49 protein-coding genes and 6 pseudogenes (1 of these 55 only partly in view) are annotated in these 57,671 nt (G+C 42.5%); 27 read left to right on the top strand and 28 right to left on the bottom strand.

Annotated elements, in window-relative coordinates; genetic code table 11:
- Positions 1-70: 70 nt before the first annotated feature.
- The gene (locus V7K48_RS02420; RefSeq protein ID WP_335069252.1) at positions 71-664 is read right to left on the bottom strand and encodes a Maf family protein; all 594 of its coding nucleotides are present in this window, start codon (positions 662-664) and stop codon (positions 71-73) included.
- A gap of 86 nt (positions 665-750) precedes the next feature.
- A complete protein-coding gene (gene psbP, locus V7K48_RS02415; protein ID WP_335069250.1) occupies positions 751-1,296 on the bottom strand; it encodes a photosystem II reaction center PsbP in 546 nt (181 codons plus the stop codon).
- Between the two features lie 14 nt (positions 1,297-1,310).
- Here psbP and V7K48_RS02410 point away from each other — a divergent pair, with 14 nt between their 5' ends.
- Positions 1,311-1,478, top strand: coding sequence for a hypothetical protein (locus V7K48_RS02410; RefSeq protein ID WP_335069247.1), 168 nt, complete (start codon positions 1,311-1,313; stop codon positions 1,476-1,478).
- Positions 1,479-1,604: 126 nt separating this feature from the next.
- Positions 1,605-1,719: pseudogene (locus V7K48_RS02405) on the top strand (IS200/IS605 family transposase); the annotation flags it as partial.
- 68 nt (positions 1,720-1,787) lie between these two features.
- Here the strand turns inward: V7K48_RS02405 and V7K48_RS02400 are convergent.
- The gene (locus tag V7K48_RS02400) at positions 1,788-1,937 is read right to left on the bottom strand and encodes a hypothetical protein (protein ID WP_335069245.1); all 150 of its coding nucleotides are present in this window, start codon (positions 1,935-1,937) and stop codon (positions 1,788-1,790) included.
- A gap of 381 nt (positions 1,938-2,318) precedes the next feature.
- Here V7K48_RS02400 and dapB point away from each other — a divergent pair, with 381 nt between their 5' ends.
- Both dapB and V7K48_RS02390 read left to right on the top strand, forming a co-directional pair.
- Positions 2,319-3,155, top strand: coding sequence for a 4-hydroxy-tetrahydrodipicolinate reductase (gene dapB / locus V7K48_RS02395; protein WP_335069243.1), 837 nt, complete (start codon positions 2,319-2,321; stop codon positions 3,153-3,155).
- 39 nt (positions 3,156-3,194) lie between these two features.
- Complete coding sequence (locus tag V7K48_RS02390) at positions 3,195-3,878, top strand: phosphate ABC transporter permease (protein WP_335069241.1); 684 nt, start codon at positions 3,195-3,197, stop codon at positions 3,876-3,878.
- A 206-nt stretch (positions 3,879-4,084) separates the two neighbouring features.
- Here V7K48_RS02390 and V7K48_RS02385 read toward each other — a convergent pair whose 3' ends face one another.
- The 6 genes from V7K48_RS02385 to V7K48_RS02360 all read right to left on the bottom strand — a co-directional run bounded on the left by V7K48_RS02385 (position 4,085) and on the right by V7K48_RS02360 (position 8,868).
- Positions 4,085-5,500, bottom strand: a complete 1,416-nt coding sequence (locus V7K48_RS02385) for a right-handed parallel beta-helix repeat-containing protein (protein WP_335069239.1) — start codon at positions 5,498-5,500, stop codon at positions 4,085-4,087.
- 106 nt (positions 5,501-5,606) lie between these two features.
- The gene (locus V7K48_RS02380) at positions 5,607-6,236 is read right to left on the bottom strand and encodes a precorrin-8X methylmutase (protein ID WP_335069237.1); all 630 of its coding nucleotides are present in this window, start codon (positions 6,234-6,236) and stop codon (positions 5,607-5,609) included.
- Between the two features lie 83 nt (positions 6,237-6,319).
- Positions 6,320-7,129, bottom strand: coding sequence for a TPM domain-containing protein (locus V7K48_RS02375; protein WP_335069235.1), 810 nt, complete (start codon positions 7,127-7,129; stop codon positions 6,320-6,322).
- 192 nt (positions 7,130-7,321) lie between these two features.
- Positions 7,322-7,861: a DUF948 domain-containing protein gene (locus tag V7K48_RS02370; RefSeq protein WP_335069233.1), complete on the bottom strand. Its 540-nt coding sequence runs from the start codon at positions 7,859-7,861 to the stop codon at positions 7,322-7,324.
- Complete coding sequence (locus V7K48_RS02365) at positions 7,854-8,222, bottom strand: YtxH domain-containing protein (RefSeq protein WP_335069231.1); 369 nt, start codon at positions 8,220-8,222, stop codon at positions 7,854-7,856. Before V7K48_RS02365 ends, V7K48_RS02370 begins: the two co-directional genes overlap by 8 nt.
- Before the next feature lie 310 nt (positions 8,223-8,532).
- A complete protein-coding gene (locus V7K48_RS02360) occupies positions 8,533-8,868 on the bottom strand; it encodes a hypothetical protein (RefSeq protein ID WP_335069229.1) in 336 nt (111 codons plus the stop codon).
- Positions 8,869-10,087: 1,219 nt separating this feature from the next.
- On the opposite strand from V7K48_RS02360, the gene V7K48_RS02355 reads away from it, so the two are divergent.
- Positions 10,088-11,080, top strand: coding sequence for a metal ABC transporter solute-binding protein, Zn/Mn family (locus V7K48_RS02355; RefSeq protein ID WP_335069227.1), 993 nt, complete (start codon positions 10,088-10,090; stop codon positions 11,078-11,080).
- 109 nt (positions 11,081-11,189) lie between these two features.
- On the opposite strand, the gene V7K48_RS02350 is transcribed toward V7K48_RS02355, so the two are convergent.
- Positions 11,190-11,720, bottom strand: a complete 531-nt coding sequence (locus V7K48_RS02350) for a DUF4330 domain-containing protein (RefSeq protein WP_335069225.1) — start codon at positions 11,718-11,720, stop codon at positions 11,190-11,192.
- A 392-nt stretch (positions 11,721-12,112) separates the two neighbouring features.
- On the opposite strand from V7K48_RS02350, the gene V7K48_RS02345 reads away from it, so the two are divergent.
- Positions 12,113-12,976 carry a M48 family metallopeptidase gene (locus V7K48_RS02345; RefSeq protein ID WP_335069223.1) on the top strand — a complete coding sequence of 288 codons (864 nt, stop codon included), beginning with the start codon at positions 12,113-12,115 and terminating at the stop codon, positions 12,974-12,976.
- Positions 12,977-13,155: 179 nt separating this feature from the next.
- Here V7K48_RS02345 and V7K48_RS02340 read toward each other — a convergent pair whose 3' ends face one another.
- Positions 13,156-13,911 (bottom strand): metallophosphoesterase family protein, encoded by a 756-nt coding sequence (locus V7K48_RS02340; RefSeq protein WP_335069221.1) that lies wholly within the window; start codon positions 13,909-13,911, stop codon positions 13,156-13,158.
- A 251-nt stretch (positions 13,912-14,162) separates the two neighbouring features.
- On the opposite strand from V7K48_RS02340, the gene V7K48_RS02335 reads away from it, so the two are divergent.
- Positions 14,163-14,447: a DUF2470 domain-containing protein gene (locus tag V7K48_RS02335; RefSeq protein WP_335069219.1), complete on the top strand. Its 285-nt coding sequence runs from the start codon at positions 14,163-14,165 to the stop codon at positions 14,445-14,447.
- A gap of 284 nt (positions 14,448-14,731) precedes the next feature.
- On the opposite strand, the gene V7K48_RS02330 is transcribed toward V7K48_RS02335, so the two are convergent.
- The 3 genes and pseudogenes from V7K48_RS02330 to V7K48_RS02320 all read right to left on the bottom strand — a co-directional run bounded on the left by V7K48_RS02330 (position 14,732) and on the right by V7K48_RS02320 (position 19,296).
- Positions 14,732-17,875 (bottom strand): plasmid replication protein, CyRepA1 family, encoded by a 3,144-nt coding sequence (locus tag V7K48_RS02330; RefSeq protein ID WP_335069217.1) that lies wholly within the window; start codon positions 17,873-17,875, stop codon positions 14,732-14,734.
- 343 nt (positions 17,876-18,218) lie between these two features.
- A pseudogene (locus tag V7K48_RS02325) lies at positions 18,219-18,524 on the bottom strand (Txe/YoeB family addiction module toxin).
- Between the two features lie 442 nt (positions 18,525-18,966).
- Positions 18,967-19,296 (bottom strand): hypothetical protein, encoded by a 330-nt coding sequence (locus V7K48_RS02320; RefSeq protein ID WP_335069215.1) that lies wholly within the window; start codon positions 19,294-19,296, stop codon positions 18,967-18,969.
- 313 nt (positions 19,297-19,609) lie between these two features.
- Here V7K48_RS02320 and V7K48_RS02315 point away from each other — a divergent pair.
- Together V7K48_RS02315 and V7K48_RS02310 are read left to right on the top strand one after the other, a co-directional pair.
- Positions 19,610-19,735: pseudogene (locus V7K48_RS02315) on the top strand (IS5/IS1182 family transposase); the annotation flags it as partial.
- Between the two features lie 213 nt (positions 19,736-19,948).
- Positions 19,949-21,181 (top strand): cysteine desulfurase-like protein, encoded by a 1,233-nt coding sequence (locus V7K48_RS02310; protein WP_335069213.1) that lies wholly within the window; start codon positions 19,949-19,951, stop codon positions 21,179-21,181.
- 209 nt (positions 21,182-21,390) lie between these two features.
- Here the strand turns inward: V7K48_RS02310 and V7K48_RS02305 are convergent, their stop codons facing one another.
- The gene (locus V7K48_RS02305) at positions 21,391-22,653 is read right to left on the bottom strand and encodes a molybdopterin molybdotransferase MoeA (RefSeq protein WP_335069210.1); all 1,263 of its coding nucleotides are present in this window, start codon (positions 22,651-22,653) and stop codon (positions 21,391-21,393) included.
- A gap of 93 nt (positions 22,654-22,746) precedes the next feature.
- Between V7K48_RS02305 and V7K48_RS02300 the strand changes: the two are divergent.
- The 6 genes and pseudogenes from V7K48_RS02300 to V7K48_RS02275 form a co-directional block, all read left to right on the top strand.
- Positions 22,747-22,953 (top strand): annotated as a pseudogene (locus V7K48_RS02300) (metallophosphoesterase family protein); the annotation flags it as partial.
- 108 nt (positions 22,954-23,061) lie between these two features.
- Positions 23,062-23,175 (top strand): annotated as a pseudogene (locus V7K48_RS02295) (metallophosphatase); the annotation flags it as partial.
- Between the two features lie 1,011 nt (positions 23,176-24,186).
- Positions 24,187-24,744, top strand: a complete 558-nt coding sequence (locus V7K48_RS02290) for an RDD family protein (protein ID WP_335069208.1) — start codon at positions 24,187-24,189, stop codon at positions 24,742-24,744.
- A gap of 43 nt (positions 24,745-24,787) precedes the next feature.
- Entirely contained in the window at positions 24,788-24,982 is a 195-nt protein-coding gene (gene rpmG / locus V7K48_RS02285) for a 50S ribosomal protein L33 (RefSeq protein ID WP_196524501.1), read from the top strand.
- Between the two features lie 2 nt (positions 24,983-24,984).
- A complete protein-coding gene (gene rpsR, locus V7K48_RS02280) occupies positions 24,985-25,200 on the top strand; it encodes a 30S ribosomal protein S18 (RefSeq protein WP_012411240.1) in 216 nt (71 codons plus the stop codon).
- A gap of 115 nt (positions 25,201-25,315) precedes the next feature.
- Positions 25,316-27,376 (top strand): ribonuclease catalytic domain-containing protein, encoded by a 2,061-nt coding sequence (locus V7K48_RS02275; protein ID WP_335069206.1) that lies wholly within the window; start codon positions 25,316-25,318, stop codon positions 27,374-27,376.
- A gap of 383 nt (positions 27,377-27,759) precedes the next feature.
- Here the strand turns inward: V7K48_RS02275 and V7K48_RS02270 are convergent, their stop codons facing one another.
- From V7K48_RS02270 to rpmI, 5 genes are all read right to left on the bottom strand, one after another.
- Complete coding sequence (locus V7K48_RS02270; protein ID WP_335069204.1) at positions 27,760-29,757, bottom strand: primary-amine oxidase; 1,998 nt, start codon at positions 29,755-29,757, stop codon at positions 27,760-27,762.
- Positions 29,758-29,990: 233 nt separating this feature from the next.
- Positions 29,991-30,515, bottom strand: coding sequence for a tetratricopeptide repeat protein (locus V7K48_RS02265; RefSeq protein WP_335069202.1), 525 nt, complete (start codon positions 30,513-30,515; stop codon positions 29,991-29,993).
- Between the two features lie 122 nt (positions 30,516-30,637).
- The gene (locus V7K48_RS02260) at positions 30,638-31,453 is read right to left on the bottom strand and encodes a transporter substrate-binding domain-containing protein (RefSeq protein ID WP_335069200.1); all 816 of its coding nucleotides are present in this window, start codon (positions 31,451-31,453) and stop codon (positions 30,638-30,640) included.
- Between the two features lie 12 nt (positions 31,454-31,465).
- Positions 31,466-31,822, bottom strand: coding sequence for a 50S ribosomal protein L20 (gene rplT, locus V7K48_RS02255; RefSeq protein ID WP_069069781.1), 357 nt, complete (start codon positions 31,820-31,822; stop codon positions 31,466-31,468).
- Positions 31,823-31,841: 19 nt separating this feature from the next.
- On the bottom strand, positions 31,842-32,039 hold the full coding sequence (gene rpmI, locus V7K48_RS02250) for a 50S ribosomal protein L35 (protein WP_335069198.1): 198 nt from the start codon (positions 32,037-32,039) through the stop codon (positions 31,842-31,844).
- 115 nt (positions 32,040-32,154) lie between these two features.
- Here rpmI and V7K48_RS02245 point away from each other — a divergent pair, with 115 nt between their 5' ends.
- The 5 genes from V7K48_RS02245 to V7K48_RS02225 all read left to right on the top strand — a co-directional run bounded on the left by V7K48_RS02245 (position 32,155) and on the right by V7K48_RS02225 (position 35,760).
- Positions 32,155-32,709 carry a GrpB family protein gene (locus V7K48_RS02245; RefSeq protein WP_335069196.1) on the top strand — a complete coding sequence of 185 codons (555 nt, stop codon included), beginning with the start codon at positions 32,155-32,157 and terminating at the stop codon, positions 32,707-32,709.
- A 409-nt stretch (positions 32,710-33,118) separates the two neighbouring features.
- Entirely contained in the window at positions 33,119-34,645 is a 1,527-nt protein-coding gene (gene bchB / locus V7K48_RS02240) for a ferredoxin:protochlorophyllide reductase (ATP-dependent) subunit B (protein ID WP_334972859.1), read from the top strand.
- 153 nt (positions 34,646-34,798) lie between these two features.
- Positions 34,799-35,173: a hypothetical protein gene (locus V7K48_RS02235; RefSeq protein WP_335069194.1), complete on the top strand. Its 375-nt coding sequence runs from the start codon at positions 34,799-34,801 to the stop codon at positions 35,171-35,173.
- Positions 35,174-35,188: 15 nt separating this feature from the next.
- Positions 35,189-35,545, top strand: a complete 357-nt coding sequence (locus tag V7K48_RS02230) for a hypothetical protein (RefSeq protein WP_335069193.1) — start codon at positions 35,189-35,191, stop codon at positions 35,543-35,545.
- Positions 35,546-35,571: 26 nt separating this feature from the next.
- Positions 35,572-35,760 (top strand): hypothetical protein, encoded by a 189-nt coding sequence (locus V7K48_RS02225; RefSeq protein ID WP_335069191.1) that lies wholly within the window; start codon positions 35,572-35,574, stop codon positions 35,758-35,760.
- Between the two features lie 183 nt (positions 35,761-35,943).
- Here V7K48_RS02225 and V7K48_RS02220 read toward each other — a convergent pair.
- Positions 35,944-36,744: pseudogene (locus V7K48_RS02220) on the bottom strand (IS5 family transposase).
- Between the two features lie 310 nt (positions 36,745-37,054).
- On the opposite strand from V7K48_RS02220, the gene V7K48_RS02215 reads away from it, so the two are divergent.
- The 6 genes from V7K48_RS02215 to V7K48_RS02190 all read left to right on the top strand — a co-directional run bounded on the left by V7K48_RS02215 (position 37,055) and on the right by V7K48_RS02190 (position 48,803).
- Complete coding sequence (locus V7K48_RS02215) at positions 37,055-37,276, top strand: DUF4327 family protein (RefSeq protein ID WP_335069189.1); 222 nt, start codon at positions 37,055-37,057, stop codon at positions 37,274-37,276.
- Positions 37,277-37,589: 313 nt separating this feature from the next.
- The gene (locus tag V7K48_RS02210; protein WP_335069187.1) at positions 37,590-37,784 is read left to right on the top strand and encodes a hypothetical protein; all 195 of its coding nucleotides are present in this window, start codon (positions 37,590-37,592) and stop codon (positions 37,782-37,784) included.
- A gap of 786 nt (positions 37,785-38,570) precedes the next feature.
- Positions 38,571-42,449 carry a PAS domain S-box protein gene (locus V7K48_RS02205; RefSeq protein ID WP_335069185.1) on the top strand — a complete coding sequence of 1,293 codons (3,879 nt, stop codon included), beginning with the start codon at positions 38,571-38,573 and terminating at the stop codon, positions 42,447-42,449.
- 311 nt (positions 42,450-42,760) lie between these two features.
- On the top strand, positions 42,761-45,175 hold the full coding sequence (locus tag V7K48_RS02200) for a sucrose synthase (RefSeq protein WP_335069183.1): 2,415 nt from the start codon (positions 42,761-42,763) through the stop codon (positions 45,173-45,175).
- A 360-nt stretch (positions 45,176-45,535) separates the two neighbouring features.
- Positions 45,536-48,553, top strand: a complete 3,018-nt coding sequence (gene pgmB / locus V7K48_RS02195) for a beta-phosphoglucomutase (protein ID WP_335069180.1) — start codon at positions 45,536-45,538, stop codon at positions 48,551-48,553.
- A gap of 121 nt (positions 48,554-48,674) precedes the next feature.
- Positions 48,675-48,803 (top strand): hypothetical protein, encoded by a 129-nt coding sequence (locus V7K48_RS02190; protein WP_335069178.1) that lies wholly within the window; start codon positions 48,675-48,677, stop codon positions 48,801-48,803.
- A gap of 204 nt (positions 48,804-49,007) precedes the next feature.
- Here the strand turns inward: V7K48_RS02190 and V7K48_RS02185 are convergent, their stop codons facing one another.
- A complete protein-coding gene (locus V7K48_RS02185; protein ID WP_335069176.1) occupies positions 49,008-49,349 on the bottom strand; it encodes a hypothetical protein in 342 nt (113 codons plus the stop codon).
- 462 nt (positions 49,350-49,811) lie between these two features.
- Here V7K48_RS02185 and V7K48_RS02180 point away from each other — a divergent pair, with 462 nt between their 5' ends.
- Positions 49,812-50,777 (top strand): aldo/keto reductase, encoded by a 966-nt coding sequence (locus V7K48_RS02180; RefSeq protein WP_335069174.1) that lies wholly within the window; start codon positions 49,812-49,814, stop codon positions 50,775-50,777.
- A gap of 306 nt (positions 50,778-51,083) precedes the next feature.
- On the opposite strand, the gene V7K48_RS02175 is transcribed toward V7K48_RS02180, so the two are convergent.
- The 6 genes from V7K48_RS02175 to V7K48_RS02150 form a co-directional block, all read right to left on the bottom strand.
- Positions 51,084-52,340 carry a DNA cytosine methyltransferase gene (locus V7K48_RS02175; protein ID WP_335069171.1) on the bottom strand — a complete coding sequence of 419 codons (1,257 nt, stop codon included), beginning with the start codon at positions 52,338-52,340 and terminating at the stop codon, positions 51,084-51,086.
- 661 nt (positions 52,341-53,001) lie between these two features.
- On the bottom strand, positions 53,002-54,168 hold the full coding sequence (gene lpxB / locus V7K48_RS02170; RefSeq protein WP_335069169.1) for a lipid-A-disaccharide synthase: 1,167 nt from the start codon (positions 54,166-54,168) through the stop codon (positions 53,002-53,004).
- A 116-nt stretch (positions 54,169-54,284) separates the two neighbouring features.
- The gene (gene lpxA, locus V7K48_RS02165; RefSeq protein ID WP_334972896.1) at positions 54,285-55,103 is read right to left on the bottom strand and encodes an acyl-ACP--UDP-N-acetylglucosamine O-acyltransferase; all 819 of its coding nucleotides are present in this window, start codon (positions 55,101-55,103) and stop codon (positions 54,285-54,287) included.
- 307 nt (positions 55,104-55,410) lie between these two features.
- A complete protein-coding gene (fabZ, locus tag V7K48_RS02160; protein ID WP_334972894.1) occupies positions 55,411-55,941 on the bottom strand; it encodes a 3-hydroxyacyl-ACP dehydratase FabZ in 531 nt (176 codons plus the stop codon).
- 100 nt (positions 55,942-56,041) lie between these two features.
- Entirely contained in the window at positions 56,042-56,890 is an 849-nt protein-coding gene (gene lpxC, locus V7K48_RS02155) for a UDP-3-O-acyl-N-acetylglucosamine deacetylase (RefSeq protein ID WP_335069167.1), read from the bottom strand.
- A gap of 203 nt (positions 56,891-57,093) precedes the next feature.
- Positions 57,094-57,671: the end of a BamA/TamA family outer membrane protein gene (locus tag V7K48_RS02150; protein WP_335069165.1), read on the bottom strand. Its footprint extends 2,056 nt past the window's final position; the window shows 578 of its 2,634 coding nt (coding positions 2,057-2,634); its start codon lies off the right edge, out of view; the stop codon is at positions 57,094-57,096.

Genomic DNA, 57,671 nt, shown 5'->3' with positions numbered 1-57,671 from the left:
TGGTAGCGTATTGGGCATTGGGCATTGGGCATTGGGCATTGGTTATTCACTTTGGACAAAAGCCAAAAGACTATTGCCAGAAATCAGTAACATCGTATCCAAATTCCTCTAGCATGTGCCGTAACAGGGGTAAACTAAGCCCAATTACATTGCTGTGACAGCCTGCGATTTTTTCCACGAAGAAACTACCAAAACCTTCAATGGCAAAGGCACCAGCACACTTGAGGGGTTCACCTGTGGCAACGTAGGCTTGAATGGCCTTGTCGCTCATTTGAGCAAAGTAAACTCTTGTGACTTTAGGCTTGACTAAGGTGCGGTTTTGGTCAAGGTCAATTAAGGCATGACCTGTGTACAAGTCGCCAAAGTTACCTTGCATTATCTGCCAACGAGCGATCGCTTCAGAGATGTCTGCTGGTTTGCCGTAAATTTCACCATTAATGGACAAAACTGAATCACAACCCATAATCAAAGCTGATTCAAACTGCGGGGCTACAGTTTCTGCCTTGTACTGGGCAAGAGTTTTGACCAATTGTGCTGGTTCACTTAGTTCAATTTGCGACTCATCAAAGTCACTTGGTCGAACTATCGGTTCAATACCAACAGTTTGCAGCAAGCGGCGTCGGGCTGGGGAAGCTGAGGCAAGTACAAAAGGTGGAATTTTCATGAGATTTCTGACAAAATTGGTAATTGGGTATTAGTGATTAAGTTTCTTCTCTATCCCTATTCCCTATCCTTTATTCCCCATTCCCTTTAATAGACAGAAAAAGAATTGACAACCTGATCAATCATTCGTTTAACTCTCTGCCAGCGTTTTTCAGGAATTGAGGCGTTGAAGGTAAAAAGTTTACCACGGCTAACAGCGACGCTGGCGATGTTGTGCCGTTCCTGTTGATTGGGGAGTTTGACCTCATACTCTAAAAGGTAGTATGTTTTACCGTCTACTTCTCGCTGTGCGGCATTGACTAATTCAGCTGAACGACCAGAGTCCGGAGGCGCAAGAGCTGCTTTTCCTAACTTATATCCTACTTCTGTAGGGGTTCCCAATTCTGACAAAGTTTTGCCTTCGGGAACTGGGCTAATCACAACCGAAACATTTTCAGACACCTCAATCAAATCGTGGAAAACCACATCTGGCCCGTTGGCAACTTTAACTTGCAACCAGCCGTTAGGATATAAAAACTGATAGCCATCACTAGTGTCTACAAAGCTTTTGAGTCCAGCCGCAACCGCTACACCAGAATTACTCAGGCTGAAGCTCAACACCAATAGCAAAATTAATACAATTCGTTTCCACATTTCTACAGATTCCTTTGGGCTGGAGACAACACCAGGCTTGGATCATTTCTCGTTTTTATTCTCCCACCAACCGGGACGCTTCGGATGACACATTAGATGATGCCCAAATATCAGCAGATACTTACTGGTGTATCGCCTTACTGATGAAGCGGTGTGAAATGCGTAAGCGTAGCTTGTCATAGACATCACTTACCCGCCTCGGAATGAATTCCAAGGCTAATAGCTTAAGTCAGATCAAGCTGACTAGAAGATTTTTAATCATTGTGGGAATACTAAAGGCAGTAAATTCCATCATAAACAGTACGTATATGGCTCTGTGGCGACTTTACTATCATCTTAATTTGGGCGACAAAAGAGCGACAGCCACTAATTACCCCCGAACGCGAAACTCAACTTTACGGTTATATAATTGGCAAAGCTAATACACGCAGCAAATAATGGAATTCGGGCATACCAATTCTGTCCCCTGTAGAAAAGAAATTAAACTAAGATTAGTGATTGCTACGAGAAGGATGCAGTTGGGGACTGGGGATAGATGGGGAGCGATCGCTAGAGTTAGCCATATTGAGGCGGGTAGTTTCTTTTTTGCTGGCTTTTTCTATAGCCAAGCCGCAGCCGATATAAAGCATCAGAAACGCCATCTATGTATGAACTCAAACTGCTGGTTTTTATTTAGCTTAGATTGCCTATAATCATGCCCGCAGAATTAATGTCTAAAGCTTTTACAAATAGTCAACTGTACTTGACAAAAAAATACTAATGCCTTTTAAAAAAGCTACTTATCACGGACTGTATGGGATTATTTTTGGAGGTGTGGTAAGTGAAGTAAAGAAGATAAAATGGTTTACTGGCTAAGATAATGGGATAAAAAAGAGTACCGATGTGCTTTAGAGGTAGAAAAACTGAGCGATTAGCTGCATAAATCAGGGTAGTCGGAATAAGCCAGAGATTTGAAAAGCTAGCTACTAGATCACCAAAGTCTTTACAATTCCTTTGTTGGCTCAAAAAGTATTTCTCGACATATGACTAATCAAGCTCCTATCCCAGTTATTGTCAACGGTGCTGCTGGTAAAATGGGCCGTGAGGTGATTAAGGTGGTGGCGCAAGCACCTGACTTAAACCTAGTGGGTGCAATTGACCACAGTTTGGAACATCAAGATAAAGACGCTGGAGAGTTGGCAGGTTTAACCGAACCCCTAGAAGTGCCAATTACCAATCAATTAGAACCGATGTTGGGGTATGTGGCTGGCGACAGACACTCTCCTCCAGGGGTGATTGTAGACTTTACCCATCCTGATTCAGTTTATGACAATATTCGTAGTGCGATCGCCTACGGTATTCGTCCTGTAGTCGGCACTACTGGGTTAAGTCCAGAACAAATTCAAGACTTGGCAGACTTTGCTGACAAAGCTAGCACTGGTTGTCTAATTATTCCTAACTTCTCCATTGGTATGGTACTGTTGCAACAAGCCGCAGTCGCAGCCTCCAAATATTTTGACCATGTGGAAATTATTGAACTGCATCACAACCAAAAAGCTGATGCTCCCAGTGGTACTGCCATTCAAACGGCGCAGTTATTAGGAGAATTGGGTAAAACTTTTAACCCTGCTCTTGTAAAAGAAACGGAGAAATTATCAGGAGCTAGGGGCAGTATAGCAGATGAAGGGATTAGAATTCATAGCGTGCGTTTACCGGGATTGATTGCCCATCAGGAAGTTATTTTTGGCGCAGCAGGACAGATTTATACTTTACGACATGATACGAGCGATCGCGCTTGTTATATGCCAGGAGTGCTAATAGCGATTCGCAAAGTCTTAGCGCTAAAGTCGTTAGTATATGGATTAGAAAAGATACTTTAAACTTTAAACACACTACTCAGCATTCATCACTCAGTACTCATGTTACTACCACTGACTCGCCAGAAATTTGAACAAGTTGTCCCCCTAATTGCCACTGGTTTGCAGTATAAGTACTACTGGGGGAAGTTCTCAAATTTTTTGCAACGGCTGTTAATTTCTGTAGTTGCTGTAGTTGTTATTTTGCTTGTGACATTCGTTTTCAAGCTTGAGTTTGCTTCAATAGTATTTGTGCTGGGGGTAGTTAGCGCTTTTTTTTGGCTGTGGTATCCAGTGTTTCAAGCAAGTATGCGGAATTTGCAATGCCGCCGTTATAAGTATGGCGGCTTTTTCCGTGGTCGAGTGCTAGATTGGTGGATAACAGACCAGTTGATGGGTAAAACCGAAACAGTCAACAACAAAGGCGAATTGGTAATTGTAGAAAACCGAGAAAAACAGATTAACTTAGAGGTGGGTGATGATACAGGATTTAGCATTGAGTTTGTAGCACCATTACGTTCTGCCCACAAAGTTATTACTCGCGGCCAAATTGCAGAAATGGTAGTGATGTCAAATCGCCCAGATTTGAGCAGTATTGAAGAATTCAGCGATATATACTTTCCCAATCGTGACCTATGGATCAGCGATTATCCTTATCTGCGGCGGGATTTTTTTAACGAAATCGGTCGCCGCTTGCGTGAAAACCAGCAACAAAAGCCGCGGCGGCGTCGTAGAGTAGAGGATTGAAGAAGTGAAGCGGGCAGCAGCAGGTAGTCAATATAGGCTTCTTTTTTAAAAACGTGCAAGGAACAGACCTAGACTAATTACGAGCCGCCTATTGCAGATATTTTGGTAGTTTGCTCTTAATCGCAAGGCTTCCCGATGGTCGCTAGGAGGTTGGGGCATTTGAATTCGGGATAAATCTTTTTTGCCCTGTACCTCCTGCCTTTTTGCTAACGGGAGCATCCCACTTTGATGAGTTTCCCTTTCAAACGATAGGTCACTTGCCCACAAGCAAAACCTGCCGATTTAGGCTCTACATAAGTCCGTGTTGGCAGATTTTGTTGATCTAGCTGCGATTTCCAATTACGAGATATTTTTTCTAGAGTGGGATACTTCCTTAAAAACTCTGAGTCTGCAACAATATCGTGAGGCCCTTTAATACTTACCTTAGAGCTATTCAGGTATATATTATAATCATAAATAACATGTTTGTTTCTATTGTTACTGTTAATATCCTTGTCGGGAAATGCATAGAGAATGTTCCTTAAAATTCTGACATCAGATGATACGTTAGCAAATATTTGCCCATCATTAATTTCTGGACTCTGATTATTTAAAACAGCTGTATTATTTACAATATCAACATGATCACTTAAAAATGTATGAATACCAGAACCACCATTATTAAACGTAAGATTATTTTTAACTAAAGTGTAACCTTTGTATGCATCCAATTTGGAGTTATTATGATCATTTCTTGAACTATCAATAATAATACCATTACCATCTGTAATTTTTCCAACTGCAATCCAAGGGATATACATGCGATTGTTGTAAGTCTTGTTGTTGGTTACGAACATCTTGTATCTACGCTTGGTGTCATAATTCCAATTGCTCAACATCGAAATACCACTGCAACCATAAACGCTGTACCAGGCATTATTAAACACCACGTTATTATCTACTGTCACATAGTCCGATTCAATCGCTGCAATGCCTACTCCTCCACAGTCATGGACTTTGTTGTTCAGAATACGAATGTGATGAACATGGCCATTTTTTCGTCCATCAATATTGATGCAGTTTCCATTCGTCAGTGGGTTTTGTTTGTTAGTCTTCTGACTCATCGCATAATCAAGGCTTACATTGGCATTGTTCCCTATTACCTCAAGTCCGTTTATCTCAATATATGAAGCCCCCTTGCTAATCAAAATTCCATTCCATCCATTGTGCTGAAGTTTTGGGGAATGGCCAGGATAGGCTTTAAACTTAATCCATGCTTTTGCAGTTCCAGAGCGAGTAATTGATACTACTTCCCCAGTCGGGTTTGCATTCGTGTATACTCCGTTCATAATGAGTACTGTGTCCCCAGGCTTGGTAAGATTTGCCGCCTTTTGAATTGTCCTAAAAGCGGATGAGGAAGAAACTCCGCTATTGTTGTTGTTTCCAGAACCACTAACATAATATGTTTTCGGAGTCACATTAGTGCTGATTACCTCGCGGCTGGATAGCATCATTTGTTTGTTAGTGGATAGCTGAGGGACGTTTTCAACTAAATATACTTTTATCCTTTCTCGCGCAGCCAAAAGACCTAATACCACGGGAATTGCAAGATATGCGCTTAACCTGAAACCTCGATTTACCACAATAAAAGGCTCCTTTATAGGCACTACTTAACAAAAAGATAATATCAGGATATTCAGTACTTTTAAATGCTATTTGGCATAAAGGGTTATGATAAAGCCGACTTTCCTAACTCCCCTGATTTCCATCTTGTCCATAAGCTTGCCAAGCCAAGTCTACCAATCCATCAACGATCGCAGCTGCTACAACTGCATTACCTTTGCGGCTATCAATTGTAATGTGAGGCACTAGAGAGTCTTGTAAGCGCCCCTTGGCTTCATCAACATTTACAAATCCCACTGGAGTTGCAATTATCAAAGCAGGTCTAATTTCCTCAGCTTCAATTAAATCCACCAGTGCTGTTAGTGCTGTTTGCGCTTGACCCACCACAAAAATACCCTCTGGATAACGCTTTGCTAAGGTTTCTATTCCCCATGCTGCACGAGTTTTTTCTTTTTGAGGGCGTGTCAGAGCTTCCATACTGCAATACACCGGATTGGCAAAGGTATTTTGAATCTCGTAAGCAATACCTACTTGTACCATCGGTACATCTACCACAATCGTGGTCCGCGCAGCTAGTGCTGCTGCTCCAGATTGCAAGGCACGCTCAGAGAAACGAATCAAAGACTTATACTCAAAGTCAGCTGTAAAGTATATTACCCGACGCACAATCTCATACTCTGCGGGTGAAAAGACATGAGTGTCAATTTCACTATCAATAATTGCTAAACTTTGAGCATCAGTTACATGCCATTCCATTTTTGTTGAGCTTCTCAAATATTAGCTTTCAGCTTATCAGCTTCAGAGAGTTAGGAGTTAGGAGTTATAAGTTAATTAAAAACTCATAACTCATTACTAGAAGAAGCCCGACTGAAAATAGGAGATAAGTAGGCAACCAAGACGCCAATGAGAAACCCAGAGATATTCCGAACTAGAGGTAACCAGTCGCTTGTACGTGTCACCACTGGCCCAATGCCAAAAGCAATAAACAAGATTCCCCACAAAGGTGAGAAAATTAAAGCCCACTGCCAAGCGAAAACTTGTCCTTTCTCGCGGGGTTGAGCTGCAAATCCACAAATCACCCCACCAATAACTGAGGTAATCAAGGTGAGAATCCACTGCTCTCGTGGCAGTCCGGGGACAACATTGCAACCACCCTTGAGTAAACAGCCTTTAACCGATTCTAAGGCTTGCAGAATGGCTTGGTCTTCGCCTTGTTCGCGGACAAAGTACAAATTACCGAAGCGGGTTTGCAGTTCTATCCAAAAAGTCCGGGGTAAAAGTTCATAAACAGCATCGCCGACGCTAAAACTGAGTATGTTACCGCCACGAGAATCGGCAACTAGTAGAATGCTTTTGTCATCCAAACCCCAATATTTTATGACTGCCCGACCTGGGGTGCGGTCATACTGGGTCAATACTCGCAGTTTCCAGCCTGTATCGGCTTCAAACTGATCTAAATCTTTGACAAGCTTTTCTTCTTGCAGCACAGGCAGAGATTTAGCTAAGTCTACAACTGGAGTAAAGGTGTCAGGGAGTAACTCAGGATTGTCATAAGCCAGTGCTGGGGGAGAATGCATGACCCAAATTGACCCAGCCAGGAAAAATACTGCGATAGATAACAGAATTCGTCGCCAAAAACAAGATTGCATGGACGTTTTTATACAAATATCAACGGTAAAAGTAAACAAGTTGTTTTAAAAGAGTATGGGAAAAATGATACTTCTTTACACTTGTTTACTTTACTCTAATCTAAGGGATCAAAGCAAAGCGTTTTTGGGTATTAAGGATTGGGGAGTGGAGGAGATAGAGAGAAACAACCAATGCCCCATGCCCTTTTTTAGTCAATCTTCATCATCAAAATTGGTTTCCCAGTTAGCGGCGTCGTTGTAACCGTCATTAGCGCGGTATACTTCTGTTTTTATCCGGCGATTTTCTTGCCTAAGCACTTCTCGTTCTCGCAACGTTAGTGGGGGTTTTTCATTGCTTGGGAAGCGATCGCCTGTTCGCCTGGCGGGTTTTTGGCGCGTGAAGTTTCTCCAAGCAGCTTTCGCACCAACAAAGATGCTGCGTGTACCTACTTGCAGATTTTGAGCCTGAATTCTTGCACTATCAAGGCTTTGATCAACTTGCTTTACGACTTGACTGGCACTTTTTACACCTTCACCTACATCCTCAGTTAAGTCAGTGATTTCCAAACCAGTCACGCGGATAGCTTCTAGAGTGGGCGGTAAGTCCCGTGAAAGTGTATCAAATAGCTTTTCTGCACTGCGAGCAGCGCGTGCTAACTCCTGCAAAGCCGGTATTGCCGCCACTAAAACCGCAGTCAAACTTGTGGCGACTAAGAGCAAGGAAAGTCCCAACCAAAACAGGGGGTCAATCACGGTTTGTCATTGATGAGCGTTCTAATGGCTGGGGAAGAGAATCGGAGTCTTCAACAGATGTTTGCCGCTTTAAAATTTGGCTTTCCCGCTGACTGGCATCTACACCTGCTGCGATCGCTTCCCGTAATCTATCTAAAGTCTCATCCCAGTTTCGCAGTGCGCTGGCAGAGAGATGATCTGCCTGGATTTGCACACTCGTTGATAAATCTTCTGCCAATTCTGGGATAGCATTAGCAGATTTTTTCAAAATTTTACGCGTTTCGCGCCCTGTGCGTGGAGCCACGAGCAAACCGGTCAAAGCACCGATGGTAGCTCCCAGCATAAAACCGCCAATAAATACTCCAGAACGGTTATTAGACATCTTATTGTTTCTCTCCTTACACCCATTTTAGGTGGGTTTTCTCTCCTTGTAAGATTCCATCGATTTTATCCAGTTAATCTATGTGACAAAATATCAGCCAGAAATGTTGCTTTTATTCATTAAATATCAAAACTATTAATTACTTATAATTAAAAACTCCCCCTGTCTGTCAAAGTTTTTATGCCTGCGATCAGCCCTGTGGTGAGCTTCTAAGTCCCAAATCGGCGTTTAAACTTCTCTATTGTGTCACCACATCCCGGTTTTTTCGCATCAGCCCTAATTATAAATGTTCATGTGATCTTGACATAACTCATTTTGCAAAAGTTCTTTTCCCAGATGTTAACTCTAGCTTGCGAAAATAACGCTGCCAGATTTGCTGTCCTAGCAAAAGTAGACTGATAATTTGCCGCACTTGTTGGATTTGCATTTGTAGCGCTTGATTTTTCTGCCGTAAGTTATAAATATTCTCCTGGCTGAGATAAATATTTTCGGGTGCTTTATTCAGTGCTGCATGGGTACAACTTTCATAGACGGTTAACCTATCTGCTATGTATACTAGCTGCTGCTTGAGTTGCCACACCCGCCAAGCCACATAGAGTAGTATCAGCGAAATCAGGGTGTTAACGAGGATGACTAAAATTACCATTGTTTATCTTCACCAATATTACCTTTGAAGAATTGTTCAATATACTTGAGTTGGCTCTTATTTAATGATGAAGAAACTAAAGGATAAAAATTATGGCATAAAGTATAGCCGGGATTATGGTAATAAAGAGCAGTTAGATGATCCTCTGAGCGCTATTGAAAGATTTTAAGAGGTGAAAATTAGTCTAACAAAGGCTGATAGCTAAAAAATCGCCAATTCGCCAATTTTGTAACAACCATATGCCCACACCTGGCAAAACCACAGCTACAATTGCCTTAGATTCACGAATCGGTTTGCGAAATCAATCCGTATGCTCAATAAGCCCCAGCATTACTACGTTCCACTTCTAAACCTGATAATTCTAGTCAATTTGCGACCTTTGTGGCATGTAAACACAATGGCATAGCCCCTTCAACAGACAGTGAGATAACTACACTACACTCCTTACCGAAGGCTCCCCAGTATCGCCTTTATTATTGTGCTCTTACATCTACCAGTTTTCCAGTCTGTCGCGTAAAGTTAGCTAACATTTTGCCTGCAAAAACCCCACTAGTACAGCGGGCGCGTAAATAAACCTACCATACCCTCCGGGAAGCCGCTCTGCGTCTACAAAATGGCGCAAGAGCAAGGAATATAATTCTTTTGAAAAAGAGGCAAGGGAGCAGGGAGCAGGGAGCAGGGAGCAAGGGGGACAGAACAAAATTGGGATTCGACCCCACAGCCACGAAAACCACGCGACGTGAAGTAGGGGACTCAGACCCATGTTCTGATGCAGCTTCACAGCATGAGTCAGGGTGATTTGCCCAAGCTTTGAGCCCCCATCCAAGAGCCTCTTCGTTGACTTTTGACCCTTCTCTACGAGAGGCTGCGCCTTAAGCGAAGCTATGCCGCAGGCTTTACGACTGCGCTCAGGGTCAAGGCTGAGTGTTCGTGCAGCGTCTGGTACAGAAGCCGAAACCTTGACTTTTGAGTGACTTCTGCCTTGCGGTACTAGTGGTTCACTAAGTAAAAATTGCTGGATGTGGACTGGGGAAGGGGAAAGTGGAAAGGAGAAAGTCTATTGATTCCTCTCCTTTTAACTTTTACAATTTTCCCAGCCAAAGGCTTACCCGTCTCTCTCAACCTTTAACCTCTTCCTTGTTGAAGGCTTCCCCCTGGTATTTCACTAATCTGTTACTGATAATGATTATTTTTTCAATACATCCAGTAGGAGTTAAGGATGTCAAAAAAATTACCATCAACTAATTCCTTCCGAGCTATTCTTGTTGCCTTGACGATTGGATTTGTTGGGTGTGGAAATCAAGCTGCAAGAACCGCATTTACTCAGACTACCACCCAGGTAAATGAGAATCTTCCACAAGTCGTAGCGACTACAAGCGTACTGTGTGACTTAACCAGACAGGTTGCCGGGAATACAGTTAACCTTACTTGCTTAATTTCCCCTACAGCCAACCCCCAATTTTATAAACCAAAACCGGAAGATCGTAAAGCCATTGAGCAAGCTAATCTTATTCTTTATACTGGTTACAATTTTGAACCAAATCTAATCAAATTAATTAAAGCGACTAAAAACACTGCACCGAAAATAGCCGTCGGTCAACTGGCAGTGCCTAAACCACAAAAATTTCAGGCAGGCGGTAAGATTGTAACTGATCCTCATCTTTGGCACAATACCAAAAATGCTATCAGAATGGTGAAGGTAATTAATAGTAACCTGAGAAAATTAGAATCTAGTAATACAGAGGTTTATACCAGCAATACCAAAAAAACTATCAATGAACTCGCTCAACTAGATAGCTGGATTAAGTCAAGAATTGCCAGTATTCCTACCAAAGAACGCAAGTTAGTTACAACCTCTGATGCACTGGGTTATTACGCCAAAGCATACGGTATTTTATCAGCAGGGGGATTACAAGGTATTAATACTGACAAAAACCTGACGGCTGCACAAGTGAAAAATTTGGTGACAAATATTAAACAGGCTAAAGTGTCAACAATTTTTACGGACGCGGCAATTAACCCTAATTTTCTTCAATCTGTAGCTAAAGAAGCGGAAGTGAAAATTTCTCGCCGGAAGTTGTATGCTGAGGGACTTGGTGAACCAGGAAGCGAGGCGGACACTTATCAGAAAATGATGATTGCTAATACACGTACAATTGTAGAAGGGTTAGAAGGGACATATTTAATGTTTGAAGCGAAAGCTGCTAAGTAGCCAGACAAGGGGCAAAATCCCCTTGTTAAAGGTAGGCAAACAGACGCCACAGTGTACTAGTTGCTTCTCCAGTCAGAGACGGGGAAATATATTAAAGAAAATGTGAATGCTATTTCTCGAATCTGATATCAATAACAGTTGCATTGAAGTTGTAGTTAAAGCCTTCTAACTCAAATGGCATACCAATTTTTACTTTACTACTACCTAGAACTAGTCCGCTTTCAGTGCGTTGAGCTTTACCTTCTAAGGTCAAAATCAGATCTGTACTAAAATTGTTGGTCTTGGGATCTGCCAATTCTTTAACGGTGCCATCAGGTTGGAAAACATTGACTGTTCTAGGTAGCTGTTGAATCGATTTAATCTCAATTTCACCGTAGGGTTGATTGCGGATAATTACATTAGTTTTTCCGCCTTTTTTTAAGCCGTTGTTAAATAATTGCTCTGGATCACGTACATTCAAACCACGAACTACTAAGTCTACTTCTATGGGTACTATTTTCTCACCGACTTGGGCAACACCCAAGCTAGACAAGAGGCTAGACGAGATGACAAATATAACTAGCAGAGTTACCAGCCCAGCACCTAAATCTAGGAGGTTGATTTTGCCAAACAAACGACCTTTTGAATCTAAAATAGCCATAAAAAATTTTCCGAGGTAATAACGAAGTAATTGATTGTAGCAAGAAGGTTTTCGATGGTAACGGCAATTTTCCCTATTTGATAATAACTCAAAGCATCCAGGGGTTGCGGTTATGCGACAGTTTATCACGAGTTCGTAAGTTTGGAGTGGCGACAGATGACTCTCAAACTTTTGCCTGTTAGGACTGACGTACCCAGAAGGAAAAATCTAGTGTTTAAGCCTATCCCTAGAGGGAATCCCTAGACCCCCACAATTTGGGAGATTTGCGTAAGCCTTGGCTGTATAACAACCCCTTTGGTCTTGAGTTAAGAATGCAACTTAGATGATCTCAAACCGTCTCATAATTTGTCTGATCATTTTATGTTCTCCGAAAATTATCTTTAGTACAGATTATGTTGAATTGGAAAGGTTTTGTCGCAAATTACCGTGTGGGGCGGCGTCGTTGGTTTTATCCTTTAATTTCAGTGGTAGTTGCCCTGAGTCTGTGCCTGAGTACACCCTTGCCTGGAAGAACTTTAGACTTCTTGCCTCTTCTACTCCAAGGAGTTCAGGCATTTCAGCTTTCTAATATATCCCCTAACCAAGAAGTTGATCTTGGTAAGCAGATTAATCAGGAATTAGTCGGCAGTCAAGTCCGGCTTTACCGCAATCCCGAAGTTAATCGTTATGTGGAACAAGTTGGTAGGCGTTTAGCAGTTAATAGCGATCGCCCCGATCTCCCCTATACCTTCCAAGTAGTTCAGGATGACAGTATTAATGCTTTTGCTACCTTGGGCGGCTATGTATATGTCCACACGGGTTTGCTGAAAACCGCAGACAATGAAGCGCAACTAGCAAGTGTACTCGCCCATGAGATTGGTCACATTGGCGGGAAACACGTAGTCAAACAGATGCAGCAAAAAGCGCTCGAAGGTGGCCTATTAACAGCTGCTGGCTTAGATCGGAGTACGGCGGTGCAAATTGGTGTACAGTTAGCGCGAGACTTGCCACGCAGTCGTAAAAATGAATTTGAGGCTGATCAAAGAGGACTACGAACTTTGACACGGACTGGTTATGCTCAGTCTGCAATGGTTTCCTTTATGCAAAAGCTGCTGAAAAAGGGCGGTTCTGCTCCGACATTTTTGAGCACGCACCCCGGAACCAGCGATCGCATTGATGCCCTCAGAAGTGCAATTAACTCTCAACCTAGTAATGGAAATTATGGCTTGGATAAAGCTAGTTATAAAGCTAATATTCGACAATTAACGAGGTCTTGAGGGCATTGGGCACTTGTACTGAGCGTACCCCTCCGCAGAAGCAAGCTACGCGTAGCGTCTCGTAGAGAAGCCGAAGTATTGGTTATTTCCCTTGTCGTCCCTCCAAAGTTCTGATCTAAGCAAGCCTTAGCTCAGACTTCTCTTTTTGTCTCCCTCATCCCCCTAATCTCAAATATTGCTCAATTCTTATTGCGGCGATCAACTTTCACTTTGGCTGGATCAATTCGGATCACTACATCTTCTAAGGGCAGGGCACGAAGATAGTCTTTAAAAATATTAACTTGATAAACCAAGTTATTTGTGACATCCAGTCCAGTCAACCAGCCACTCCGGGGATGATAAGCACCAGTATCTATGTCTAGCCATCCCTGTCCTTGTGCCAGTTTACCAGGAGAAACACCTGGCAGAGTAAAAGTAATAGTGTGACCGATGATAATTTGCTTATCTGGGAAGTAGGGTTTTTCAATACTATGAAATTCCTCTCGTATCCAACACAGCTGCTCGGCAGTTTGTTCCGCCACTGACTTGGAAGGGTCAATACCAGCATGAGCTAACCAAATATCCCCCAAGTCGAGATATGTAGGCAAACTCTTGAACCAATCCAGATGGTCGTCAGGAATTGGAGCCTCGTGGTAACTGGCTACTGTCGCTTGCCCTCCACTGTACAACCATGCTTGCATCGTCGGGGAGGAGGTTCTTTCATTGGTCAGAATGTTTAATAACATCTGCTCATGATTTCCCAGCAAACATGGGTAGTTGTTTCGCTTGACAAAATTAACTACTTGTGCGCTATGAGGACCGCGATCAATTAAGTCTCCCAGAAAATAGACTTGATCGTCTGAGGTGGGGGCGATCGCCTCCAACAATGTCATCAAACCTTCATAGTGACCATGCACATCCCCAATTACAATTCGTCTGGGGCTAATTTCGCTCATTTTCTCTTAGCTTCAATAGTTTTGGCTAATACTTCTGCTACAGTTTAAGCTGTCTGGTTTCCGTAATGAAAGGTAAAAATACTGAATAAGTTTTATTTTAATTTAATTATTCCCCTATAAAAAATTAATTTATGAGCGCAATGGGGTAGAATGTCTAGTTTTGAGTGTTAAGAAAGAAAATCAGTAAATTTCATTCACGTTGTTAGCTTAAAATTTAAGCTGTTACTGTATTGCTTATTTTTAATCTCCCAATGTCTAAAGATTTTTCTGCTGATATTAGTTCGCGCATCTGCAAGCATATGAATGATGATCATGCTGATGCCATAGTTCTTTATGCTAAGGCTTTTGGCCATATAACAGATGTGAGCGCAGCACAAATGCTGTTAATTGATGCACAAGGTATGGATTTAACAGCGCAAGTTAATGGGGAAACTGTGCCAGTTCGCATTCAGTTTGATCATGTTTTAGCAGATGCGGAAGATGCCCATCAAACTCTAATTACGATGGTGAAGCAGGCGCGGGTGAAGGCAAAGTAGAAATTGGAATAATTGCATGATTAATGGTAAGGCGGATGCTAGATTCAGCTCCTCCCGCCTACGGTGACCCTCTTAAAAAGGGGGTGAACGGGGAAATAGCTTCCCAATTTATCGGGAGATTGGGGGGATTTGCAACGACTAATTGCGCTAACAAAGAAGTATTGCGGAAGATCACCCACCCGTCCTTAAAAAAGCTTGCTCTAATTCCCTCCTTTTTAACGAGGGTTAGAGAGGATCAAACCTTAACCCAAGCGTATTGTTTGAGAAGCATAACAGCATCACCACTAAATATTAGGGTACAGAGTATTTACTACTGCGGCATAAGCCTTGGTTTCAATAATTTCAAGCTTCCAGTCTGAAGAATAATCAGGCAACTCATAGCCAAAACTCTTAACATGAGCCAACATCAACTCATCCCGTTGATGCCAAACTGCAAATATTCTCTCCCTCCCATCATAAAGCGTTTCTAGGTCGATTTGATAAACCTCATTTATCCGCTTTAGTTTCAAGCCTAACAAATTTAACAGTCGGCTGAGTATTTTTATTGCTGAAACCTGCTCTTTCTCCCCAATTAAGTTAATACCAAGCGCTCTTTTAATATGCTTACTATGTTGAAAAACAATATTTTTAAGCAATATCAAATCTGGATTACTCTCGGTAAATTCTCGTTCTGCTTCGAGAAACTGAAGCATTCCTAAGGCTCTCATCGCCTCAACTTTGAGCGTGTAAGTTTTTAAATCTGGTAGAAAAACTTTCCCTTCACCCCAAGACAGTTGCTGATGCCATTCTTGCTGGTCTCTGATATGAAAATACTCGCTTTCGTGAGTTAGATAATAATGAATTAATAGTTGACGATAATATCCGTAATCATCCTGCAATTTCAGCCAAGGAGTAACTTTTACACCGTACCGTTGTCTGAGAACATATTTATTGATTTGGTTGCGTTCTCCATCGGTCAGTGAATGCTTCACTAATAGCTGCTCATATTCTACATAATCAATATCTTTAGCATTAGCTACAGCAGTTGCTACCGATAGTTGATTTTGCTGCTTAATATCTTTAATCTTGCGTTTAATTTCTTTAGCTTTTTGACGGCTTTGTACCCAATCTTTTTGAACTTTGACAATTTCTAAAATTAATCTTTTCCGGGTAGCCAAATCATCAGCATCAGTTGCCAAAAAAGCCAGACGTAAATCTCGAATAATATTATTGTGAACAGCATTACTCCGCATCTGAATTTGATGCCCATCAGCAATCAAACCGTCTTGCATCGATTGACGGTAGAGGCGGATAGAAGCATTTACCCGTGCAGATAACTTGGCCCAAGTTCGCAAATGAACCGGATCATGAACTAAAGGTAAATCCACATCTATTTTATGTAGGGGACTAAGCAAAGCTAAGTTTTCTTTTTGGTTTTCTTGATACCAATCAGATAGCAAGCGATAATTTGTACTCCCACTACCAATTAAGCCAATACCTCGTTTTGCGCACCAGACAACACGCGGCACATCATCCCGCACTCTCGCTAATGCTTGTCTTGCTTCCGAGTCAGGAATTACCCCTTGAAAAATGCCATAAACTCGGTCGAAATGTTGGACATCAATACTAATTCCTGTACCAAGGCTAGGGGTAACAAAAACACCATCATATTCAGAGATTTTTTGATTTATAGCTGCGATAAAATCGACTGCTGCGTGGCCAGGTGTGTTTGTAGTGTGGCTACTAACTACCAAAGTTTTGGGAAATTGCCGTCGGAATTTTTGTAACCGCTCTTTCAGATAACGTTCAATTGTTTCACAACTGTAACGCCCAGCGCGACTATCGGTAGTAACGTAACATTTACGTCCAGCAAGTAAATCTAATTCCAGTTGGTGAATTAACGGTGTTGGGTTTGGCGAATCATAAAAAGTTATGTCCCACCCATGCTGAGGTTTCCACTGATTAATAACTACCCAAGGTGTTAATTTAATTCCTGCCAATCCCTGTAAATATTCAAGTGACACATCTGATAAATCAGCGTCCTGGGCAATTACTAACCCCCCAGTTGTTAAAATCGTGGAAATTAGTTGCTGAAATAATTTTAATATTTTTATCCGCTTATCTTTACAAGTATTACTATTTAATAAATGCCACAAAGATTGCTCTACTTCATCCAAAATTACTATTGCTCCCCGCCAATTTTCGGGGTTAAGTTTCCAAATAGAATCAACACACAATCCAAAAGATTTTAAAGGAGTACAGACGCAATTAATCGCGTCTGTACAGGAGTTAGAAATTAGGAATTTGGAATTTTTATCTATTCCCCATTGAATACCAATTTTTTCACACAAAAATCGTCCTAGTAAGATTCTGTGAGTAATTAATAAAACGGGTTGATTTCGGCTTTTTGCTTGCTGAACAACGGCTTGCAGTGCTGTAGTTTTACCCGTTCCTTTTGCTGATTTGACTCCTACTAATCCAGAGGTGGGGAAAGGGATTTCACCTATATAAGGGCGATTCAAGGTGAGAGCAGCAGGAATAGTTAACTCAGTGTGGGGTTTGGTTTGAGCAAGATAAATTTCTAAATCAACACTTTGACGATATACTTTCTCAAAACTACTTACACCTTTAGCAATGATAAACTCATCAACCCCTTTTTCTATTCCTGGAAGTTCAATGACTTTAACATTGCATTTTTCTTGCTGGAATAAACAACCAAGTTGAGAAATAGCATTATTTACAGCAGCAATTGTTTTAGATTGAGTTTCAAAATCAAAGCAAATATAAAAGTTACGCTTTGTAATTGCAAATGCTGCTAAGTCAGGAATCAGCTGACGATGGGTAATTTTGCCAAATTCGTCTTTGACAACCCGATAACCACTGGTAATTCCGGGAATAGCAATAGCTGCATATCCTTGTGTCAAGAGTGTGGCTGCTTTCTTCACGCCCTCGCAGAGAATGAGAGGAATGTTCTGTTGTATCACCCATTGCCAAAAGCCTATAGCTTCACCATCAGCAGTAATGGTGATATTGTCAGGCATGACCAGATTGTAACGTCCAGCGACTTGCTGCCACACTTGCAGCGTTACCCGCAAACAAAATACCCGCGTTGGCGTGCTGGGGGGATGCTCGTATTTGATGGACTTACCATTGTGATTCTGTCGGGGTTGGTTTGGCTTAAAGCATCCCCATTCCATCATTTGCCAATTATTCAAAGGGTCTAACCCCGAACACCACCAACCTCCTTCAGTGATATGAGCATAACGCTGCAACCATCCAGCTTTCACCATTCCGGTATTGGTGCGGGGGAGTAGCTCAGAAATCAATAAGTATTCATAAGCAGCTATGCCTAGGAGTGACTTAAAATTGAGTTGCACTAAGTGTAAGTCTATACCACTACTCTTTACTAATTCTTCAAGGTGTTGAGGGTGTAAATAGTGCAGATGCATAGGAAAAGGCGTGAAGGGAAAGTCAATGAGATTAAAACATTAACACGCATCTGCTTTTTTTCTATAAGAGAAATTGCGAGGCTTTTATGATGCTTTTTTTACTTTGTCACGGGAGACACATCGGTTAAGGTTCTAGTGGGTTATTCTGCCTATTAGATCCCCGAAGTAATAATTTTGTATTGTGATATTTGTTCGCGATTAATTTTTATTTATCAGTAAATTTCTGCGTTAAGGAATGCGATCGCCTCAGGGGTTGCAGCAAGCATCGCTATATGGTAACATTTTGCAAGACAAGCTTTGTTAGGAATAGTAGACGCACAGTGGCTTGTAGATATGTGCTATTTCAGTAGTGATATCGAGCTTGAAGAAAATCAATTCGGTCATCACTTACTAGATAAACAATCCGGTGTTCTTGAGTAAGTCGCCGTGACCAAGCATCTGAATCTAAGTATTTCAATGGTTCAGGTTTCCCAATAACTGTAAAAGGATCTCGCATAATCGCTTCAACCAAGTTAAAAGCGCGAAGTGCAGTTTTTCGGTTTGTCTCTACCCAATAGCCGAGGTCTTCCCGAAATTCTGGATGAAATACAGCATCTCGAACTTTATTTTCCTGGGGTTAGGTTTCATCCTTCTTTTTCTTCGTCAACACCCAACTCCTGAGGTAGTTCGTTAATATTTTGAGGTTTTAAAGTTCTAGCTTTTGCTCTTTCCAAAGCAGTTAACAGACGGACTGCATTTTTAGGTGAACGAAGTAAATGAGATATTATTAGTAAACTATCTAGTTCATCAACAGCAATTAGGGCGACGCTTTCGCCTTCTTATCGGGTAATAATTACCACTTCTCTATCTTCAATTACTTGAGCGCAGAGTTCGGCTAGGTTGTTACAAGCATCAGTCAAGTTTATCTGGTTGGACATGGTGGGATATTTCCTAATGCTGTAGGCTTTATAGAAGATAATAGCTTGACTGGTTAGAGGTGCGAGCGTTCTTTCATCAATGTAATAAAAGTAACTAAAATTAGAATCACTGGATTAAGTTCGCCATATATTGCTTTATTTAGATCGGTTTATATGCTTCAGTTTGAATCAAGATTAGTTGATAATATGACATCTCAGAAATTGAATAAATTCTTCTAATCCTTTAAAAATATCAGGATAATTGCTTTCCACTTGTATTTCTTCTTCTAGCTCTGGAAAAGTATCTAATATGTCTTCATTTGCAATATTCAAATAAAATATAATAGAAAGAATGACTTTTTTAAAATCATCTATTGAAATAGAGTTTGAAGGTTGAGAAATGGAATAGGGACTTATATGGACAAAATTGGATAAATACTTATACAAAAACCCGTATCTTTTATTAATCTTCTCTTCATCCTGTTCACGTACAGAATTAAGTTTTATTAATCGGCTTGAAAGCACATCATAATGTTCTACGAAGCATCCTTTAGTATGAGAAACAGCATTCTCAAAATCCTTGGAAAATAAATTTTTACATTTACTATTCTTCTTAAGAAGATTTTTGTATTTTTCGTTTTTTTATTTTGTAATTCTATTTCTTTATAAGAGGCTGTCTCTAAAGAAATGTAAAGAGAGTAAAGTAAGGCGAGCACTACAAATGAAAATTGATTTTGAAGCAATAGAGTAGTGGTCTAAACAATGATACACAAAGCGTATTCAAGTGATGTAAATGATGCAGAATGGGTAATTATAGAGCCTTTGCTTCCCGGTTCACAACCAATACCGTCGCCTTAGCAAGGATTATGAACTTTTACCAGAAATGAGCGAATCTATAATTTATACAGTCATGATTCGTTTAATGTTGAAACGACTGGCAAAGTCTTCTTCGATTACTTCATAATCATTTACAAACAGCCTCTTAACCCTTGCTGGAAGTTAGATATGTCAGTAAGATACTCTTTGGGTCGCTACGTATACCCCCTTTAGAGAGATTCTTGTAAAGCAAGAAGGCTGACACAAGAAGCTGTAAACACCAAAAGAGAATGTAGATGCTCTCTGTGCGACTTGCCAAAAGGTAGGTTAGGGTAAAGAACATTCTTTAGAGGACTTCACCATGCTCTTGAATCTTGATAAAGTTCGTCAATATTTTCCTGCCTTAGCTGGTGAATGGACTTTTTTTGATAATGCTGGCGGGTCACAAACTCTGAAAAAAGTAGTAGATAGAATTAGCGAATTTCTCCTGAGTTCTGATGTCCAGCCGGGAGCTTCTTATGCCGTTTCCCAACTTGCAGGAGAAAGATTGGCTCTAGCAACTAGGGGAATGGCTACTTTGATTAACGCTAATTCTTCTAAAGAAGTGGTCATGGGGCCATCTACTACAATGATGTTGAAAGTTCTCTCAATTTGTCTAAGTCAAACCTTCACCCCTGGTGATGAAATTATTGTTACTAATTGTGACCATGAGGCTAATATTGGTGCTTGGGTCGCTCTTGAAAAACAAGCAATGAAGGTTAAGGTGTGGCAAATTCGCCCAGAGACCTTGGAACTTCATTTAGCAGATTTAGAACCATTAATGAGTCAGCGCACCAAACTAGTAGCCTTGACTCATGCTTCTAATGTTTTGGGAACCATCAACCCGATCAAAGAAATTGCTGCATTTGTGCACGATCGCGGTGCGATGATTTGTGTGGATGGTGTAGCTTATGCACCCCACAGATTAGTTGATGTCCAAGATTTGGATGTTGATTTCTATGCTTTGAGTTGTTATAAAGTCTATGGACCACATCATGCCTTACTTTATGGTAAAGAAGAACATTTATTAAGATTGCCTGGCCTTAACCATTATTTTATTGAACAGATAGATATACCTTATAAATTTCAGTTAGGGAATGTCAATTTTGAATTAAGTTATGGAATGCTGGGTTTATGTGATTATCTAAGTGAGTTAGCACAACTGCACTACGGCAATCAAACTGCACCTGATTTGAGAAATCAAATGGTGCAGGCATTTGATTTAATTAGCATACATGAAGAAAAAATTAGCGATCGCCTTCTAAACTACCTCAACAGCAAGTCTAATGTCCGAGTGATTGGTCAATCAAAGGCTGACCGCCAATCCCGTGTACCAACTATATCTTTTGTGGTAGATGGAATCAATAGCTCGACCATTCCAGCAAAAATTGACCAACATTACATTGGGATTCGCTACGGTGACTTTTATGCTAAACGGCTGATTGAATACCTGGGGTTAGCCTCGCAAGGTGGAATAGTCCGGGTGAGTATGGTGCATTACAACACCCTTGAGGAAGTTAACAGCTTGATTGAGGGTTTTGAGCAGTTATTTTAACTAATTACTAATTCGTAGTGACGCTCAAATACTCCTGACTTTTCACCTCATATGGAAAACCAACACCAGATATAACCCTTTAGTACAGCGCGGCGGAAATAAACAACCTATTCCAAATCAACAAAACGCTTATGCTGTATTCATTTTGACTTTTGACTTCTGCCTTGCGGTACTAGCCCCTTTCCCTAGTAGGGAAGGGGAATACTACTTCAGCTATCGATTTTCAAAACTTGCACCTCTTGTTGTGGGGAAATTAATGTTTTATCCACAGGTAGAACAGCTAAAGCATTGGTTTGAGCTAAATTAATTAAATTGCCAGAACTATGACTACCACCCGCTTTGTGAAATTCGTAAACTCCATTAATTAAATGCAATTTACCCCAAAGGTAAGTTTCACGCTTGCCATCCGATCGCAACTCATCATGTGATCGCGCTTTCAAAAATACTGCTTCCCAACCTTCAGTAATTCCCGAAAGTTTCTTGATTGCTGGTAGCACAAACCGCCAAAATGTCACCAAAACAGATGCAGGGTTTCCTGGTAAACCAAAATAGAGGGCTGAGTGGGTAGAGACGCGATTAATCGCGTCTCTACTGGGGAAAGTGGCGACAGTGAGGGGTTTTCCTGGCCTCATTTCCACAGCCCGAATGTGGATTTTTGCTTCTAATGACTCTAGAATTTTGTCAACATAATCATAATCTCCCACTGAGACACCACCAGAAGAGACAACTATATCAGCGATCGCAACGGCGTGGGCAATGACTTTCTCCAGAGCAACTGGATCATCTTTCACAATGCCTAAAATTAACGGTTCTGCACCACTTTGTCTCACTAAAGCTGCCAGCGCATACTGATTAGAATCCACAATTTGCCCTGGTTGCAACGGTTGATCAACTGTCATCAACTCATCACCAGTGGAAAAAATTGCCACACGTGGACGGCGGTAAACACTTAATTGCGGACATTGTGCTGCTGCCAATACGGCAATTTCTGGGGCATTTAACTTAATTCCTGCTGGTAGTAGTTGTGTTCCAGCTTGATAAAAAGATGCTTTGTGTCTGATAAATTCTTGCGGTTTTGGTGCAGCCAGGATAAATACGCGGTTTTCTTCCCGACGTGTTTTCTCTTGCATGACTACAGTATCCGCACCTGCTGGGATCACCGCACCTGTGAAAATCCTTGCTGCTTGCCCTGGTTGAATCGTAGACTTGGGTTGATACCCAGCCGGAATATTTTCAACAATTTCTAAAACAGCTGGTTTTTCGCTGCTAGAGTACTGTACATCTTCGTAGCGAACTGCGTAGCCATCCATTGCCGAATTATCCCAATGGGGAAAATCTAACGGACTGGTGACAGGCACTGCCAAAATCCGACTATCTGCTGTCAATAAATCTACAACTTCTGTATCCCGTTGATGATCCAACGGTTGTACTAAATTTAAAATAATTGCTTCTGCATCGCTGACTGATAACATAGCGATCGTCTCCGACTTTTTACCTTAATCTCTGTAAAGTAACAGTTAGTAACTTTATGAACAAATATCCTAAGCCACAATTCCTAAGTGTTACCCGGAATGGACAAACCGAATGCTACTTATGTAATTTATGATACGGATAGTCAAGAAGTCAAACTGCGGGAAGTACCTTACGACTACCAGAAAACCTGTGCGGCAATTATTGAAAAAGGTTTGCCTGCAATTTTTGCTTGGCGTTTAATGCATGGGTTGGAGTATGCAGAACGGGCGGATGACCCAACTCATGTTTGTACAAGGTAATTTTTCTTCCTCTGCGTACCTTTGCGCTGACTTTGCGTAGCCTTCTCCTTCAAAGACGCTACACGAACGGCAAGCCGCAAAGCGTCTACCTCTGCGTTTCCAAAAAATATGAATAAATGGGCTATTTTAAGCGGAATTGAAGGTAATTTAGCGGCTTATGAAGCTGTGATGGCAGATATTAAGTGTCAGGGTAATAGCGTAGAAGCTTTGTATATTTTAGGCGTCAAAGCCAGGGCAAGTCTATAAAATCCAAATCTGGGGTTTAAGAAAGCCTAGCAATAGGGAGGAATACTACAACCAGTTCAATATTAGAGATGCGAAATGGCACTGGCCTGTACTTTGTACCGCTTTGCAGAAAGTGTCTCTAAGTGGATTATTGCGATGGGCTGTGCCCCACCATAGGCGATCGCCAGATGTTATAATTATTGGACATTATCGCAATAAATCAAATTATTGGTTAGATTATTTTTATATAAATGCTATCAAATCCAATATCAGCTTTTCTTGTGTGAGATTCATTGTCACACATGTTTTTCTGATTTAACCAAATCCATCAAAGTTAAATGAGGCTAACAAGATCAAGATAATTGTTGCTTTTAATGTCAATAATTATATTTCATGACTTTTAGCTTATTGAGATATATTTTTAATATACTCATAATGCTTTTGACAGTTTCACGCAAAAGTGCAAAGTGTCTGTTGCAGAGTGGCTATCTAAGTTCTCCGTACCCCTACGAGGAAGCAAGCTACGTGTAGCGTTACCGTAAGAGAAAGGGACTCGCAAGCAAGATAGGTACAAAGAATATTTGATTCCTAAATTTAACAACGCTAATAATTAATTTAAATATGAGTCACTGCCCTTGCTGTAATGGAAAACTATTGCGTCATGTTCGCAGTAGTAAAATTTACTGGTTTTGTCTCGATTGTCGGCAAGAAATGCCAGAGATGAGTTCGGTAGTTGATCATAAATCCCTATCTGCCACAGTATTATCAGCAAAAATCAGAGGAAAATCACGCTGATGTTGGTGATGAAAGTACCTCTATAGCTTATAAGTTGATACTACTTTGACATCGTTGAGGTGTTTCTTGAGTCATGCAGTTAGCAGTTACACAAATTTCTGTTGGCTGGTTTTTGTTTGTTAAAAGCCCAGCAAGTACCTCAATCCTGACCTTAATATTAAAAACAGGAGCAATCATTATTTCCCAACCCCTAAATAAAAATACCTGTTTTGTATGACAATCGAACGAGTTCCCCAAAAACACTATCCCAAGGCTGATATTGGGCGGCGAAGTATGGCATTGGGGCTTGATTTCCTTGCTGTCTGGTTAGTCAGTTCCCTACTGGGAAGCAGCGATATCGGGATTCAATTTGTTGAAATCTTAGTTTTCGTAATACTTTGGCTGGTTTTGCGGGTGCTGTTGGTATATAACAATCAAGGGCAAAGTTTAGGGCGTTGGGCGTTCGATTTAAAGGTGTTGTCAGTTGAAGATGGGCAAGTAATGAGCAGAATTCCAGATTTGCCCTCACTGTTGAAGCGAGAAGCGATCATCGGCTTGGGCGCCCTTTTAGTGTCAATTGCCCTGAGCAATATTAGAGCCAATCCCACTGCTATACTGCTAATACTTCCCCTAGCAATTGATTGTGGTACTGCCTTGTCTGATGCTCAGATGCGGCAGGCTTTACACGATCGCTATTGTGGAACTTTCATCGTTTCGTCGCGTCGTGGCTACTCGCTCGATATAAAAATCAAAAGATTAGTTGAAAATATGCGGCGGAATGTGAGAAGATAGTCATTTGTGTTAATTCTCTTCAGGCTTTACTGTTTGTAAGATTATGGCTAAGAGTAAAGGTGCCCGCATTATTGTGACACTAGAGTGTACCGAATGTCGGACAAATTCAAACAAGCGTTCTGCTGGTGTTTCACGTTATACCAGTACCAAGAATCGCCGCAACACTACAAATCGGCTAGAACTGAAAAAGTTCTGCACCCACTGCAACAAACATACCGTTCACAAGGAAATTAAGTAGAGATGAGTTATTTCCGTCGTCGCCTTTCTCCGATCAAACCAGGAGAACCAATCGATTATAAAGATGTTGATTTATTGCGTAAGTTTGTCACCGAGCGGGGTAAGATACTGCCACGTCGGATTACTGGGCTAACATCTCAGCAACAGCGAGAGTTGACATTAGCAATTAAACGTTCGCGGATTGTGGCTTTGTTGCCATTTATCAATGCAGAAGGCTAAAAAGAGTGATGAGTAGAGACGCGATTAATCGCGTCTGTACGGAGTTAAGAATCAAAACTTCTAACTTCTAACTTAAAACTATTTAAACTGTTCACCAAATTAAAGTGCGAGAGTTGTGGAGAAGGGGACGCTAGTTGAATTTAGGGTTCAAGGCGATCGCCGTCTGGGCATCGTAGAACGTCCAGACGGTAAAACCCGCTGGTTTGTGGTAGACGAACGTGGTCAATCCCACAGCCTCGCGCCTAGACAAATAACCTATACAGTTACTAAAGAGACTTACAAGCCCTCTGAGATCACCAGCTTTTTGGAGCAAGTCAAGCCTTATTTAGATCCATCTAGCTTGGAAGTAGCTTGGGAATTACTATTTGAAGATGGGGAAACTGTCACCCCAGATCAAATGGCGAATCTGCTATTTTCAGAATTAGCCGCGCCTCATTGTTACGCCGCCCATTGCTTGTTATCAGACGATAAACTTTATTTCAAGCAAAAAGGAGACGCTTACGAGCCGCGAACTGCTGCTCAGGTGGCAGAACGCAAGCACCAACTGGAAGTAGAGGCACTAAAAGCTAAGGGACAGCAGGAATTTTTAATTCGTGTAGAGCAGGCGCTCAAAGGTGAAGTGGTAGAGTGGGGCCGCCACGATCGCCAGCGCTTAGAAGGACTAGAAAAATACGCAGCGCTGATTGCTGACACTGTGCGGACGGGGGTAAATTATGACTCCTTGGCTCGCGCTTATCCGCCCAGCGCTCCAGTATTAGAAACTATGACCATGCTGGGACGGCCCACAACACCCCAAGGAGCCTTTCAACTGTTGGTGGATTTGGGTTACTGGAGTCCTTATGAAAACTTGTTCCTGCGTCGTTCTTCAATTCCGATTCAGTTTCCTAATAAGGTATTAGAAGTGGCGCAACAGCGTTTGGATTTCCCGCCGATTGACTCAGATACAAACCGCCTGGATCTGACTCACCTGAAGGTCTATACCATTGATGATGAAACTACCACAGAGATCGACGATGGTCTGAGTTGGGAAGTACTCCCCGATGGACAGGAACGCCTATGGGTGCATATTGCCGATCCTACTAGATGGTTAGTGCCGGAAGATGAATTAGATTTGGAAGCCAGAAAGCGGGGTAGCACAGTCTATTTACCTACGGGGATGATTCCCATGTTCCCAGAAGTATTGGCAACTGGGCCAATGAGTCTGATCCAGGGACGGATTTGTTGCGCCCTCAGTTTCGGGATTGTTTTAGGTACAACTGGGGTAGTAGAAGATTACAGCATTCATACCAGCTTGATTAAGCCGACTTATCGCCTCACCTACGAAGATGTAGATGAAATGCTGCAATTACGGGTACAAGCAGAACCAGAAATTGCTGCGATCGCCACTTGGGCACAGCGGCGCAAAGCTTGGCGTTACGCCCAAGGGGCAATTAGCATCACTATGCCGGAAGCGACGATCAAAGTCAAAGGTGACGAGATCAACATTGACATTTTGGACGATTCTCCATCGCGGCAACTAGTAGCGGAAATGATGATTCTTGCCGGTGAAGTTGCGGCTCGTTATGGTAAAGCTAATAACATACCTTTGCCCTTTCGTGGTCAACCACAACCAGAATTACCTCCAGATGAAGAATTGCTCCTACTTCCAGCCGGATTCGTTCGCGCTTGCGCTATGCGTCGTTGTATGCCCAAGAGTGAAATGAGCATTACGCCTTTGCGTCATGCTGGTTTGGGCTTGGATACCTACACTCAAGCAACCTCTCCCATCCGCCGCTATAGTGACTTACTCACCCACTTTCAACTTAAAGCCCATTTGCGGGGTGAAGTTCTGCCATTTTCTGCAGAACAATTAAAAGAAGTAATGATGACTGTCACCGCCGTCACCCAAGAGGTGACGATGGTGGAACGGCAAACTAATAGATATTATGCTCTAGAGTATTTACGCCGTCATCCAGAGGAAACTTGGGATGTGACAGTGTTGATGTGGCTGCGAGAAGACAGCAACTTAGCCCTAATTTTGTTAGAAGATTTGGGCTTGCAGTTGCCAATGACTTTCAAACGTTCTGTGAACTTAGGCGAACAGATATTAGTGAAAGTTAGCCACGCCGATCCACAAAAAGATATGATTCAGTTTCAAGAAATAATTTATCAAGAAGCCCAAACAGCAGCGAATTAACTAATTCGTAATTATTAATTAGGAATTATTTTAACCTTGCTCCAACTACTTTCTGATTTTTCACGGTATAGCGGCTGCCATCCTGCTTTACCTAATACTGCTCGGTTAAGAAAATTTGTCGGTTAGGTTGAACATTCGTGTTACCCAACAAACCCTGGAAAATGTTGGGTTACCCTGCGGGATCTTGCTACGTTCCTCAACCCAACCGACACATTTCTTATTTTTTAGGCAAAACCTACGCAGTATTGCTCCTTTACACCCTATCTCTGGTGGAGTCGAGCTTGTTCGGGTAATTTACGGGGTGAGGGACATTGAAAGTCTCTTCAAGCGAGTGTTTTGCTACCTGCAAAGAGCAATATGGGAGCTGGGGAACAAGAAAAAGACTAGTTTACATGTATCGGCTCAGGCAAATTGATGGCGGGATTACGACTAAAGAATCCTCTAGGGACTATCTTAAATCCAACTTGATGAACAGGCATCACAGGCCAATCTTCCGATCGCGGAATATGAGTTATGCCCATTGTGTACCACAGTACGATATCTTCACCCATCAAGGACTCATCGTCTGCAATATATTTTGGCAAACCCTGTCCGGGCTGAGTCTGGTTTGGATAATCTCCCCCAGCATAGAGTTCAGCAGATTTATATTTTGTTACCCAGACGTGGTGAGTCGCAAATTCTGCTCGTTGACGAATTTTCGAGCCTTCCACTGGGAAAAATATGGAGTTTCCACCAGGCATTAGCATATATCCAGGTGCAGCCCCTAAAGTATTCTTTTTGTCTGCACTAACAATCATCCATTCCCGACTGCTTTTCATATCTAAATCACGCACAGCAGCAGTTTCTTTTGTTAGTGGGGTTTCTGCAAGTGCGATCGCATTTCCTAAAGGATTTTTCTCATCCATCGGCAAAGCTTTCACATTCATTTCCATCACAGAATTAGCTTGACCATCTACATCGAAATCTAGGCGGTAGTTGAAAAAGTGTTGGTGATTTACTCCAAAGATATTCTTAGTGATTAGCTGACCATAGGAATTATCTTCAGATTGCTTTTGGGCAGCCGTTCCCTGCGCCAGTACGATACCCGTTAATTCATTTTGGACTTCCAAAGTCCCATCCTGGTGAAAGATCCAATTGAGGCTGTAATCATAGTTATCAATGGCCGCAGTCATCGTCATGACTAGTTCTCGACTGCGACGGACATCATTGCGCTGAGAATTATACTCATAGTGCTTCCAAAGCATTCCGTTATCGCGCTCGTAGATACCGATAACCCCTGGCATTACATAAGGTTCTCCCTGCTCATTAGCAAATACTGCATTTAGCAACAGGCCGTTTTCGGGAATTTCCTTACTTAACTCCATTGTATTTGCTAGCAAACCAAGGTTATATTCTCCAACATCAAAGGCATTCCTAAATGACCAACTAGGCTCAGGATCGCCGTAAGGAACTACCATCTCCGATAGGCTAGCGCGGTATAAAACTGGTCGGATATTTTCCCCGTCTTTGTGCATCACTTGGTACAGCATTAATCCATTCCGAGGATGCATTAAATAGCGAAACTTCCAACCTTGCCAGCTAATTTCATTGTCTTTGATCTGGAAATTTGCACCATTTGGTTGGAGAATCTTTAACGTTTTAAGTGGTGAAAGTAATTTGCCCAAGGACTTTACATCGTAGTTCCAGTTTTCCTTAGAGAAAGGTACATTTCCTCTGTCAACAAAACTGGCGATTTTACCCGTGTTCAAATTGACTGTTGCTACGACTCCTTCAATCGGGCTACCATAATAGTTCCAGCTTTTACCCTTGTAGTAAGATAAGCTCCGACAAAAACGATTACCTGTTGCTTCTTCCTGTTGACTCAAGATTCCTGGTGCCCACGAACTGATTTTGACTTGATCGAAATCAGTAATTCCCCGCCTTTGCATCGCTTTTTGCCATCGGGGATCGGCTTTGACTACCTGAATTGCCAGTTCATATTCTGAATTGACGATCGCAGGTTGGACAGACGGTATTTCTTTCCAAGAACTTAAGCTTTTGCTTGTTAGATCAACAATTCCCTCAAAGGTTTTGTTTTGCGATCGCTCATAGATTACCAAAAAAGCTTTTCGCTGGAAGACTTTACCAGGTATAAATTTCAGAACTTCTTCTTTATCTGGTTCTTGTAAAGTGATCAGTGGAAAAGCTGCCATTTCGCTCAAAGTTTTTTCTCTTTTGATCACCGAAACAGCTGTGCTAATTTCTGCCTCTGTTAGTGAAGTGAGAGGATGGGAAATCGAAGGCTGTTGAGCCATTAATTTCCCCATTAATCCAAGCGAGAGAGAAATGACGACAATAATGGGAATAGCTAGCCACAAAAAACGCCTTAGCCGCTTAATCATCTTTTACATTCTTACAAAAGACGTATAGTTATCTATTTCTAAGCCGAAGCCTGAAACCCGATAAATTAAGCAAGCTAAAGCTAAATTAATTTGCTAATAGTTGGGGGGACTGGAGACTATAGCGCTTTTCGTTTGTATACAATACACACTGACTTCACTTCCATTCCTCTCTCTCCTTTGAATCTTACTCCCCAACGCTAGTACGGAAGGGGCTGTTCTTGTTAGTTCTTAATTTACGCAGAAACCAAACGGCGTAAAGATTCAGCCCGGCGTTTAGCGATAGAGTTATTTGGAGCAAATTTTAGTGCTTCTTCGTAACTTTGTAACGCCTGAGTAGTTAACTTTTTTTTCTCGTAAGCGTGACCGAGGTTATTCAACCCTGTTACGTAGTCTGGTTTAGATTTTAAGGCTTCTTTATACTGACGAATTGCTAAGTCATATTGCTCTTGGGTAAAATAAACATAACCTAGACCGTTGTAAATAGGGGCAATATTTTTTTCTTCCTCTTCATCGGCAGCTTTGAGAGCTTTTTGAAACAGCGCGATCGCTTGGGAATACATTTTTTTGTCTGAATAAATACTGGCTAACTCATAATATTCTTGAGTCGTACCCTTTTCTTTTTCTAACTTCTTTCGCAATCTTGCAAAGGAGCCTTCAATCTTGCGAGTTTTGAAAATCTGGCGAAAAACACCCACGGCTGCAATTGTGAGTATTACCACCAAAATTGAGAGATAAACAACGGCTAGACTGTTATCCATTGCTGCAAATATAAATATTAAAAGTTGCTTCTGTAATCTATTATTAGCTTATTGGGGATAAGGCAGATAAAGATAATGATCTTAATTCCAAACTCCTGTACAGACGTGATTAATCGCGTCTCTTATGGTAAACCCCAATATTGAGAGCGTTGCTGGAGCCAACCTTCTTCTAAGTAACGAGCGATCGCTTGATTTACATTTCGTCTTAATTCATCGTACTGCAATCCCTTGGGCATAACTACAGACAAGGGTTCAGTTGATAGCTTAGTTGGTAGTAGCCGATATTGGGGATATTGTTGCACCCAACCGCTCAGAACGCTAGCATCTGCGGCAAAGGCTACGGCGGCATTACTTTCTATTTCCTCTCGCGCTTCGTCATAGGAATTTGCTCCTACTAACTCGGCATTTGGCACATAGAACCGCACTTTTGCAATCGTGCTGGAGTTATTCAGTACGGCAATTTTTTGTTTTGCCAAATCACTCAACTGCTGGATAGAGGCATCTTTTGTAACTAATACAGTGCCATCCAAATAGTAAGGAACACTGAAACTAACTATGCGGGCGCGTGAGGAGGTTGCTGTTACCCTAGCGATCGCAAAATCAACTTTCTTGTCTAACACTACAGACAGGCGATCGCGATTCGCTACTGGTTTCAATTTGACAGCCTCTGCTTTCCCAACCAAATCAGTTGCCAAGCGTTGTGCCAAGTCTATTTCCAAGCCTTGCAAATTGCCACTGGCATCTTTAAATCCCAAGGGACGCAAGTTATCTTTAACTGCAACAGTTAAATAGCCCCGCTGCTGAATTTCTGGCATTTCGGCGGCAGATGCAGTTAATCCTGTCCCCACTATGCAAAAGCAAAAAATCCAAAAAATAGTGGCGGATAATACTAGATGTAACCGAGTAATTACTTGACATCTGTTACATCTGTTATCCATCCGTTGCCACCTTTATCCTTTAGCTTGATTTGCCAATTCAGCAACTTTGCCGAAGCTAGCTGGATCTAGGACTGCCAATTGCGCCAACATCTTGCGATTTAGTTGGATATCAGCTTTTTTCAAGTTACCGATCAACTGGCTGTAGCTCAAGCCGTGTTGCCTTGAAGCAGCGTTGATGCGAGTGATCCAAAGGCGACGAAAATCGCGCTTTTTCTTTTTGCGATCGCGGTAGGCACTCCGTAGTGCCTTCATCACTTGTTGGTTAGCAGTTCTAAACAGAGTTGAGTGGGAACCGCGAAAACCCTTAGCTAGTTTGAGAATTTTGTTGCGGCGCTTCCGAGCTACATTACCGCGTTTTACCCGAGTCATAACTTATTTCCTAAAATACTTACAAATATGGGAGCATCAAGCGCACGTTAAGTTCATCGCGTTCATGTACAAGTGTACTCTGACGCATGCTACGCTTTTTGTCAGAAGATTTGTGCTCTAAAAGGTGGCTTTTGAACGCTTTACGACGGACGATTTTGCCGGTACCGGTGGCACGGAATCGCTTTGCCGCAGCTTTACGAGTCTTTAGTTTAGGCATGGTCTAGCTTTGATTCGACACGATCCATTATTATATACTATAAAAATTGCTCTAATGGCAATTAAATAAAGGATTTAACCAACTACTTTAGCAATAGATAAAATTAATTTCACCGATGGATGAAGTAAATATAGTCGAATATGACCCACGGTGGCAGACCTTATTTGCACAAGAAGCCGAGCATATTTGGCAGGCACTAGGCAATGACTTAGTTGGGGAAATTGAACATATTGGCAGTATGGCAGTCCCAGGAATGGCAGCTAAACCAGTTATTGACATCATGGTAGGAGTACGTTCCTTAGTAGATGCAAAATCTGCTGTTCCGAGATTAGAATCTTTGGGATACGTTTATTGGCATGAAGATCCATATCCTGGACGGATGTTTTTTGTAAAAGGAATGCCGCCATACGGAAAGCAACGGACTCATCATGTTCACATAGTCGAGGTGAAGAGTGAATTTTGGGAACGCAAGCTATTTTGCGACTATCTGAGAAGACATCCTGAAGAGGCGAAACGATATGAAGCTCTAAAACGTGAATTGGCGGCAAGTTTTCGGAGCGATCGCGAGGCTTATACCAACGGTAAAAATGATTATATCCGAGCTGTGATGTCAAAAGCACGGTCTGAAGATATCGGAAAAATCACTTTTGTCAAAGCGACTTCCAAATAAAAAATATCCCAAAACTGACGATAGTTAAGTGCGGGTATAAACAGCATCAATAAAATAGCGTCATCATTGTCCGAAGAAAATTATTGTGGAGAATTTGTAGGTAACTTTTATAAATTTGATACTGGTGTCCAATGCATCACCCCAAATTGAAAACAAATTTACCGAAAAATTAAGATTTATTTAAATAAAACAACAGTCATATTGTTAAAATCAGAAGCTAGATCCCAATCAGTAACTAGGTTTGGGTGATGCCTACGCCTACGCACCGCAGGTAAAACCCTTACAACTCTTCACTTCATTAGGGATACAAGTTTTGAGACAATCAGAAACGATTTAATAATAATCAAGCACTTATAGTCCACTTTTATCGGACTCCGTGTTATTTCTGTTGAAAAGGGAGAACACAAACATGAAATTGGCTTACTGGATGTATGCTGGGCCAGCCCACATCGGCACTCTGCGAATCGCTAGTTCTTTTAAAAACGTTCATGCGATCATGCACGCCCCCATTGGCGATGACTACTTTAACGTCATGCGCTCCATGCTATCGCGGGAGAGGGATTTTACTCCAGTGACAACCAGTGTTGTTGACCGCAACGTTTTGGCACGTGGTTCCCAAGAGAAGGTGGTTGATAACATCACCCGCAAAGATGCCGAGGAACACCCGGATCTGATTGTGTTAACTCCCACCTGTACTTCCAGCATTTTGCAAGAAGACTTGCACAACTTTGTCGAACGGGCGCAGTTGGAAGCAAAAGGAGACGTAATGCTGGCGGATGTGAACCACTACCGCTACAACGAACTGCAAGCAGCCGATCGCACTCTCGATCAAATCGTCCAATACTATATAGAAAAAGCCCGGAAGCGGGGCGAATTGGCAGAGGGCAAAACTGCGAAGCCTTCGGTTAACATTATCGGTACTACCACCCTTGGTTTCCACAATAATCACGACTGCACCGAACTGAAACGGTTGATGGCTGACTTGGGGATTGAGGTAAATACCTTAATTCCCGAAGGTGCTTCGGTGAATGACTTGAAAAAGATGTCCAAAGCCTGGTTTAACCTGGTGCCTTACCGTGAACTCGGTTTAACCACAGCTCGTTACCTGGAAGAACAATTCGGCACACCTTATATAGACATTACTCCAATGGGTGTAGTGGAAACTGCCCGTTGTATTCGCAAGATTCAGCAGGTAATTAACGCTCAAGGTGCAGAAGTTGACTACGAAGACTTCATCAATGAACAAACCCTGTATGTCTCTCAGGCTGCTTGGTTCTCTCGTTCAATTGACTGTCAAAACTTGACCGGCAAAAAAGCTGTGGTTTTTGGTGACAACACCCACGCCGCCGCCATCACCAAGATTCTGGCGCGAGAAATGGGGATTCATGTTGTTTGGGCTGGAACCTACTGCAAATATGATGCAGACTGGTTCCGCGAACAGGTTAGCGAGTATTGTGATGAAGTGCTAATCTCCGAAGATCATGGTGCAATTGGGGATGCGATCGCTCGTGTGGAACCCTCTGCCATTTTCGGCACTCAAATGGAACGCCACGTCGGTAAGCGCTTAGATATTCCCTGCGGCGTAATTGCTGCACCAATCCACGTCCAAAACTTCCCCATTGGTTACAAACCATTTATGGGTTACGAAGGTACTAATCAGATTACAGATTTGATCTACAATTCCTTCACTTTAGGAATGGAAGATCACCTGTTAGAAATCTTCGGTGGTCATGATACCAAAGAAGTAATTACTAGGGGAATTTCTGCTGATTCTGATTTGAATTGGACAAAAGATGGTCAAGCAGAATTGAACAAAATTCCTGGATTTGTTCGCGGGAAAGTGAAGCGTAATACTGAGAAATTTGCGCGCGATCGCGGTTTCAAGGAAATCAACGCTGAGGTGTTGTACGCTGCCAAGGAGGCTGTAGGCGCGTAGATTTGAAGGTTGATTGAGAAGATTAAGGGGTAAGGATTTGTTGAGGATCTTTACCCCTTAATTCTATTCACTAAAAGGCTTGAGAAGCAAATTGAGTCTGAGATAATATTAAATTTATTATATAAATTATTATTTAAAATAACCCAATTAAATATGAATCAAGACACAGCGGCATTACTTGCGGCGCTCCTTGATGCTGGCATTAAACACAGTCCTGAGAAAATTGTGCGGATTGCCAAACAAACTGATGGCAAAATCATATTTTTAGAAGAGGGAAATGCGGAAGCAGGACTGCAACATATATTGGAAGAACATTCTTTAGAGTTTGCAGATCAGGAAATCGAGCCAAACCAGATATCAGATGCAATTATCACCGCAGTGACCCAAGGTAAAATAATTGGTTATCAAGGAAGAAAAAAAACTCGCACTATTTATGAAGTTAATTTTAATGGCAAAACCCAATACATCTGTGTGACTGTAAGCGATAATGGATATATAGTGGGCGCTAATCCCAGAACTTCCTCATAATTCGGTGAAGTGACTATGGCAGAAAAAATCAAACTCATGGCTGATTATGGATGCTACCCGCTATGGTGGACTAGTTCCGATAAAGCTGGAGATATTGATCCAGAGATAATGCCATTAAGTCAAGAAACTATTAGCCGTTTGGAAAAATGGGCAGAAGTTTATGATGCAAAGTTAAACTGGGAAGATCCTAATTCTTCAGGTTTTCCCAGTTTAGAGGCTAAAATGGCTTTTGAAGCAGAAGGAATTAGCTTGTGGAAGCGACTGCAAAAAGAACTTGCACCCAACTATGAAGTTTTCTATTTCAGTGAAACATTACGTAAAGTTGTAACTGATACTAATGAATTAGACTCTTTGCGTACTATCTATGCTTAACTGATAGTCCACGAAAAAATTAAGCAATGACAACAGCTAGTTTATTTCAGTGGGTAGAACTGAAGCACAATATTCCTAATAGTCCTGTAAAAGCTGGCGATAGAGGGGTTGTGTTGGATCATCTGCGTCCTACTAAAACTCAGCAAGAGCCAGGATATATTTTAGAAATCTTTAAAGACAGTGAAACTCTAGATGTTGTTTCTGTGCCTATTTAAATTTAGATTCCTCATGTTTGAAATATATGATTTTTTGGAAAGGCAAAAAATGGTTAGCCAATTAAAAACGCTCGACTTGAAACAGCTAGGAGAACAAACGGATTTTAAAGAACTAGGAGAACAATTAGATGAATTAAAAAATAAAATTAATAAAAATAAATATTAGAGGCTGTTTGTAAATGATTATGAAGTAATCAAAGAAGACTTTGCCAGTCGTTTCAACATTAAACGAATCATGACTGTATAAATTATAGATTCGCTCATTTTTGGTAAAAGTTCATAATCCTTGCTAAGGCGACGGTATTGGTTCCACCACGCAAATGTACGTTCGACAATCCATCGCTTAGACAATACTTGAAATCCCGGCTGAGTACGACAAATCACATCAACTTTGGCATTACATAATTGCTGAATCACGCGCTCAATGTTCTTACCACTAAAGCCTTTATCAACTCTTCAGGACAACTAAATCAAGAGTGGCTTCTGCGGCTTCCATGACGACGGCTGCACCTCCTAAACGTTCTGGACAATTAGCTTCTGTGACGATAACTGCTAGCACTAGTCCTAAAGTATCAACAAGAATAAAGCGTTTACGTCCCTTTACTTGTTTTCCACCGTCATAACCATATATCTCCCTTTTTTTTCTGCGGTCTTCACTGATTGACTATCAATGATCGCAGCAGTTGGATCTTCTTTTTTATTCATGCTTTCACGAACCTGGTGTCGTAATTGTGTGTGAATTCTTTGCCACACCCCTAAACGTTGCCAATGGCGAAAATAGTTATAAACGGTTTGCCAAGCTGGTAAGTCATGTGACAATGCACGCCACGTACATCCCTCGTGCAGAACGTAGAAAATTCCATTGATGATTTCTCGTAAATTTACTTAACGGCGACGACCAATGGGTTGTGAACCGGGAAGCAAAGGCTCTATAATTACCCATTCTGCATCATTTACATCACTTGAATACGCTTTGTGTGTCATTGTTTAGACCACTACTCTATTGCTTCAAAATCAATTTTCATTTCTAGTGATCGCCTTACTTTACTCTCTTTACATTTCTTTAGAGATAGCCTCTAATGTCTTGATTCTTCATAATTTTAGCCAATTTTATTTGATAAGTTTAAGGGAGAGTCAATCGATTTTGGATTTTGGATTTTGGATTGAAAAAGATCACAAGGGTACTTGGTTCTGATAGCGCAGCGTTATCGGCTTTTCTCCAATCTAAAATTGCTAGTCAAAGCAACTATTGTTTTGATTCTTAATTCCTTGATTGAAAACAAAGTAACGACCTATGAACACTACAGTTAAATACGGCATTGAGGTTATTAAGGAAGAAGCATTTCAACTTGTTAAAAAAGGACTTGTTAACCGTCAGCAACCAATTTATACCCTCTGTAAATATATTCTTCATCGTGACTGGGTTAATTTTGAACTGGAGTTAGAAAAAAACGAATTCCTACTCAGAGATAGAATTATCGACTTACTGAATCACGAATCGTGGGAAGAAGATTGAGGCTGTATTTAGAAGCTGAACCCTATTAGCAGGATTCCAATAAAATCAAAATTACAAATTAATTTTTCAGTACTAAAAACCCTCGAATTAGGTCGGGGGTTATAAATAATAGATTATTAAAGTAATAAATCTTGATGGATGGGTTAGGTGGTTGAAAAGAGGAGAGAACCACCATAAGCGTAGCAATATTTTTCTGTTAAAGGTGAGAGGGAGAGGGAGAGGAAGGTGCATTGGTGTCAACTTAACATAAAAACCAGTCTAGACTGAGCTTTGAGAGATTGCCTCAAGAAGAAGTCTCCGACTGGGAATGCCTATGGGAGGCTTTGCCTCAAGACTTGCGGCAGAGCCGCCAGGTGCAGCATTTCCAGCCTATGACTGGAAACGAGGTTTCAGTCGCTTCTCCTCAGTAAGCTTGCTACTTACTACTTGCTTCTTTGTTCGCGGAGCGTTCCGTAGGGAAGGAGTACAAGTTAGTCAGGAAACCCGCTATTATCCCATTTCTTTGTGAAGCTGCGTCAAATTTTCTTGGCTTCTTATTTCTTTCTTTGTGTCCAACTCTTCTCTACGAGAGGCTGCGCCAAGGAGAGGCTGCGTGAATGCGGTTTATTCCTCATATATGGCGCATCTTCATACAGAATTGGTATTTGACTTTTCCCGTTATCTTCTTGATGGAGCGATGTCTACGATGGGCTACGTCTACGCTTACTATACCCCTAGGCTAAAGCCCTATTCTCTCGCAATTTATTGTCATTAAAATTAATTTGTTGAGAATAACACATAGTATGAAACTTTTACTATTTCGTTGTTTCACGACTTAACGGGAAAAGTCAGAATTGGGATTAGCACCTGGCTTACCTCCTGCCTTGTTTCTTGAAAGTCTTGCTGGATGTTTATCAAGAAAGCCGAAAGCACGAACCTCCTGGCGACGTTCAGGAGCAAGGGTTTAATATTTTCACTTATCAATTAATTGCAAAGATTTCACACTAATAAGACTACTAAGACTACCAAGACTATCAATTAAGGTAATCTCTTAAGATAACAGATCATCTATCTCTAATTTGACAATAGAATGATTTTGGCAACTGTAAAATTCTATTTACTTCCTAACTTAGTGACTAACTTGCATTGTGTCCCCTGTATTAGGTCTTGTAAGATTTATAGGTGGTATTTATCAATATATTTGCTTGATTTTATCTGACAGTAGAGTAATTTATGATTTTCAACAGTTTACTTTCTTTAGCTTCTGCTACTTCGTCCTGATATCAATAAAATCATTATAATTGACGAATTAACTATGCGATTAAACGATCAGCTGATTAACTTACCTAGCTTAAATCATGTTATTAATCGTTCGCCATTAACGATTAACCCTGATAGTTTTGTAGTCGAAGCTATTGTCTTGATGAGTCAGGAAAGATGTACTAATTATGTACCTAGCAGTTTAAATTCCTCATTAGATTTAAACCCTGAAAGTCAACCATTAACTGGGTGTATCTTAGTTACTGAAGGGACAATTCTATTGGGTATTTTTACAGAGAAAGACGTAGTTAAGCTTATAGCTTCTGGAATGGACTTATCCACGATGACAATAGCTGAAGTAATGACGCAGCCAGTCGTCACCCTTAGACAATCAGATTCTCAGGATATTTTCATCGCTTTATCGTTATTACGTCAGCATCAGACTCACTATTTGCCTGTTTTGGACGATCGCAGACAATTACTAGGAATTGTCACCCAGACTAGCTTGCTACAAGCCTTTGACATGATAAAAATGGTTGGGGTCGTCGAAGGCTTGCAGCAATATTTACAAAAACCCGCAGATGAATTCAGGCAGATTAATCAGCCAATTGAGATAGAGCGAGTCCGCTGCCAAACTCAAAATCACCTAAAGCTCTGGGTTGAGGCACAATCGGCTGAAATCATGCAAGTTAATCAGGAACTTCAGCAAGCCCTCGAAGAACTCCAGGTAGTGGAAGAAGAACTGCGTGAACAAAACGAAGAGTTGGCCGTTGCCCGTGAGCTAGTAGAATTGGAGCGCCAGCGTTACCAGAATTTGTTTGAGTTCGCTCCAGATGGTTACTTGGTAACTGATGCAGCAGGTACTATCCAAGAGGCTAACCGAGCAGCAGCAACCTTGCTGGCTGTCCGCCAAAAATATTTGGTAAACAAACCATTAATTTTATTTATTGCTCAACAAGATCACCAGGCTTTTACCATTCGACTAAATAATAGGCAGCAGGAACAGGAGTGGGAAGTTTACCTAAAACCACGGGAAGGTAAAACTTTTCCGGCTAGTATCAGAGCCGCTGCCATGTACGATTCAGAGGGTAAGCAAGTTGGCTGGCGCTGGTTACTCTGCGATATTAGCGACCGCCAACAGGCAAAGGAAGCACTGCACCAAGCTTACGAGGAGTTAGAAAAACGAGTGGCAATACGGACAGCAGAACTTGTTATGTCCAACGTCCTTTTGCAACAAGAAATTACTGAACGCCAACGCGCTGAGGCAGCATTACGGCAAAGCGAAAACCTTTATTGCCAACTCGTAGAAAGCCAAACTGACATAATTATCCGCATTGATTTGCAAGGCCAGATTACCTTTGCTAATCTGGCTGCTTGTCAAACCTTTGGCTGGAAACAAGATGAGTTTTGTGGTCAGTCATTTTTCCAGTTCCTTCATCCAGATGATTTGCCTGAATTGATGGAAGATATGACAACTTTAGGATCTTCATTCCCTACCTTGACTAATCGTGAGCGACGTGAATTCACAGTCAATGGTATCCGCTGGTTTCAATGGAATACGATCACAATTCATGATCACAAAGGAGAGCTTGTTGAAATACAAGGGGTAGGTAGAGATATTACTGAACAGCAAGCAGCGCTACACGAACGCCAACTTGCAGAAGTTGCACTGCGCCAAAGCGAGAAGAAATTTCGTACTTTTGCCGAAAACAGCCACGCAGTTATCTGGATTAGTAGCGCAGATTCATTCCAGCCCTTGTACATTAGTCCTGCTTATGAGACAATTTGGGGTTACTCTCCCCAGACTCTGCTTGAACACCCAGATTCTTGGCTAGACAATGTTCATCCAGACGATCGCGATTGCGCCACCCAACAAATTGAGCAACTGCTTAGTGGTAGTCAATTTATCTCAGCAGAATATCGGATTTTGCCATCTGATGGATCGGTGCGCTGGATTTGGAATCGAGGCTTTGCTGTCTATGATCAGCAAGGAAAAGTTGACTACTATGGTGGCATTAGCGAAGATATCACCGAGCGCAAACTGGCCGAAGAGTCACTGCAAGAAAGTGAAGCGCGATTGAGTTTAGCTTTGGAAGCTGGCGAAATGGGTATATGGGATCGCAACCTGAACGCCAATACTAGTATGTGGTCTGCCAATATGGGGCCACTTTATGGTCTGCCGAGCGGTACCTTGTGTCCAACCATAGAAGGCTATCTTAATTTAATCCATCCAGAAGACCACGAATCTGTGGCTGCGAGTATACCTCGCATGATTGCCGAAGGAAGGGAAACTACAGATTATCGAGTTGTCTGGCCTGACGGCAGCCTACACTGGTTAAACTGCAAAGCTCAGGTCTACTATAATGAAATTGGTGAGGTGATCAGGATGATCGGCACAAATAGAGATATCACCGAGCGCAAGCTGGCGGAACAAAAAATCTCCGAACAAGCCGCTCTACTTGATATCGCCACCGACGCCATATTAGTTCGAGATTTTCAGTCTCAAACCTTATTCTGGAATAAAGGTGCAGAGCGGATGTACGGTTGGCTTTCTACAGAGGTTATAGGAAAAGACCTCCAGGAGATTTTGTACCCAGCAGGAACTCAACAACTGAAAGTACCGCTAAAAAGCGTAATTGAGAGTGGCTCTTGGCAAGGTGAGTTATCTAAAGTTACAAAATCCGGTAATAAAATTGTTGTGGAAAGCCGCTGGACATTGATGTGTGATCCTGAGGGAGAACCCAAATCTATCCTTACTGTTGACACTGACATTACCGAAAAGAAACAACTTGAAGAGCAGTTTTTTCGCACTCAGCGCTTGGAAAGCCTTGGTACCCTTGCAGGTGGTATTGCCCACGACTTGAACAATATATTGACACCAATTTTGGCAGCAGCTCAATTGCTACAGGGAAACTTTTTCCAAGACGAGGAGCATTCTGGGCAATTGATGGCACTTATAGAAAGCAACGCCAAACGCGGAGCAGCTTTAGTAAAGCAAGTCTTATCCTTTGCGCGAGGATTTCAAGAAGAGCGGACAATTATCCAAGTCAAGTACCTGATTTCAGAAATTATCCAAATTGGTAAACAGACATTTCCCAAATATATTGAATTTTCCACGGTTATCTCAGAAGACTTGTGGGCGATCGCTGGGGACACCACACAACTGCATCAAGTGTTGATGAATTTGGTAGTAAATGCCCGTGATGCTTTACCAGATGGCGGCAAGATCAAAATTTCTGCGGAAAATAAGTTTATTGATGAAGCTTATACCCGAATGAATCTCGATGCCAAAGTTGGGCATTATATTGTGATTACCGTTGCTGATAACGGAATTGGGATACCACCAGACATATTAGATAGAATTTTTGAGCCATTTTTTACTACAAAAGACATCAATGCAGGAACGGGACTCGGACTTTCAACAGTGGTTGGCATCATTAGAAGCCACGACGGTTTTATCAAAGTGTCTAGCAATGTTGGTGGAGGCAGCAAATTTGACCTATTCTTACCAGCAGTGGAAGCAACCCAAGCGTTCACCAAACAAGAGCCGGATCTACTCCCAGGACAGGGAGAATTGATTTTAGTTGTAGATGATGAAGCTCAAATTTGTGAGATTGCCACAATCATTCTAGAAAACCATAACTATAAGATACTCACTGCCAGTGATGGCATAGAGGCGATCGCACTCTATGCCCAACACAAGCATCAAATCAATGCCGTATTGATGGATATAATGATGCCGGAGATGGATGGAATCACTGCTATTCGCACCTTGCAAAAAATGAATAAGCAGGTTCAAATTATTGCCTGTAGCGGATTGAACTCAATGGAAGTTTTTGCTCAAGCTACTGATGCTCATGTGCAAGCAGTTTTATCAAAACCCTATACGGCCAGAGAATTATTGAAAAGTTTACACCAATTATTCAGAGGCTAGCACCGCAAGGCGGAAGTCAAAAGTCACTCATTCAAAAGTCAAAAGTCAAAAGAAATACAGCGTAAACTGAGATCCTTTTGACAGGCGAATTCCAGAATCTTTCTCCCCCTGCTCCCCTGCCTCTTCGGTCAAGGGGCGTAGCAGAAGAATAACAATGCCCAATGCCCTAATCCCATAAACTTGCAGTGTTTCATCCCAAAGCTAGACGCAAAGGATTTTATAGTTATTTACCATTATGGGGGAAATGGACCTCACAGAACTGGAGAGAAAAATGAGGTCATGACCTAGCTAAAGTTCTGGGATTCCTCATCATGTACGAACTAGTTCAAGCTGTCTTCAACGGTGATGAAAAAACTGCTCTGCATCAGTTGATTTATGCGTTGAGTGCTTCAGGTAAGCGTTACTTCCTGAGAAATGAGATTTTGCTCTTCTTTGCCGACTACTGTCATCAATCCCAAAAGCCAGCCTATTTTTATTACTCTTCTTCTATTGGCAAACTGATACAGTACACCCACGAAATAATTTTTGAAGAGGAAAGTATTTGGTTCGTGGTTCGACCCAGAATTGCTAACCAAGAAGTTTGGAAACTGACAGCCGACTTTGGTAGGTTCGAGCAGATGACGCCTCAAGCGCTGTTAGATGTGAGAGATCGCCTAGTCAACCGCTACCAAAATCACATCCTCGAAATCGACCTTCACCCCTTCTATGAAGGTTCTCCAAGAATCGACGACCCCAGAAATATTGGTCAAGGTTTAGCCTTCCTCAACCGTTACCTGTGCAGTCAATTGTTGACTGACCCTCAATATTGGGTAGAAATGTTGTTTCAAGCATTACATAGGCTGGAATACAATGATATTCGCCTGCTGTTGAGCGATCGCATTCCCTCAGGTATTCAGTTAGCCAAACAAATTAAGCAAGCGCTAAAATTCCTGAGTGAGCGTGAACCTAATGAACCCTATGAAAAATTCCGCTTTCACCTCCAAGAACTCGGCTTTGAGCCAGGTTGGGGTAACACTGCGGCGCGAGTTTCTGAAACCCTAGAACTCCTCGACCGACTCATTTACTCTCCAGAACCTGGCATCTTAGAAGCATTTGTGGCACGCGTCCCTGCTGTTTTTCGCGTCGTTCTGATTTCCATCCACGGCTGGGTTGGACAGGAAGATGTTTTAGGACGAGATGAAACACTCGGTCAAGTTATCTACGTCCTCGAACAAGCTCGCAGCTTAGAAAGCGAACTGCGTGAACAAATCAAACTCGCTGGTCTCGACCAGCTAGGTATTAAGCCACATGTAATTATTCTCACCCGGCTAATCCCTAACTGTGAAGGGACATTTTGCAACCTGCGCTTAGAAAAAGTCCAAGATACTGAAAATGCTTGGATATTGCGCGTTCCTTTTGGTGAATTCAATCCAGAAATCACCAACAATTGGATTTCTAAATTTGAGATTTGGCCTTATTTAGAACAATTTGCTGTAGATGCAGAAAGAGAATTACTAGCTCAATTCCAGGGCAAACCTAATCTGATCGTTGGCAATTACAGCGACGGTAATTTAGTGGCCTTTCTCCTATCTCGCCATCTGAAAGTTACCCAGTGCAACATTGCCCATTCTTTGGAAAAACCTAAATATCTATTTAGCAATTTATATTGGCGAGATTTAGAAGACCAATATCACTTTTCGGCACAATTCGCCGCCGATTTAATTAGCATGAATGCAGCCGACTTCATTATTACATCGTCCTACCAAGAAATTGTCGGCACACCTGACACCATAGGTCAATACGAGTCGTACAAGTGGTTTACGATGCCGCAATTGTATCATGTGGTTGATGGGATTGATTTGTTTAGTCCTAAATTTAACTTAGTGCCACCGGGAGTAAATGAAAATATTTTCTTTCCCTATAGCCAAAAAGAACACCGATCTAACCTTGGCACACAAGTCCACGACTTACTATTTAGCCGCGAAGACTCCCAAATATTAGGTCACTTAGATAACCCTAATAAGCGACCAATCTTTGCTGCTGCTTCAGTTACTTCAATCAAAAATCTAACTGGGTTAGCTGAATGTTTTGGTCAGAGTCAAGCGTTGCAAGAGCATTGTAACCTGATCCTCTTAAGTAGTAAACTGTATCCAGATGAAGCTACAAACCCAGAAGAAGCAGAAGAAATCCAAAAACTTCACGATATTATTGATCAATATCATCTCGATGGCAAGATTCGCTGGGTGGGGATGCGTATCCCTAGCAGCGACCTCGGCGAAGCCTACCGGGTAGTTGCAGATTCTCAGGGAATTTATGTCCATTTTGCCCGCTTTGAATCCTTCGGGCGGAGTATTTTGGAAGCCATGATTTCTGGCTTGCCTACTTTCGCTACTCAATTTGGCGGTTCTTTAGAAATTATCGAGAACCAAGAAAACAGATTTAATGTTAATCCTACAGACTTAGAAGGAACAGCAAAGAAAATTTTAGACTTCCTTGACCAATGCGATACTCATGCTGAATACTGGCACGAAGTATCAGAATGGATGAGTCAGCGAATTCATCACAAATATAATTGGCATTTACATAGCAATCAATTACTACTGCTTGCTAAAATGTTTAGTTTTTGGAACTTTGTTGCTCCAGAAAATAACGAAGCCAGAGATCGCTATATGGAAACCTTATTTCATCTCATTTATAAACCCAGAGCCGAAAAGATTTTAGAAAAGCATCTGGGGCGCGGTGCTTAGGGAATAGTGAGTAGGGAGTAGGGAGTAGGGATATGGGCAAGATGGGAGAGAATTAGAACTCCGTTCATCCACCTCAGATACTCATTCATCGATTTCAAAGACTGATTAACGGAGTTCAATTAAAATAGGACTTACGCACACTCTACGATTCTTCTCTACCAGAGGCTGCGCGAACGCGTAGCGTTCCGTTGGCGCAGCGTCTCCAAGAGTTGGAAAGGCGCTCTTCTCTGCGAGACGCTGCGCGTTGGTGGTTCGATAAATTAACCGAAGTTGGCAATTTTTGCATGAGTCCTAGAAAAGACTGATTCATCTAGCTCAAAGACTCAAAATCCCCAATCCCTAATTCCTACTCCCCACTTTATGCAAACAAAAGGTCGTTCTCGCCATTTTATCTACACAGACTGGATATTAATCGAAACCCAGTTTGACCCTGAGCAATTACACTCCAAAGAAACCGTTTTTACAATTGGCAATGGATACCTGGGAACAAGGGGCAGTTTTGAGGAAGGTTATCCTCATGCATTGCCAGCTACTTTTATCAACGGTGTCTACGATGATGTGCCAGTGGTGTACACTGAACTGGTAAATTGCCCTGACTGGCTATCCTTGGTAGTGATTGTGAATGGCGATCGCTTCCGTCTCGATCAAGGTGAGATATTGCGCTATGATCGGCAACTTGATCTACATTATGGACTACTCTTGCGTGCCTTGCGTTGGCGCTCTCCCAGTGGGGACACCATAGACATCAGCTTTGAACGCTTTGCTAGTCTTGCAGATCCGCACGTGTTGGCGCTACGCTGCCATTTAACGCCAGTAGATTTTGATGGGTTAATCGAAGTTCAAGCTAGTATCAACGGCTATCCAGAAAATCAAGGTTTCAATCACTGGGAAGGACTAGACCAGGGCAAGATCGACCAAGGAATCTGGTTGCAACGCTGCACCCGCAGCTCCCGAATTGAACTCTGTATGGCAGCTAAAGTGAGAATATTAGGCACTGAAGCATCTTTGCAAGTCAGTAGCGCACCTGGTTATCCTACCTTGAGTACGACCTTCTCGGCTAAAACGCAACAGACCGTAACAGTGGAAAAAATCGTCACAGTTTTTACCTCGCGGGAGATTGAAACACCAGTCGCAGCAGCTCAAGAAAAACTCGCACACCTACCAGACTACGCAACATTACTAAAAGCTCATGAACAGGCATGGGATGAGATTTGGCAGCAAAGTGACATCCTAATTGAAGGAGATAGCACCGCTACTTTTGCTGTTCGTTACAATCTGTTTCAACTGCTGATTGCTGCTCCACAGCATGATGATCGGGTGAGCATTCCTGCTAAAACCCTTTCTGGGTTTGGGTATCGTGGTCATATCTTTTGGGATACAGAAATTTTTATGCAGCCCCTGTTTCTGTTTACCCAACCAGAAATCGCCCGCAACTTACTTAGTTACCGCTGGCATACCTTACTAGGAGCGCAACGCAAGGCAGCCCATTACGGGTATAAAGGGGCAATGTTTGCCTGGGAAAGTGCTAATACCGGAGATGAAGTGACACCACGTTGGGCTATCGGCAGTGATTTTTATGGTGAAGACGTGCGGATTTGGTGCCGCGATCGCGAAATTCATATCAATGCAGATATCCCCTACGCCATTTGGAACTACTGGCAAACCACTGGTGACGATGAGTGGATGCAAAAGTGCGGCGCAGAGGTGATCTTGGATGCCGCCATTTTTTGGGGTAGCCGGGTCGAATTCAATCCTGAGCACGAAAAGTATGAAATTCGGGGAGTGATTGGAGCGGATGAATACCATGAATTCGTCCACAACAACGCTTTTACAAATCGGCTGGCGCAATGGCATTTAGAGAAAGCGATCGCAGTCTATGATTGGTTGGTTCACAAATTCCCCGAACGAGCTACCGAACTAGAACAGAAACTAAAACTCACCTCCCAAGAGCGAACGCACTGGCAAGATATCATCACCAAAATACTGTTTCTCTATGACCCATCAACAGAACTAATCGAGCAGTGCGAGGAATTTTTCCAATTGGAAGATATTAACTTAGCAGACTATGAAGGGCGCGAACGCTCCATGCAACCGATCTTAGGTATGGAGAGAACCAACAAATCTCAAGTACTCAAGCAGCCAGACGTATTAATGCTGCTTTATTTAATGCGGGAATCAGCAGATTTTCCCTACAGCAAAAAAGCATTGCAGACTAACTGGGACTACTATGCACCCCGCACTGATATTACCTATGGTTCGTCCCTTGGCCCAGCAGTTCACGCCATCTTAGCTTCAGATTTGGGCAAATCAACCGAAGCTTACGAAGTGTTTATGCAGGCGTTAATGGTGGATCTTGAAGATAACCGAGGTAACACCAGCGATGGAATTCATGGCGCTACTGCTGGTGGTGTTTGGCAAGCTGTAATTTTTGGATTCGGTGGCATCCAACTAACCGAAAATGGCCCTGTAGCCAATCCCCATCTGCCCTCTGGCTGGACGCGCCTGAAGTTTAAACTGCACTGGCAAGGAAAATGGCACGATTTCGATCTGCATCGGGAACAAGTCGCCCAAGATATAACTCGTCAACTAGAATATCTCCAACTTTCCCTCTCCCCCAATCCCCCAAATTTCCACTCAGAAGCTTCTGCTCCCTTTGCCTCCCCTGCTCCCTCATCCTCCCCACTCCCCATTACCCCTTATCCCCACAACCCCAACATCCAAGGATTCATTTTCGACCTAGATGGTGTGCTAACAGATACAGCAGAACTTCACTATCTAGCTTGGCAGAAGCTAGCAGATGAAGAGGGTATACCGTTTAATCGGGAGGCTAACGAAGCGCTGCGGGGTGTATCCCGTCGTGCTTCTCTGATGCTGATTCTTGGGGATAGACCGTATTCAGAAGCACAAATCCAGGAGATGATGGAGCGCAAGAATCGCTACTACGTGGAATTGATGCAAAATATGACGCCCCAGGATTTGTTGCCAGGTGCGATCGACCTCTTGGATGAACTGCGGCAAGCTGGTATTAAGATTGGTATTGGTTCAGGTAGTAAAAATGCCCGCACAGTGCTAGAGCGATTGGGCATTGCTGATAAAATAGATGCGATCGCTGACGGTTATAGTGTACAGGAACCCAAGCCAGCACCCGACCTATTTCTCTACGCAGCCAAGCAGCTAGGAATTGAACCAGGGCAATCTGTGGTTGTAGAAGATGCCGCAGCAGGTATTGACGCGGCTCTAGCCGCTGGTATGTGGGCAGTAGGACTCGGCCCCGCTGAACGAGTTGGAGCCGCTCATATTGTTTTGCCTAGCCTAGCAGGCATCAAATGGACAGATTTAAGAGCCAAATTAAGCAATATTGCCAAACAAAAACATTAAGGACTTCCAAATAAAATTTGTTGGAAGTCCCTAACCCAGTCAATAAACTGGCAGAGGGGCAGAGGAGTTATGGACAAAGGAGCGACAACAGACCCACCTGCGTCGCATTCAAACATCAGTTATGCACATGACCCAGTTGTTGAATGATGTATTGGTGCTGAGTCAGGATGAAACAGGCAAGTTGGAGTTGAATCCAACACCCCTGAATTTAGTGGAATTTTGTCGCGATCTATTAGAAGAATTAGAATAGGGCGGATCGCTCACAATATGCAATCGCTTTTAGCGGTGAGTGCCAATGCACCTCAGCTAACTTAGACACTAAATTACTGCGGTAAATCTTGAGTAATTTATTCTCGAATTGCCTAAAATACTCTCCTATTGGTAGCACAGTTAAGTTTTCTGTCACCACTGCCAACGATCAAGCTATATTCCAGACTCAAGACTCTGGTATTGGCTATTCCCCCTTCTGACATTGAACACATCTTTTAACCCTTTCACGGCGCCAGTAATGCAGGTAATATCCCAGGAATGATGATTGGGGATATCCATCGTCAAGCAGGCTGTAGATTCGTATGGTGGCGAGATTATTGTTGAAAGTGCGATCAGTGCGGGAACTACCTTTACAGTTATTCTGCCATTTTCGAGAATATACATGTATAGGTTTTTTCCACTTTTGTTGTTCAATCAGGTTAGCTTGCTCATGTTCTCTTCGAGTCACACGTAGACGAAAAGTCATTTGTTTGAGATATTCCCATCCACGTCGGCGGTCTACTTTCTTACCTTTTAGCTCATTCAACCAATCGTTAAATAGCGACCTTAATCGAAGTTTTTAGTTTTAAACAGGTTATGATATCAGGTTCAGTTAAGCATTTCTTTCTTCTCTTCGCGTCCTTGGCGTCCTTCTCTACGAGACGCTGCGCGTTGGTAAAGCCTCTCGCAGAGAAGGCGGTTCGTTAAAAAATTGACTTTGATTAAGAGTTTTAGCCTTAACCCAAGCGGATTGTATTATATCAGGTTTGGTTAAACACTTATATCTATATGCTGGGTTTCACTGCCGTACCCCTACGGAGAAGCAAGCTACAACCCAACCTACATTGATAGATCTTATTACAAGTAATCACCCGAACTTGATATTATTTGGGCATGAATTTGAGCAGATTTAAGCAAGTTCCTAATCTATCAGTAATTTTGCTTTCTTAGATTAATTCTCCCTAGTTAAGATATTACAATAAAAGTAATTTCGCCCCCGAAGCCAATCATGACAGAAGGAAAGACACGGCGTAATTTCCTAATTACCAGCATTGCTGTGACAGGAGGTATTGTGGCAACTAACGCTTTACAGCAAAATACTACCAACACCGCAACACCTCCAGCAACCATGCCAGAACGGGTGCTGGGACGCACGGAAGTAAAACTACCTATCTTTGGGTTAGGAGGAGCAGGACAAACGCCGCTATCCTGGGAAGGAAAAGAGGGTGATGCTACGGCAATTATTCAAAGAGCGTTAGAACTTGGCATTCGCTACTTTGATACAGCAACTAGTTATGGGCCGAGTGAAGATTATTTAGGCAAAGTGCTACCACCCCATCGCTCAAAGCTGTTTCTAGCAAGCAAGACTGATAAAAGAGATCGGGATGGTGCATGGCGAGAATTGGAGCGATCGCTTAAACGTTTGAATACAGATTATCTCGATTTGTGGCAGTTGCATCGCCTTTCTTCTTTTGAAGAACTCGACACCATCTTTAGTCCATCTGGCGCAATTAAAGCTTTAGAAGAAGCCATACAACAAAAATTGGTGCGGTTTGCAGGTATTACTGGACATCACGACCCTCAAGTGATTGCCGAAGGGTTACGTCGCTATCCTTTCCACACTACACTGATTCCTGTGAATGCCGCTGACAAACACCACCCACATCCATTTATCCCAGTAGTTCTACCAGTTGCTCAAGAAAAAAATGTCGGTGTGATTGCGATGAAAGTTCCGGCTTATGGTCGGTTGTTTAAAACAGGTGGGTTGACAGGTATGCAGCAAGCTTTAGGTTACACAATGTCTCAGCCTGGAGTTCATTGTTGCGTGATTGCAGCAGAAACAATAGCACAATTAGAGAATAATGTCAAGATAGCGCAGGCTTTTGTGCCTCTCAAGCAGCAAGAATTGACAGCGATCGCTCAACGGACTGCTAATATCTGGGAAGATAGTACATTTTTCCGTGCTTGGACTTAGTACAGCTTGTCATCAAAGATGTAAAAATCAAGCCGCAAATTATCAAACCAACCTAAATTGTATAGTGGGCATTGCCCAGCTTCTTGTTAACTATAGGACTTACGCAGAAGAGATCCCCCAACCCCCTTAAAAAAGGGGCTTTTCAGATCCTCCCCTTTTAAGGGGAGCCAGCGCGGTCTTGGGGTCTCCCCAAGTGGAGCGACTGGCGTGGGTTAGGGGGGAGTGCGCTTCGCGCACGCTACGCGAACGAGGTTTCAGGTTTTTAGTGCGTAGGGTTTAGATAGTGAAATCTTGCAGATGTTAGACTTAACAGTCAGGCTGATAATATTGTGCCGCTTGCGACATATTAAATTGTAATAGCTTCTCCTCTGGCAACTTGTATTGGAAACTGGGCTTAAAAGGCGAAATATTCAAACTGCGAATAATTTCTACCGCCACAGCCTTTGCTAGTAGCGGTGGTACAGAGTTACCGACTTGCCGAAATCCGTGCCATTTAGTTACATGAAATCTAAACCAATCGGGGTAAGAATGCAATCTCGCTGCTTCCCTGACAGTGATACAGCGGGGCGTAAATGGATGAATCGGTCTAGGAGATGTGAAAGAACCCCTATACTTGTCTGTTCCGGCTCTTAAAGTATTACAGACACCAGCAGGATGCAGCTTATAAAAACGACTAATTTTTTCTCTATCGCCTTGTTGAGTCTCCTGAAAACGTTGAATAGTTTCCGCCGAATGTTTTGTTCTTAAACTTGAAGAAAGTATTCGCAAATCATATTCACGTTCATAAGAATAATCATCGTCTAGGCATTTGATCCCACGAAGTACAAGAGCATAGTTACTAGGCTTTCGGTATTCTGCTATCACCCAATTTCTTGTTAGTAACTCAGGATATTTTTCTATTTCCGGTAAATCTCCAATTGCATCCCATACTGTAGGACTCAATGGAATGTCAGATATTTTTTTAGAAGTTAAATTATTTGGTAAAGCTTTTTTAGTAATCGGCTGAGGGTATTTCGGTAACTCTACATCTTCCCTTGCACCTATGAGAAATAATCTCTCACGGGACTGTGGTACTCCGTAATTTGCAGCGTTGAGAATTTGGTAATTTTCTTCTACTTTATAGCCACAAATGTTAAAGTCGCTAATTAAAGTTTGGAGGATTTGTTTGTGTTCGCCAACTGTGATCCCTCGGACATTTTCCATCACAAAGAATTTTGGTTTTAGCTCAAAAACTAGCCGATGAAAGTGAAATACCAAAGAGTTTCGTGGATCATCAACAGCCCGTTTACCAATTAGGGAAAATCCTTGACATGGTGAACCACAAATTACCACATCAATTTCGCGATCGCCAATCTCAGACTGATTCCTAATTTCTTCCCCGGTTGTATCCACAACACTTTTACATAACACTGAGCAAAAAGGGAAGTTAAACTCATGTGTTGCACAGTGGATCGGGTCAATTTCCACAGACGCCAACACATCAAAGCCAGCTTCTTCAAAGCCAAGAGTCATACCGCCCGCACCGGCGAATAAGTCAACTGCGATCGCTCGTTGTTTTCTCATCTCATGAGCCATGACACCTCAACATAATTCGTAATTAATAATGACGCTCACGGACTCGCTACCGCTACGCTAACGTAATTTGTAATTACCTTATGGATAAATGCAGCTTCTGGCAAAAACAGATGCTTCGGACTTAATTTTACTCATAAATAAACTAATTGATTCTCTATTTTTAATTACGAATTACAAATTACGTTAGCGCAGTGTTAGTGATAGCGCAGCGTAAAGCCATCTCTTGGAGAGGCTGCGCCAACGGCATGGCAACTCTTACAGGACTTACGCGAAAACTCTCTGAAACTCTTATTCCTTTGTGTCCTTCTCTACGAGACGCTGCGCGAATGCGTCCTTCTCTACGAGACGCTGCGCGAATGCGGTTCGTTTGATCATGATTTTGCGTAAGTCCTGTCTTAGAGACGCTACGCGTAGCTTGCTTCTTTGTTCGCGTTAGCGTCTCCGTTGGCGCAGCCTCTCCGTCAGGAGAAGGAGAAGGGGTACGCTTAGAGCGAGTCTTTTCCCTACAGCCCTTCAGGCATCCTACGGCAGGCGTTAGCCTCTCACGAATCGGAGAAGGGGAAACGCCAAGGGCGATAGCGCAGCGTTAGCGAGTCCTCGTTCGCGCAGCGTCTCGCAGAGAGCGTCATGAGCGTCGGAACGAGCCTGATCACGAATTATTTGGTAGCATTTGCAAAATTTCTTGAGCAGCGCGATCGCACACCCCAACTTCTCCTAAACTTTGCCGCATTTCCTCATAATCTAGCAAAGTTTGCTCTCTACGACTGGGATTGAGTAGCAGTTCCATCGCTGCTTGGATAATATTTTCTGGCGTGGCTTGCTCCTGTAAAAATTCTGGCACAATCGGCTTCATTACTACTAAATTGGGTGGCGATGCGAAGGTTAGAGAACCTTTGAGGATTTTACGAGCTATCCAAGCAGTCAGGGAACTTAGGCGGTAAACTACAACTTGCGGCACATTTAACAAAGCAAGTTCCAGGTTGACAGTACCAGATTTGCTAATGGCTAAATCAGCCGCCGCAAAAATTTCCTTTTGTTGACCTAATACAACTGTAGCCCGCAAACCGTAACGCTCAACAGCCTGCTCAATTGGCTGTCTATAGGCTTCCAGAGATAGAGGAATCCAAAAATGAACTTCAGGTAATTTAGCTTGAATAGTTTGGGCGGCTTGAAAAATAATTGGTAAAAGATATTTTAGTTCTTGGTGGCGAGAGGCGGGGAGCAGGGCGATCGCAATCTGTTCTGGTGCAATCCCCAATGTTGCACGAGCTGCTTGGCGACTGGGAGCATCTTGCATTCCGTCAACCAAAGGATGCCCTACCCAAATAACTTTTGCCCCTTGTTCTTGAAAGTAACGGGCTTCTTGTGGGAAGATTGCCAACAGCTTGTCTGTAAAGCCAACAATCTTGTTAGTCCTACGGAAATTGACTGACCAAGCCCACTCTTGGGGAGCAATGTAATATACCACAGGCACATCCGGCAGATGCTGTTTCATGTAAGTCCCAATTTTTATATTCGGACTCATGTAATCGATCAGCACCACCAAGTCAGGTGGATCTTGCTTTAAAGAAGCGATCGCCCGTCGTTGCAACTGGAGAGTTGGTAAAATATAAGGCAGCCCTTCTTGAATACCCACTGAGCCAATACTACTGGTATTGCCCAGCAGAATTGCCCCAGCCTCTACCATTTTTTCGCCACCCAGCGCCACAATCTCTAATTCCAACCCAATCGCCACAGCTTGACGCTTCAGCGCTGTAATTAGCAGCGACCCTTGCAAATCGCCAGATACTTCGCCAGTGCTGATAAATATCCGCATTTGATAATTGGTAATTAATAAAAACTTAAAAGTGAGGAGTGAATAGTTAGGAGTTAGGAGTTAAAAATTTAATTCATCAACTCATAACTCATAACTCCTAACTCCTAACTTATAATTCACGATTCATCACTCGCACTTTTTTTCCCCTTACCGGGAATCAACCCACGCCTTCCTGGCATCTGAGAAAGTAGCAGGAAGCGGCGCAGATGCTGCAATTCTTCGCTATCTCCTAACAGTTCCAGTTGTTCCAAGGCATCCTTAAAGGACAAATCAGAACGGTAGAGAATGCGGAAGGCTTTTTTCAGCATTTGCAAATCTGCTGAGTCCATACCAGAGCGTTTAAGTCCGACAAGGTTGAGGGTTCGTACCCGTGCTGGATTTCCCTCCACTAGCATATATGGGGCGACATCCCGGTCAATACGTGCCATGCCTCCCACCATTGCCTGTCTACCAATATGTACAAATTGATGGACACCTAAAACCCCACTCAGCCTAGCGCGTGACTCTATATGGACGTGACCTGCCAACGCCACAGAGTTAGCAATCACTACTTGGTCTTCAATCACACAGTTATGAGCCACATGGACATAAGCCATCAGCAGGTTACCATCACCAATTACCGTCGCTTCACCGGCACCGGTAGCGCGGTTAATAGTAACGTACTCACGAATCAAGTTGTGATCACCAATTTTGACCCAGGTTGGTTCTCCCACAAACTTGAGATCCTGGGGTTCCATGCCGATGGCTGCACCTGTAAAAATCTGATTTTGCGCCCCAATTTCACAAGGTCCCTCTAGCACTGCATGAGCACCGATTATTGTTTCAGGGCCCACTTTGACATGCGCTCCAATCACAGCATAGGCACCGACTTGCACTGTATGGTGGAGTTCCGATTTAGGATGAATTACAGCAGTTGGATGAATTAGCGTTTTCAAGGGTGAATCTCCAGAACTGTCTTGATAAGCCAGCGCCAGACGGGGTTTCTGAGGCAGCGTGTTACTCTGGTTAAGAGAGTTGTACCGACTGCCGTCCCATCGAGGTGACTGGTAGAGCGTGAAGTATTTCAGTGAACGAAAGTGTCGGGCAAAGCAAGTTAAGTGTGTTCGCGAGTGCGTCTCGTAGAGAGGGCGTCGAAAATCAAGAAATTATCAGATGCTGTTGTGGATTTTTTTTAACTGTTATCCTTTTTCAGGATTCAGTAGGGGCATTTCACGGCTATGCCCTTACCACGAAAGCAAACTTTTAGTTAACTAGAGAAAACATTAATTCCCCTTCAGAAGCAAGTTGACCATCAACTTCGGCACGACCTTGCATCTTACCGAAACGACGTTGTTTTACCCATAACAGTTCCAACGTCATTACTAGTTGATCCCCCGGTACGACCTGGCGACGAAAACGGACTTTATCGATACCAGCGAAGACAAACAGTTCATCTTCTTCGGGAGACATCTGAGTCAAGACAATGCCCCCGACTTGTGCCATTGCTTCGACAATTAGCACCCCTGGCATCAGTGGACGTCCAGGGAAATGTCCTTGGAAATAGGGTTCGTTGATAGTGATATTTTTAACCCCAACAGCTTTTTTACCTGGAACGTAGTCAATTATTTTGTCTACAAGTAAAAATGGGTAGCGGTGGGGTAGCAATTTCTGAATTTCTTCAGATGTAAAAGTTGTTTTAATCTCAGAGCTGATTGTAGTCTCATTTATAGCCTGTGGTTCGGTAGATGTAGGTGTAGTCGTATCGATGGTATTCACTTCAGTGAGGATTGACATTGGTCGTGTAGTTGATTTTTCATCTGAAAGTTAAGTAGGCAGGCGTAGATCGAAAGCCTTAATAATCCTGAATTTTAAGCTTTTAGATCAAATCCAAAATCTAAAATCCTAAATCTAAAATTCTCTGAGCAAGTTGAATGTGTAAATTATGACTTGCTTTATACGCTAAGAAATGAGCACTAGGAAAAGTTCCTAGTAAACTTAAATCTCCTACTAAATCCAAGATTTTATGACGAACTGGCTCATTTGCAAATCTCAATGGTGGATTTAGCCAGCCTTCTGGCCCACAAACGAGTGCATTATCCAAACTACCACCTTTAATTAACCCTGTTTTTTGTAAATGTTCAATTTGATCCAGTAACCCAAAAGTACGGGCAGGAGCGATTTCCGTAGCAAAGCTAGCAGAAGCGTTTCCTAGTTCGGCGGTTAGTGACCAACTATGCCATTGATTACCAATAGCGGGCAGGTCAAAATCAATACCATAACTAAAGCGGGTTTGGGGTGCTGGGAGGGCAGATACAAAGGCATCCCCTTGATAGACCCATATTGGTTCTGTAACAGCCAAAGGAACTTGGTTATTAACAGGTTGTGATACTAAGCCAACTTGAGCAATGTTGGCTGTCCACACACTTGCGGAACCATCCAAAAGTGGAACTTCTGGGCCATCGATTTCAATGCGGGCATTATCCACACCCATACCAGAAAGTGCTGCCAACAAATGCTCTACCGTGCGAACATATACCTCACCCTTACCCAACTGAGTTGAGAGAACAGTGTGACTAACTGCTGCAACTTGGGCTGGAATGATCGGCAAATCCGGTAAATCCACCCGCACAAAGTAGCGTCCACTTCCCGCCTCAGCTGGTAATATCCGCACCTGGGTATTCACACCGCTATGCAGTCCCACTCCAGTTTGAGTGATTTGGGCTGCTAAAGTGTGCTGTTGCATAGCCGAAAAGTCAATATATTTTGTTTAGTATTGTTCATCGTCTGTTTTGGTAAAATCCCTGATATTCGCTTAAAAATGTCATTAATCCCTTTATCGGAACAGTATTGAGGTAAATGTAAAAATTAGCAAGCTAATCCCAAAAAGTTATGAGTTAAAAGTAAGGAGTGAGGAATTAAAACTTATAACTCCTAACTTCTAACTAATTAAAACCTTTCACCAATACCAAAATTAATCCGGCTATCACCGTTATCGTTGATACCATAGTCAATACGAATTGGCCCCAGTGGAGACTGGACGCGAACGCCAAGACCATAGCCAAAGCCACTACCATTTTTGTTCAGCACTTCAGCCGCCCTGGTACTAGTTCCCAAATCACTGCCGACATCAAAAAATAGTGCGCCGCTGACTACTGAAAAAACTGGGAACCGATACTCAACTGATGCTTGCACATAAGAGCGTCCACTACTTAATGCTCCTTCCTCATAACCCCGGACAGAGTTGCTACCGCCAAGGGTAAAAGCTTCGTAGGGAGGTAAGTCACCGAAGATGGTTCCTGCTTGCAAGTTAAATGCTAAGGTTTGTGCCCCTTTGGTGAGTCTAATCAGCTTGATGGGTAAATATTGGCTGTAGCTACCCCGGAATCTGGTGAGGAAAATATTGCCTAACCCCACAGGGACTGACTGATCGATTCCAAAGCGGAGATAAGAACCGCTAGTGGGTTGCAGGGGATTATTACGGAGATCGCGCTGTGCCCCCAGTTGCAACAGTAGTAAATCGTCTT

The organism is Nostoc sp. (genome assembly GCF_036919615.1).
Lineage (GTDB): Bacteria > Cyanobacteriota > Cyanobacteriia > Cyanobacteriales > Nostocaceae > Nostoc.
Note: the sequence above shows the minus strand (reverse complement) of the source record. Positions and strands in the feature narration are given on the sequence as shown.

What these genes read in the sequence shown, in the direction of transcription:
- V7K48_RS02245 (WP_335069196.1), top strand. Translation starts at nt 32,155, where the DNA reads ATGGATGAAGTAAATATAGTCGAATATGACCCACGGTGGCAGACCTTA.
- V7K48_RS02345 (WP_335069223.1), top strand. Translation starts at nt 12,113, where the DNA reads ATGTTGAATTGGAAAGGTTTTGTCGCAAATTACCGTGTGGGGCGGCGT.
- V7K48_RS02210 (WP_335069187.1), top strand. Translation starts at nt 37,590, where the DNA reads ATGGGAGGCTTTGCCTCAAGACTTGCGGCAGAGCCGCCAGGTGCAGCA.
- lpxC (WP_335069167.1), bottom strand. Translation starts at nt 56,890, where the DNA reads ATGCAACAGCACACTTTAGCAGCCCAAATCACTCAAACTGGAGTGGGA.
- pgmB (WP_335069180.1), top strand. Translation starts at nt 45,536, where the DNA reads ATGCAAACAAAAGGTCGTTCTCGCCATTTTATCTACACAGACTGGATA.
- lpxB (WP_335069169.1), bottom strand. Translation starts at nt 54,168, where the DNA reads ATGCGGATATTTATCAGCACTGGCGAAGTATCTGGCGATTTGCAAGGG.
- V7K48_RS02375 (WP_335069235.1), bottom strand. Translation starts at nt 7,129, where the DNA reads ATGCAATCTTGTTTTTGGCGACGAATTCTGTTATCTATCGCAGTATTT.
- V7K48_RS02230 (WP_335069193.1), top strand. Translation starts at nt 35,189, where the DNA reads ATGGCAGAAAAAATCAAACTCATGGCTGATTATGGATGCTACCCGCTA.
- V7K48_RS02420 (WP_335069252.1), bottom strand. Translation starts at nt 664, where the DNA reads ATGAAAATTCCACCTTTTGTACTTGCCTCAGCTTCCCCAGCCCGACGC.
- V7K48_RS02290 (WP_335069208.1), top strand. Translation starts at nt 24,187, where the DNA reads ATGACAATCGAACGAGTTCCCCAAAAACACTATCCCAAGGCTGATATT.
- V7K48_RS02390 (WP_335069241.1), top strand. Translation starts at nt 3,195, where the DNA reads ATGTTACTACCACTGACTCGCCAGAAATTTGAACAAGTTGTCCCCCTA.
- V7K48_RS02350 (WP_335069225.1), bottom strand. Translation starts at nt 11,720, where the DNA reads ATGGCTATTTTAGATTCAAAAGGTCGTTTGTTTGGCAAAATCAACCTC.
- V7K48_RS02330 (WP_335069217.1), bottom strand. Translation starts at nt 17,875, where the DNA reads ATGCATCTGCACTATTTACACCCTCAACACCTTGAAGAATTAGTAAAG.
- V7K48_RS02335 (WP_335069219.1), top strand. Translation starts at nt 14,163, where the DNA reads ATGTCTAAAGATTTTTCTGCTGATATTAGTTCGCGCATCTGCAAGCAT.
- fabZ (WP_334972894.1), bottom strand. Translation starts at nt 55,941, where the DNA reads ATGTCAATCCTCACTGAAGTGAATACCATCGATACGACTACACCTACA.
- V7K48_RS02200 (WP_335069183.1), top strand. Translation starts at nt 42,761, where the DNA reads ATGTACGAACTAGTTCAAGCTGTCTTCAACGGTGATGAAAAAACTGCT.
- V7K48_RS02205 (WP_335069185.1), top strand. Translation starts at nt 38,571, where the DNA reads ATGCGATTAAACGATCAGCTGATTAACTTACCTAGCTTAAATCATGTT.
- V7K48_RS02400 (WP_335069245.1), bottom strand. Translation starts at nt 1,937, where the DNA reads ATGGCGTTTCTGATGCTTTATATCGGCTGCGGCTTGGCTATAGAAAAA.
- V7K48_RS02270 (WP_335069204.1), bottom strand. Translation starts at nt 29,757, where the DNA reads ATGATTAAGCGGCTAAGGCGTTTTTTGTGGCTAGCTATTCCCATTATT.
- V7K48_RS02225 (WP_335069191.1), top strand. Translation starts at nt 35,572, where the DNA reads ATGACAACAGCTAGTTTATTTCAGTGGGTAGAACTGAAGCACAATATT.
- V7K48_RS02190 (WP_335069178.1), top strand. Translation starts at nt 48,675, where the DNA reads ATGCACATGACCCAGTTGTTGAATGATGTATTGGTGCTGAGTCAGGAT.
- V7K48_RS02380 (WP_335069237.1), bottom strand. Translation starts at nt 6,236, where the DNA reads ATGGAATGGCATGTAACTGATGCTCAAAGTTTAGCAATTATTGATAGT.
- V7K48_RS02260 (WP_335069200.1), bottom strand. Translation starts at nt 31,453, where the DNA reads ATGGATAACAGATGTAACAGATGTCAAGTAATTACTCGGTTACATCTA.
- V7K48_RS02310 (WP_335069213.1), top strand. Translation starts at nt 19,949, where the DNA reads ATGCTCTTGAATCTTGATAAAGTTCGTCAATATTTTCCTGCCTTAGCT.
- V7K48_RS02180 (WP_335069174.1), top strand. Translation starts at nt 49,812, where the DNA reads ATGACAGAAGGAAAGACACGGCGTAATTTCCTAATTACCAGCATTGCT.
- V7K48_RS02175 (WP_335069171.1), bottom strand. Translation starts at nt 52,340, where the DNA reads ATGAGAAAACAACGAGCGATCGCAGTTGACTTATTCGCCGGTGCGGGC.
- V7K48_RS02340 (WP_335069221.1), bottom strand. Translation starts at nt 13,911, where the DNA reads ATGAGCGAAATTAGCCCCAGACGAATTGTAATTGGGGATGTGCATGGT.
- V7K48_RS02305 (WP_335069210.1), bottom strand. Translation starts at nt 22,653, where the DNA reads ATGTTATCAGTCAGCGATGCAGAAGCAATTATTTTAAATTTAGTACAA.
- V7K48_RS02235 (WP_335069194.1), top strand. Translation starts at nt 34,799, where the DNA reads ATGAATCAAGACACAGCGGCATTACTTGCGGCGCTCCTTGATGCTGGC.
- rplT (WP_069069781.1), bottom strand. Translation starts at nt 31,822, where the DNA reads ATGACTCGGGTAAAACGCGGTAATGTAGCTCGGAAGCGCCGCAACAAA.
- bchB (WP_334972859.1), top strand. Translation starts at nt 33,119, where the DNA reads ATGAAATTGGCTTACTGGATGTATGCTGGGCCAGCCCACATCGGCACT.
- psbP (WP_335069250.1), bottom strand. Translation starts at nt 1,296, where the DNA reads ATGTGGAAACGAATTGTATTAATTTTGCTATTGGTGTTGAGCTTCAGC.
- V7K48_RS02355 (WP_335069227.1), top strand. Translation starts at nt 10,088, where the DNA reads ATGTCAAAAAAATTACCATCAACTAATTCCTTCCGAGCTATTCTTGTT.
- V7K48_RS02215 (WP_335069189.1), top strand. Translation starts at nt 37,055, where the DNA reads ATGAACACTACAGTTAAATACGGCATTGAGGTTATTAAGGAAGAAGCA.
- V7K48_RS02360 (WP_335069229.1), bottom strand. Translation starts at nt 8,868, where the DNA reads ATGGTAATTTTAGTCATCCTCGTTAACACCCTGATTTCGCTGATACTA.
- V7K48_RS02365 (WP_335069231.1), bottom strand. Translation starts at nt 8,222, where the DNA reads ATGTCTAATAACCGTTCTGGAGTATTTATTGGCGGTTTTATGCTGGGA.
- rpsR (WP_012411240.1), top strand. Translation starts at nt 24,985, where the DNA reads ATGAGTTATTTCCGTCGTCGCCTTTCTCCGATCAAACCAGGAGAACCA.
- V7K48_RS02265 (WP_335069202.1), bottom strand. Translation starts at nt 30,515, where the DNA reads ATGGATAACAGTCTAGCCGTTGTTTATCTCTCAATTTTGGTGGTAATA.
- rpmI (WP_335069198.1), bottom strand. Translation starts at nt 32,039, where the DNA reads ATGCCTAAACTAAAGACTCGTAAAGCTGCGGCAAAGCGATTCCGTGCC.
- dapB (WP_335069243.1), top strand. Translation starts at nt 2,319, where the DNA reads ATGACTAATCAAGCTCCTATCCCAGTTATTGTCAACGGTGCTGCTGGT.
- rpmG (WP_196524501.1), top strand. Translation starts at nt 24,788, where the DNA reads ATGGCTAAGAGTAAAGGTGCCCGCATTATTGTGACACTAGAGTGTACC.